Source organism: Pseudomonadota bacterium, from assembly GCA_018817425.1.
GTDB lineage: Bacteria > Desulfobacterota > Desulfobacteria > Desulfobacterales > RPRI01 > RPRI01.
Genome location: JAHITX010000034.1, coordinates 115,343 through 173,013 on the forward strand (window position 1 = coordinate 115,343; position 57,671 = coordinate 173,013).

Genomic DNA, 57,671 nt, shown 5'->3' on the forward strand with positions numbered 1-57,671 from the left:
AAACCTTATTGATTCTACAAGGTCACCGGCAAGCTCAATTCTTAAGGGATCGGAATAAAGAGGTGTGAAAATATCAATAATGCCACCTCTGATACAATAATCTCCGGGTTCTTCAACAATTACGGTTTTACAATAGCCACCCTCAACCAGTTTTTCGATCAGGTTTTCCCTTTCTAATTCTTCATTTTCTGCAATGAGCTCAGAAAAACTTAACAATTCATTTTTTGGAATAAGCTTTCCGGCCAGGGCAGCAGGTGTTGTGACAATAATTGGAGGGGTTTGGCTTTCAATAGCTTGATATAGAGTTCTGATGCGATCCGATGCTATTTCATTATGGTAAGAGAAGGATTTAGACGAAGACCCATCATATTGAGGAAAAATCATTACTGGGACTTTTGGGCTGCTTAGAAAAAAAATAAGATCATTAACAAAATTGGCTCCTTCTTTTACTGAAGGCACTATAACAAGCATTGGTAACCTGTGGCTTATATATAATTTGTATGCAATATAAGCTTTTTTCGAGCCGGACAATCCTTCGAAATCAACACCCTGTTCTTTTTGTAAAAAGGGTTTAAAAAGATAATCGATAGAATTATTTTTCTCTTGATTTTGACACATAAACAAAGTACCTACTTTCATTGAAAATATAAGCCGACGTAGCTCACACGGTAGAGCAGCTGATTCGTAATCAGCAGGTAGGCGGTTCGATTCCGCCCGTCGGCTCCAAATAAAATTAGATGGTTACACAGTTTAAATTTTATTTATTTCTTTTTTCTTTGCATTTCATTCCGTTTTTGTCCCGCTTTTTCAAAATGAATATCTTATAAATCTTATACACACATATTTTGTCACAAAAAAGATTTTTCTATGATGTTTTTAGATTATCCTGAAAACATCCGGAACAAGAGAATATAATGGCTAAGTTATTAATTAATTTTTTTTAAATAGTTGTTGTTATTTACATCATATTTTGATATAAAATATTTACATCATTAATATACAAAAAAGAGGTGTATAAATGTTATCTACTACGCAACAAGAAAAAGTACGGATAAATATCCAACTACCGGTCGAGACCAAGGAGAAGCTTTTTAAGGCATCTTCCCGGCAGGGGAAAAAGGTTTCTGCTTTCGTACGGGAGTCTATTGAGGAAAAATTAATTCAACTCGAAAGGCAGGATTTTGAGAAGCATATGAAGGCTGCTTATCAGGACTTAGCTGAAGAAAACAATAATATTTGTGATGACTTTAAATATTCTGATGCCGAGAATCTTCCAGAGGCCACACCTTGACAACTTCCAACATTAAAAGGGGGGAAATCTATTATGCAGCCCTTGATCCTGTGGTAGGGAGTGAAACAGGAAAAACCCGACCAGTGGTGATCATTCAAAACGATATCGGCAATCAGTACTCCCCTACGACTATTATTGCTGTTATAACTGAATATTCCGAGAAAAAAGCAAATTACCCGATATGTGTTTCTATTGGCACGGATGTCGGCATGAAAAAGCCGTCCATTGTCAATCTATCGCAGATCCGCACCATTGACAATAGACGGCTGTTATTGCCAAAAATCGCTGTTCTTTCCCAAGAGATTATGGCAAATGTGGATATGGCATTGAAGAATAGCCTGGCTTTAAAATAGATAGTCAGCAAAACCGGTCTTGTTATATTGGCCATAAATTTGTGATAATTGCTTCAAAAATACAATTTATAAAAAAATACCATCAGGATATAAAACAGGACAAATATAACATATCTTATTGTAACTATTTGTTATTTTGTTCTTATATCGTATTGTGATGATGAATGTTTCTGTATTATTAATCTTTTTTTCTTTTTTTAATCTCTTGACATACTATCAATGTCCGTATATTTTAAACACTTACATAGACTTATGATCTATTGTAATTATATAAGTTCTGTTATATTGAAAACACGTATGAAAGCATAAAGCATAATAGCTATTAAAAGGCCGTCGACTTGATTTTTGCCGGTTGACCTGATTATTAATTGTTGCGCATGGCATGAAAATTTTTAGTGGTTTGGAACATAAATGAATTGCATTGATGCTGTTGAAGGTACCGTAAAATCCATAATTAACGGCCTCTTTCAACTTTTTATTGAATCCGGCTTTGATGATACCGAATACATTAGAAGTATAAAAAAAGTTTTGGATTCAACCGATACTTTTCTCCGAAACAATAAAGAAATTGCAGGCAATCCTAATACATTTAAAGATGTTCTTTATAGATATGCCAAGGATTTATGGCTGAAACAGCTTGTTAATAAAACAAAAAGCAGTGATGATGTTAAAGAACAAATCGTTGAAAAAATGGAATATTATGAGTATTATTTTGACTATATATATGGCCATGGAACATATCCGCGCTGATTATTAATAAAGTTGAGTGTGTTTTTGTTAAATAGTATGAAAGAAGATGCAGGATTAATAACTTATATTGATAAAATATTAAAAAAACAGATAATGTGATTGGAAAACAAAAATTCTCTTTCCGGCAAAATATTGAAAACAAATGATTTGATAAAGAGTTAATAAGCAAAATGCCTTACGGGCGTTTATTTATAACAGTATATTTATTCTAAATTTATATCTTAATCTGTAAGTGAAAAAAGATTATTAGGAGGTGCCATGGCTTTAACTAAAAATGACATTGTTGCCAGAGTACATGAACTCGGCTTTACCAAGAAAAAATCGGTCGATATCATAGAATCTCTTCTTATGATAATTAAGGATACTCTTGAAAACGGTGATGATGTATTAATATCCGGATTCGGTAAATTTTGTGTAAAGAAAAAGAGCCAGAGAAGAGGCAGAAATCCGGCTACAGGTTCCGATTTGATCCTGAGAGGAAGAAGGGTAGTTACTTTCAAATGCTCCGGGAAATTAAGGGATAAAATTAATAAAGACGAATAGAGTTTTTAGAGCCTTAAAAACTGCAATCGTGAATTTTGCCCAACACGTTTTCAAATATGCCCAAGGTGGGTGCATAAGACAGGTGTCCACTTTGGGCAGTATATTTAGTTACATTAAAAGCAGTCCTGCGATTTATAATTTGATGTCATAGGTTTTCATTTTACTTAAAAGCGAAGGGTGGCTTATTTCAAGAAGTTGAGCTGCTTTTGTTCTGTTACCGTTTGTTGCCCCAAGAGCTTTTTCAATCAGCTTTTTTTCAATAGTTGAGTGAGCCACTTTTATTGAATACCCGTCTATATTATCATCTGCTTTGCCTGCTTTTTTAATTGCCAGTTCCGGGGGAAAGTTATCAGGTATAAGAACGGGTTGCTCAGCAAGTACGACCGCCCTTTCAATAATATTCTCAAGTTCTCTTACATTTCCGGGCCAGTCATGCGAAAGCAGCAAGGACATTGCAGCTGGTGAAATGCTTTTAATATCTTTACCTATTTTTATATTTAAAGCATTTATGAAATGCTCACATAACAGTGGGATATCTTCAGCCCTTTCTTTAAGAGGCGGAATTTTGATCGTAAGAACATTAAGCCTGTAGTAAAGGTCCTGCCTGAAGGCGGATGTTTTGATCTCTTCTTCAAGATTTTTTGAAGTAGCAGCTATAACCCTCACGTCAATTGTTTTTGTTTTGGAATCGCCTACCGGTCTTATTTCGCTTTCCTGTAAAACCCTAAGTAATTTCACCTGCAAAGAAAGAGGCAGTTCTCCTATCTCATCTAACAAAATTGTCCCGCTGTCAGCCTCTTCGAAAAGACCTTTTTTATCCCGATCAGCACCTGTAAATGACCCTTTCTTATGTCCGAAAAGCTCGCTTTCAAGAAGGTTTTCCGGTATGCCGCCGCAATTAACAGGGACAAGAGGTTTTTTAGATCTGCTTCCTCCGAAATGAATCCCTCTGGCTATAAGCTCTTTGCCTGTTCCGCTGTCACCTATAATTAAAATCGTTGTATTATACTGGGCGGCTTTGGCAGAAAGTGTAAAAACCGATTTCATGCTTTTGCTTTTTGCTATCATATTTCCGAAAGAATATCTTCCTTCAATTTTTTCAATTTCCTGACGCAATAAACGGTTTTCGTTTTTTAGCAGCTCTCTTTCCTCCGCTTTTTTCAAGGCAAGAAATACTTCATCTGCTTTAAACGGTTTTGAAATATAATCATATGCGCCCTCCTTCATGGCTTCGATTGCCGTATCCATAGAGCCGTATGCAGACATCATTATGATGGTGGCGTTTATCTTGTTTCTGACCTTTTTTAAAAAATCGATTCCATTCATTTTAGGCATTTTAATGTCACAAAGAATAAAATCATATTGTGTGCTTTCAAGCATTATAAGGCCTTCATATCCGTCAGCGGCTGTATCAACTGTATAACCGAATTTCTTCAGCATAGCATTTAACATATGACGCATATTATCTTCGTCATCAATTACAAGAAGCCGTTTTTGTGGTTTTTTATTTTCCATAATTTTTTATGCAGTTATTTCTTCACAAAGAGGAAGATATATGGATATTGCGGTTCCTTCTTCTTTATTGCTTATAGCCTCAATCTTTCCTCCCATGCTTTCAATAAGAGAAAAGCAAACAAACAATCCAAGCCCGGTACCCTTGCCCGATTCTTTTGTAGTATAGAAAGGATCGAAAATATTGCCTATGGCATCCTTGTCAATTCCTGAGCCATTATCAATTACAGAAATTTTCAATGTCTGCATGTTATTAATTGCTTTAGCATCAGCTCTGCTGATAACTTCACTCTTTATCCGGCATTGTCCTTTCGGTTTATCCTTTGATGAAGAAATCGCATCCGCAGCATTTATAACAAGATTTAAAAAAATCTGTTTTAACTGGTTTGGATCAGATAATATAATATCATTTTTTGCTTCAAGCAAAAGCTTTAATTCGATACCGGACATAAAAGGCTGATATTTTACAATCTCCGCAATATCCTGTATTGTTTCATGAGCCCCGGTTTTTGTTTGGTTTATCTCCGAAGGCCGGGAAAAATCAAGAAGCTGGCGGATTATAACGTTTATTCTGTTAATTTCGCTTTCAGATCTTTGTATATATTCATATTTTTCATGGTCGGGGATATTCTCCTGCTTTAGCAGATCCAGATAACCTAGTACTATTCCAATCGGATTTCCTATTTCATGTGCTATCCCGGATGATAATCTGCCCACGGAAGCAAGCTTTTCCGCCCGGATAACGTCTCTTTCAGCTTTTTGTAAATCAGCATTCATCTTCTCAAGAGATTGCACATTAGCCAGAAGTTTTTCCTTATCTCCCGAAATTCTATTCAAAAGCCGGTTTAAAGCTTTTGATAGTTTGTTGAACTCATTTTCTTTGTTGCCATGCATGAAAAAGAATTCATCTTCTTCCCGGAATTCATCAGCTCTTTTAAGCATTAGCTGAACAGGTTTTACAGCAATTTTTGAAACAAAATAAAGCCCAACAATAGTCAATACAAAAGCATTTACCATTAAATAAGCAATAAGTACTTTCTGGGAGTTTCTTATAGAACTGTAGATGTTTTCAAGCTCCATAACAATGCCTGCCCCTGCCAGGATTTTCCCATCCACGGTCAGAGGGGAAGATATCATAAGATAACGATCCTGCATCCACAAAACACCCCAGGTTGTTCCTGCATAACTTAATGTTTTATCCAGAGAATTAACAGCTCTTTCTGTTACAATTATTATATCATCGGAAAGCTTGCAATTTGTACCACCGGAATAAAGGAGGTTTAAATTTTTATCCTGTACCAGGATGCAGGAAAAGTCCGCTGTTTTTAAATTTTTTTCCAATCTTTTGATATATTCCGGCTCAATAAATATGTTTTTATTGTCATCAGCTATTAAAATATGATTTTCCAAATCGGATAAAATAAGATGCGCTTTAGATATTTCTGATTTAACGAGGCTTTTTTGGGCTGTTATAATCATAACAAAATCTACAAGAAACATTGCAACAATTAATAGTATTGCAATACAAAGCGCGATATTCGTTTTTATTCCCTGAAGAGTCACTATAAGCTCTGCTGATTATAACTGTTTGAAGAATCGGTTCTTCTCCCAATTAGTTGGGAGAAAGGTGGTATTCAAGGGTTCAGGCGTTTATATATTCTAATGATTTTATCATCCTTTTTACACTTGATTCCTGGAACCCTTGCCCCCTTGAACCCTGATATGAGCAACCTCTCTTTTGAAGATGATGCAATTATCTTAAATCATTATTACAATATAATCATGTGTTTTTGCAATAACTAAACGTGAGACTTTCAAAGAATATCAAATCGATATCATATTTACTAAAGATGAAAGCCCGTTATTGCAAAAAGCCTCTTGATGGATTATAGATAATTTCAAAGCAATTGAGATGATTGCTGATTGTTTAAAAGAATTAAAATATTTTTTACCATTTTGGATAACATTACATTTGTAAGGTTATCCAAATCTGGTGAGCAACTTAGGTTTCAAAAATATAAAACGAAATTAAATCATATGTGAATTATTTATAATTCATTATTGACACAAATTTAATTCAATGATACGTTGTCTCTAAATTCAACTTTAAAACAAGGAGACATTATTATGACAGATTTAAAAAGTTTGATAAAAAATTCCCAAATAACAAAAAAAGAGTTAGTTGCTTCAACTGTTCGAATTCCAAAAGAATTAAACTCTTTTATTGAAGAGCTGGCTGATTACTTATCACTTTCTAAACAAGAAGTTATGCTAAAACTCCTTGAAGAGGGAATTAAAATTGCAGAAACTGAGCTTAAGCTAAATCAATCTGATGAGTATGAAAATAGCAACTTTCATATTCTTAATACAAATAGAGGAAACGATATAAATGATCATGATGACATGATAAATAATGGAATTGCAGCTGCATTCTATGATCCATGGAAATACAACATAGATCGAATAAAAAAAGGTGACATTGTCTTTCTTTATGAAAATGGGGTTGGTATCGTTGCTTACGGTAAAGGCACAGGCGACACTCTAAAAAAAGATAGATATAATGATAAAGACGAATGTCACTATCAAAAATTGATAGATTTTCAAGTTTTAAAGAGCTCAATTTCAGCGGCAGAAATAAAAAAAATACTGGGAAGAAATGTGGTTTTTTTGAGAACTATGTCTGGTATGCCAGATGGCCAAAAAATTCTTGATAATTTATCGAAAAACAAATCACCTAACAAGGCAAATTACTCAGACAATTAAAGGCACGCCGCTATCGCGGGGCGCCTTTAATTGCTGGTTATTTGCAACGAACCCAAAATTTGTATGAATGACATGATATTTAAACTACCTCAATTCATAGATTTTAAAGAATCGTTTGTTGCATTCATAGATATACTTGGTTTTAAAAAAAAGGTTGAAAGTATTAAGACCCAAGATGATTTTGACAAAATAGCTACGTTAATGCTGGCAATAAAAGAATCATCAATTAGATTTAACCAAGAAAATGATCTTTTTAGTGGAACTGAAATTATTGCTGTTTCTGACTCACTGATAATTACTATTCCATATACAGATATTGCAGCTTGCTTCAAAACTATCGAATTGATGAGGTATTTCCAATACCATTTACTGGTCAAAAACTTTAAAACTATACTTAGAGGTTATCTACACAAGGGGCTTGTATACAACAAAGATGGAATGATTTTCGGTCCTGGATATATTACTGCATATGAACAAGAGCGTAAAATAGGTGGTGCTCCAAGAATAGTAGTCTCTCCTGAAATCATAAAATTAGCTGATAATGCTGTAAAAAGGGATAAATCAAATAAAATTTCAATATTTGACCGCCTTAGGAAAGATACTGACGAACAATATTACGTTGATTATTTATTACCTTATGGGGATGCCGTGGAATCTGGATACCCAAAATCTGATCAATTTAAAGATCTCTCTTCTGTACCTAGTTATATTGACTATAATATAAAGAAATTTCAAGAAGAGCCGAATATTCAGAAAAAATATATTTGGCTAAAAGAATATTTCGAATGTACAAAAAACAGACTTGAACAATTGGTATAACCTGTCGCTGCACAAGACCCCGGAGGGTCCCTTGCTTGATGCGAAAATCACGACGGGGCTTGTGAGCTGGAACTTATAGAATGACTTTACCTATTCATCATGAATCGCAAGTTGCTTACTGTGGCCTTTATTGTGGGGATTGCATCATTCGTAATGGTAAATTATCAACTTTAGCCAATGAGCTACTCAGTCAAATGCGTAAGCCTGAATTCGAGAAACTTTCAGAAGGCTTGCCGAAGATCATGCCAGATTTATTTGATGCGTTGAATGCTACCGAAAGATGTATTCGAGTTCTTGAAAGCATGACTCATCTTGACTGTATTAAAATCTGTAAGGATGGTGGTGGAGGCAGTAATTGCTCAATTCGTTTATGTTGCCAAGGCAAGCATATTGAAGGGTGCTGGAGCTGTGATGAATTCGAAACCTGCGTGACCCTTTCATGGATAAATCCAGTACACAAGGATGCTCATCGACAAAACATCAGGATTATCCGGGAAAATAGTATTGAAGGTTTTCTGAAAGGCATTAAACATTGGTAAAAAACATTATGTATTCAATAATTGGTCAAATATAGACCCAACTTTTTGGGACGCGCAAAGACCGCGTGCCCCAAAGCAGCGCGTTCGGTTTTTGAAATGGAAATAATAATATACCGTCATGCCAAGCCGAAGGTTTCTGATAAAGAAATAATTTCTGGTCACGATTTTCCACAGTGGGTTCAAAGGTATGATGAATCAGGGATTTGTAATAACAAGATTGTCTGTACAAACGAAGATATTGTTTATACGAGTAATCTTTTAAGAAGTATAGAAACAGGACATTTAATTGGAAAGAGGATTATTGAAAACCCGCTGATAAGGGAAGCAGGAATACCATTAATTCGCTTCCCAGCAGTTCGCCTCAAGGCAAAGAAATGGTTGTTTGTTTCGAGATTGTTGTGGATACTGGGGTTCAAAACTGAGTGCGAATCATTGGCGGATGTAAAAATACGAGTAATAAAAGCAGTTGATAGCTTCGAGTCCCAGCTTTCCGGAAATGAACGAGTTGTAATTGTTGGGCATGGTTTCACCAATTGGTTGATAAAAAGGGAACTATTGTATCGTGGCTGGTTTTTAAAGCAAAAAACTTCGAACAACAGTTTCTTAAGCAAAATGACATTTGAAACCAAACCTGTTGCTTAACTCAGACGGCTGTTTCCGGTGTGTTTTGAAAAACTGTGCTGTTAGGATATTTCGTACTTACCAGCAGGCCATTGCTGCTTAACTCACTGTTGTATCGACTCAAAATAGGATAAATTAAATATGATTAAAATAGAGAAACCAACAATCATTAAGGCTACAGGAAATAAACCAAAAATTATTGAAGAATTTATCGGACGTGTTAATTCCGGGACGAACGATCTAAGCATTGCAAAAATGAAGAGCCCTTCAGGTTGGATAGAACCGGGCCAGAAACCAGAGTTCGATGAATATACAATTGTTCTTAAAGGAATGTTACGGGTGACGAGCAAAGAAAGTACTGCTGACATAAATGCAGGAGAAGCCATTATTGTACCTTCTGGAAAATGGGTTCAATACAGCACACCGGGTTCTGAAGGCGCTGAATATATAGCAGTATGTTTACCAGCGTTTTCTCCTGAAACTGTTCATCGTGACGAATAAATTTTAAATTGAAATAGTGATAGGGCCACGAAACAAACCGTGCGCCCGCAGTAATTTATTATTATTGAAAAAGAAAAGGAGAAAATCGTGAAAAACTGTATTACCTATCTTGTTCTTGTTGCTATACTTGCCTTTGCGATACCTTTGTGCGTATCGGCCGAACCCTTAAAACTTTACGCTGCAGGAAGTTTAAAGGCAGCTCTTGGCGATGTGGTGGCTTCTTATGTAAAAACCTATAACACAGAAGTAACCACAAAATTTGGTCCCAGCGGCCTTTTGAGAAAAGCCATTGAAGAAGGTGAAAATCCTGATGTTTTCGCTTCTGCGAATATGAAGCATCCTGAAAAACTTGCTTCTGCGGGATGGGGAAGTCCGGTAGTGCTGTTTGCCCGTAATACGCTTTGTGCAATGGCACAGCCTGATGTAGCGATATCAACAGATAATCTGTATGATACCCTGATGGACAAGAACGTTCGGGTGGGTACCTCCACACCAAAGGCAGACCCAAGCGGAGACTATGCATGGGCACTTTTTCAAAAGGCGGATAAAATAAAGGAGGGGAGTTTCGCAGCTCTTTCCGGCAAAGCTCTCCAACTCACCGGAGGGCCGGACAGTGCCAAGGCTCCCGAAGGACGTAATAAATACGGATGGGTGATGAGCGAAAAGAAAGCCGATGTTTTCCTTACATACTGCACCAATGCGGTATTGGCTAAAAAAGAAGTGCCGGATCTTAAGATTATCACAATACCTAAAGAGCTTTCTGTAGGAGCCGATTACGGGCTTATTGTCAGAAATGGCGCATCTACTGAAGCATGGCGGCTTGCCATGTATATTTTGTCGCCTGAGGGTCAAAAGATATTAAAAGAATATGGATTTGAAGCTTCGGCGATTCAGAGCAAAAAGTAAAGGTGGTTCATATGAGCAAGGAATTTCAAATCGAACGTCACAAGAAATTGCTGGAGGAAAAGACCAGGCAGGCTAAACGAGTAGTTTTCGGAGGGCTTTTATTCGGCATCTTTATACTTGTTAATGTACTTGCGCCTTACATAAATGATTTGAAAGAGATAAATAAAGTCGAGCTGGAAATAAAAAAGTATAATTCAGAGATTTGGGAAATCGAAAAGACTCTACAGCCACTCAATGAACTATCAAAAATACTTGATAATATACAGAAGTTAGTTGCAAAAAGACCATGGGATGTTGAAACAAAAAAACTTATTAACAAGTTTCGGGAGATGAATGTCAGAGGGGGAGTAAATTGGAACGATTATCAGGCTGAAGCTGATGCTACAATCAATTCGGTTGCTGCTATAGTAAATTATGGTGCAATTGAGCCTCTGAATAAATTTCTTTTAAACTCTCCTTCTTCAAAAAATCTTATCCCTGAACTTGTTGCAGAATTAAAAACTCTTCCTGAGACTGTAGACACATGGGTAAGCGAAAATAAAGGGAAAAGATGGTATCTAACCATTGAAATGAAGACAGCTCAAATTGAGAGATTGTCAAATACTCTTGGCAATAAACTCAGATTGATCTCAAGGACGATAAATCGTGAAAAACCCAACCTGGCTAAACGTCAGAAAAACATAGAAGCAAGCATTGAAAAATTAAGAAACAATCCGGAGTATCGGAATAAGGAAGAAAGGTTGGAAAAACTTCGGTCTCAAATGGAAAAGATTCTGCCTGCCTGGCTTAAGGGTATGATATCTATTGAACAGATGGTGCAGATTTTTCCATTTATTATCGTTATTCTGACAGCATATGTTTTAATTATCGCTTCAGGGATTGCTTCGCATTATAGATTTCTTGCACGGGAACTTAATTTTGGTGAAGAAGGATATAGCGATCCAAGCTTTTCTTCTTTATGGACACTAATATACCGGGGAAGATTTGGCACACTTGTGACAGTAAGTGTTTATATCATTTTTATCCTGATTATGTGGTTTTTCTTTGAGTCCGGAAGAGAAATACTTGCAGGCTGGTTAGAGATCGAAAAAGCCTGGTTTATAAACACTGTTAATCTTTCGGTTATTGTCTGGCTTTCCAGAATGCTGCTGGCCTTATTTATTGCTTATACAGCTATATATCCTTATTACCAAAAAGGAAAAAGTGATGCGGTGCATACAGCATTGGAAAAGAAGTGACAGGGATTTTAAGAATCTGTGCAGAAGGAGCTATAAATATGAAAACATTATTTGCAGTTTCAACCGATGGAACACGCATTGCCTATGACATTAGCGGAGCCGGAGAGCCTATAGTACTGTTGCACGGAGGTTTGCATACAAGGCAGCACTGGCATAATGCGGGTTATGTTGAGCGACTCAAAAACGATTTTAAAGTTATTGCTATCGATATCAGAGGCAATGGAGAAAGCGACAAGCATCTTGACCCGGCTTATTATACAACTAAAAAGCATTGCGAAGATATTCTGGCAGTAGCTGCTGAATGCGGCCTTGAGCGCTTTACAGTCTGGGGTTATTCCTATGGCGCAAATATCGGGCGCTATCTGGCCGCCAAATCGGATTTGGTGGATAAGTTTGTTCTTCTTGGTTATAGTTTCGGACCTGGGGCTTCAGGGACTTTTCGTCAATTTATTCCTGATTTCTGTGACCGCTGGGTCCCTATTTTGAAGGCACAGGCAGACAAAACCTTAGATGTTCAAACATTATCAGGAAAAGATCAGGCATTTCTTAAAAGCGGGGAAGTGCCGGTTATATTGGCATGGCTTATCCCAATTCTTGACTGGGCACCGGTTGAACCTGCTGATTTACTTTGCCCAACGCTTTGGCTTGCAGGTTCAAAAAATGATGATGTGATGGCTAACATGAAAGAATATGAAGCAAATATTGAAGCAACGAACGTTAAGATGCAGATTATGGATGGATTGGATCACTGGCATGAATTCACAGAGATTGATCGGGTGTTGTCTTTTGTAGTTCCTTTTATTAAGTCGTAAGAGCCAGTTTCAAAACGCCCCATTTTGGCCGATCTTAAGTGTTGGGCTCAAATTTCGCACGCAGTGACACGTAGTGAAGCATAAGCGCTAACCTTTAGCGCTATCCTCGAAATACTTAATGTATTCCTGTGGTTGAAATTTTCTCCCGCCTTGAGCTTGACCAAACTGAAACATTTTGAAAGTGGCTCGTATTAACTTGGATATATAAAGGTATTGGGTGCAATATACCCAAATGTTTCCAACATTCTTTATACCTGCCTCTTGCATAATAAACCTTATATCGTGTATCTATTATAAAACTGATTTATTCAGTGTCGGCATAATATGCCGGTAACTAAATATTTGTTTTAATATCTGGGATAAATTGTGAAATCCATTGAGCTGATAAAGTCTTATTTTCTTGAAAACCGTCTTAGGATAGTAGTTGGCCTCTTATGCCTGATAGCTGTGGATTTTCTGCAGCTTATAATTCCACGCATAATGAAACTTGCTATCGATGATCTTGCTTTATTTAGGGCAGATACAAAAAAACTTGCCATATATGCTCTATATATTGTTGGTATTGCACTTTTGATGGCAGTATTCAGATACTTGTGGAGAAAATATCTTATAGGTACTTCAAGGGCTGTGGAAGAAGGTTTGAGAAACAAACTTTTCAGCCATATACAGTCTCTTTCTTCTCCTTATTTTGATAAAACAAAAACCGGCGATATTATGGCCCATGCCACAAACGATATTATGCATATCAGAATGGCAATCGGCATGGGAATGGTAGCCTTAACCGATGCCGTAGTCCTTGGCGCGGCTTCCATAGGTTTTATGCTTTATATCAATAAAACTCTTACCTTATTTGCTCTTATACCCATGCCTTTTATTGCTTTCGGAGCAAAGTTTTTCAGCAAAAAAATGCACAGGCTTTATGATTCTGTTCAGGCATCATTTTCCGAGCTGACCGAAACCGTTCGCGAACAGTTTGCAGGAATACAGGTGGTAAAAGCTTATACAATGGAAAAAGAAGAAAGCCGTCTTGTCGAAAAAAGATCAAAAGATTACGTAAAAGAAAATTTAAAGCTTGTTAAAATTACCGGTTTTTTCTTTCCAATGATGCTTCTTTTTTCAAACATCAGCATGGTTATTGTTTTGTTTCTTGGAGGCAGGCAAACAATATATTCCACGATAACACCTGGTGATTTTGTGGCATTTATTAACTATCTTGCTCTTATTACCTGGCCAATGATGGCAATGGGCTGGGTTACAAACCTTGTGCAGCGCGGAAAAGCATCTCTTGACAGGATAAACAGGATCATGGAAACAACTCCTGAAATTTTTGATAAAAGTGATGCAAAACCGATAAATATCAGTGCGGCTGAAATAGCATTTAAAGATGTGATGTTTTCTTACAAAGACGGTGCCAATCCTGTGTTATCGGGTATTAACATTAAAATCGGAAAAGGGCGGATTCTTGGAATTGCAGGGCCTCCCGGAAGCGGTAAGACAACTCTGGCAGGCCTTATCCCAAGGCTATACGATGTTTCAGGGGGGCAGATACTGATAAACGGTGACGATATACGTTTGATACGCCTTCATGATTTAAGAAAAAGTATTTCTTTTATGCCCCAGGAACCCTTCCTGTTTGACGGAACAATACGCGAAAATATAGCTCTTGGAACCGAAGATATAAAAGAATCGGATTTGGAAGAAGTGATGGAAAAAGCGTCGCTTTTTGAAACAGTGAAAAGTTTTCCCGCAGGGATTGATACAATAGTCGGAGAAAAAGGTATTGTTCTTTCGGGGGGGCAAAAGCAAAGGATTGCCCTTGCAAGAGCGCTTCTTGCCGATTCACCAATACTGATATTAGATGATCCGGTAAGCCAGGTTGATGTAGAGACAGGGTTAGCTATAATAAACAATATAAAATCCATGCAGGAGAAAAAGACTATTATCATAGTTTCACACAGACTTTCAGCACTATGTTTTGCCGATCAGATTATCGTAACCGATAAGGGAAAAATTGTAGAATCAGGAAATCATGAACAGCTAATGAAACTTGGGAAATACTATGCTGATACTTACAGAATGCAGGAAATCGAAGAGGAACTAAATGCGCTTTGATTATGGATATGAGGAAGAAAGGCTTGGTAAGCATTACGATTTAAATCTTTTAAAAAAGCTTTATTTGTTTGGCAAGCCTTACCGCAAGTTTTTTTTATGGGCGATATTACTTGTTGTATCAATTACCCTGCTTGATCTTTCACTTCCCTATGTGACAAAGGTTGCGATAGACAGATACATTGTTCCCCGGCCTGTTATGCTTAAAACAACCGGTAAGCCCGATGAGAAAAAAGCAGGATATTACAAAGCGGATTTAAACGATCCTGAAATTTGTGAAATTCTGGAAAAGTATAAAATAGAATTTAATAAAGAAGAAGCTTTTGCAGATATTAATTATGACAAGCTTCGTAACATGGACAAAAAAGATATTTTAATATTAAGAGTACAAGATATAAATGGAGTTGGTCTTGCCGCTGTGGTGCTTCTTGTTTTGGTAATTGCCAGCTTTTTACTGGGATTTCTTGAAATAATGCTGATGGAATATACAGGGCAGATGGTAATGCATGATTTAAGGATGCGGCTATTTAACCATATCCAGGGGCTTCCGGTTTCTTTTTTTACAAAAAATCCCACAGGAAGGCTTGTTACCAGAGTTACAAGCGATGTCCAGAATATGCATGAGCTTTTCACTTCAGTAATTTCGGTTGTTTTTAAAGATATCTTTCTTCTTTTCGGAATCATGATTGTTCTTATAAGTATAAACTGGAAATTTGCTCTTGTATCATTTACGGTCATACCTTTTGTTGCCTTTGCGTCTTTTAAATTTTCAAACCAGGCCAGAGACGCCTTCAGAACACTTAGGGTAAAAATAGCGGAAATTAATTCCAAAATATCCGAAACGATCGGAGGAATAAAAGTTATACAGCTTTTTTCAAAAGAGGTGGAAAACTATAAAAGTTTTAAAAAGCTTAACCATGAAAACTATATAGCAGGGATGAAGCAGATTCATGTCTTAGCTGTTTTCATGCCTGTAATAGAACTTCTTGGTTCCATCTCGGTTGCTCTGGTTATCTTTTATGGGGGAAGCAGCGTTATTTCCGATAAAGTGACTTTAGGGGCGCTTGTAGCTTTTATATCGTATATAAAGATGTTTTTCGGGCCAATAAGGGATATTGCCGATAAGTACAATATTCTTCAAAATGCCATGGCTTCAGCAGAAAGAATATTTCTTGTTCTTGACAATGAAAATACTACTGAAAAAAGTATTCATGACTATATCGGAAAAACACACGACAATACTATTGCCGGCAATAAGGATAATAAATTAGACGGCAGGATAAACTCTGTTGAATTCAGGGATGTTTCATTTGGCTATGTTTCCGGTGAACCTGTTTTAAAAAACATATCCCTGAATATCAGAGCAGGAGAAAAAATAGCGATTGTCGGACCCACAGGAACCGGGAAAACAACCCTTATTAATCTTCTGTCAAGGTTTTACGAGCCTGATTCGGGGCATATACTAGTAAATGAAACCGATATCAAAGAAATTTCTCCGGCTTCACTCAGATCAAAAATGGCCCTTGTGATGCAGGATTCTTTTTTATTTTCAGGTACTGTGCGTGAAAATATCGCAAGAGGCAAACGTGACATTACAGCAAAGGAAATAGAGGATATCATCGATGCTTCAAATTGCAGAGCTATAATAGACAGATTGCCTGAAGGGATTGATACCGTGCTTTCGGAAGGAGGAAAATCTATCTCAAGTGGAGAGCGGCAGCTTATATCAATAGCAAGAGCATTAGCCCGTGATCCTGAAATAATCATGCTTGATGAGGCCACCTCTTATGTTGACTCGGAAACGGAAAGCCTTATTGAAAAGGCGGTTGGAAATCTTATGGAAGGCAGAACCTCAATAGTAATTGCTCACAGACTTTCAACTGCCAGAAGAGCTGATCGCATAATGGTACTTAAAAAAGGAAGAATAGTCGAATCCGGCAGTCATGAAGAGTTGATGAAACTCAAAGGATTATATTTCAGATTATTCAGCTTATAGTAATTTATATGAGTTTTTGCTGATTCATTAATATCCGGTAAATTATGCAAATACTATCAAAGTTGATATATAATAAATTGACATAATAGAAGATGTTTGGTATGTATTTGTCAATGTTAATAAAACTTTACTTACCATACTTTAAACACAATGATATTGAGCATTTATAAAAAACAATAATATGATCATTTAAATTAGTCACTTAAGTTGTTTTTTGCAAATAAATATTGTTAAAGAGTGAAAATATTAAATGATTTTTGATATATCAAAAGCGGTTGATTGATTCAGCTTATTATGACCCGAAGCAATATATGAATAATTCAGGAGGAGGCATAATTTGTCCCTTTTAAAAGAAGCTACCTCAACCGAAAAACTGCTAAATACTATCCGCAATAAAAAAACCGATACCGATAATCAGGCTTCGCATATATCTGCTATTGAGTCACAGAATAATAAACCCAAAAGCTTCATGTCTAATAGTTTTGTATCAGAGAAAAAACCTGTAACCATAGGCGTTGATATCGGGCATGAATGCCTGAGATTGGTTAAGACTACAAAAGCCTCTGATAAAAACCGGATTTTTCTTGGGTATAAAATCATACCGTATGCAAACATAACTTCCAGGAAGTCTCCTGAATTCGCCGGTTTTATAAAAGCGGAACTTTTAAAATTTTTTGGGGCCGACCGTGAGGTCAATATATGGGCGAACATGTCTACGGCACGTGTTAATGTCCGTCATTTAAGGATTCCCAAAGTATCAAAAAAGCAAATTGAAAACGCCATCTCCTGGGCGATTAAAAGAGAAACCCCTTTTGATGATAATGATACAAGTCTGGATTTCGAGATACTGGGAGAGATTAAAGAAGACAATATCGCAAAATTATATGCTGTCGCCTATACGGCTCCTAAAGATGAAATTAAAGAGATCAAAAATCTGTTTTCAGAAATCGGCCTGCAATTAGATGGAATTTCCATTACTCCTTTTGCACTTCAGAACATATTAAAAACCGTTCAGATTCCTGATTTTGAAGGTACGGTTGCATGCTTGTTTATAGGCAATGACTTTTCACGCATAGATATTTATGCTCATGGCAAACTTGTTATGACAAGGGGTATCAGAGCCGGCATAAATAGTATGGTCGAAGCATTGATGGAAAGTATTTCAACAAAGGCATATGACGACAGCGAAGGATTTAATGAAAAAGAAGGGGGAAATGCTGCGGCTATAGCTAAAGAGATTAGAAAAGCGTTAATAAGCCTAAGCCCCGATTCTGAACCTCTTACAGAAAATGATATTGGTTTTGAACTTAAAGAAGAAGAAAAATTTAAGGTTATTGCACTTTCTTTAGAAAGAATTGTCAGACAGGTAGAAAGGACTTTTGAATATTATACTGCAAATCTTAAATATGACAGAATTGAAAGAATTTATATATCCACTGCAATGAATGTTTACATGCCCATAGTAAAATATATCGGCGATCAACTGGGTATGGAAAGTGATATACTTGATCCGGTGAAATTTAATCTGCCTAATTTTGAAAGCCTTGCAGGAAAAGCTACGGTTTCGGACAGAATTGCCCTTACACCGGTTTTGGGCCTTGCCCTTTCGGATAATGACTATACGCCAAATCTGTTGTTTAGATTTAAAGACAAAGAGAAGCTGGCCGCCACTTTACGTATTACAAATATAGTATTTGCTTTTTTAATATTTTTTGCAGTCTTTTGCGGGGGGCTTTTCATGTATCAGAAAGGTACTATCAAGCAAAGAAAAGCCGGTATTTCACATCTTGAAAAACAGATGTTCCAATATGAACCATCTGCCGATCAGGCGATGATATCACAAATGATCAGCAGTTCTGAAAAAAAGCAGCTTGCAGCAAAGGAATACAAAGAAAAATATTTCTCAATGGCGGTGATCAGCGAGTTAACATCTATAATTCCTGTAAATATACGTCTCATTGATTTTAAGGCTGAGCTGGGAAATGCAAAACCGGACAAAAAACTGCAAAAAATAAATCGGAATATAACCAAAGAAAATACAGAAAAGAAAATGCTGCTTGAAGGGTTGGTTTTTGGTGATGAAAATACTCTCGAATCATCACTGGCAGGCTTTATTGTGAAGTTAGATGATTCCCCGATATTCGGGGAGATAAGTATTAAGCAGAACAAGGTTAAACCCTTTAAAGAAAAGAAAGTTCTTCACTTCATAATTGAAACAAAAATGATAGACTAATAAAATTTTCACCCAACGCAGAGATCGGCCAAAATGGGATGTTTTGAAACTGGCTCTGTAATTAAAGAAGTGGAATTTTGAAATGTACCAAAAAATAAAAGATATTATAAAAGATATCATGATTCCAAAGCGTGCTCTTTTCTATATGGCGCTGTGTCTTTCGGGGATAATAATTATTATTTTAATAGGGATAATTCCTAATTGGATTTCTCTTATAAAGCTTGACCGCAAAGCCACCGATTTAAAAATACAGCTTGAGGAGCAAAAACAAATTTATCCCATATATAGTATGTTGAAAAATAACGATCATCAAAATTATCAAATGGCTCTGCCTTTTCCGGTAAAAAATAAGCTTTTGCGGGAATCAATTGGTTTGTTTCCTGTCACCCTGGAAAGTATTGCCAAAGAAGCGGGAATGGATACGATATCAATTTCCCCGGATATTAATCTGCTTTCGTCCGGCTCCAAATTCCTTTTTGTTAATGCAGTATTAAGGGGGGATTTTTTAAGTTTTCGCAGGTTATTAATAGGCCTTGGTAAAATACCTTATTCAGAGTCTGTGGAAGAGATACAAATTGAGCAAAAAAAAGATGCCATGGAATTTATACTAAAAATCCGGATAGCTCTTGCTTAAAAAAACCGTAGATTAGAGGATTTATGGGAAACCTGACAAAACAGCAAATCATAATACTTTCAATAACGGTTATTGTAGCATTATACGGCATTTATGACCGAATAATAGTTCCACGAACAAAATCCGTTTCTTTGGAAAAGGAAAAAAAATCTACGGAACTGGAAACATTTATATCTGATATTACGGCAAAAATAACAAAAGGACCTATTACGGCTGCCGATAACCGTGCTATAAATCTTGCAGAGACAAAATGGAAACAGGATCCGTTTTTAGATCGGAAGTCATTGCATGCTTGGATTAAGTTTAACGAACCTGATGCCGGCAATATTTCAAAATCAGAACCGGTTTTCAGTTATTCCGGATATATTGGTATGGGCAGGAAAAAAATGGCCATTATTAATGGTATTGAGTACGAATCCGGAGAATCTTTGGATTCGGAAGGATATATTCTGGAAAAAATATATCCGGAAAAGGTAGTAATTGTAAACAAAAATAACCTGTCAAGAATTGAAGTTTCTTTACAGGAATAGCCTCATCAGCCTCATAATGCAAAGATTGGGGGGGAACTTTGACTGACAAAAATGATTATAAAATTAAGTGGGCTCTGGGAGCCGTCATTATTCTTCTGGTTATAATAACAGGTTGTGCCGAAGATGTGGCATTAAAAAAAGACTCCTTTTTCGAAAAATGGGAAACTATGGCCCAGACATCCAAAGGCCATTCCCCGGCTCCTGAACTTAAAAACTTCGAAGTTTTGGAAACAGAACAGAAAAAGAAAATGAATATGGCTGATGTGGAAAATGCGCCTTTAAAAAAACGTCTTCCTGCTAATAAAATAAGTCTTAAGATGCGTCAGGCGGATGTGAATGCGATTCTTCGGGCTATGGCCAAGACTGAGGCTATGAATATATTAATTAATAACAAAGTAAAAGGTGAGGTTACCATTGATTTTGCTGAAGTTCCATGGGATCAGGCTTTTTTGAGCATCCTGCGAAATCAGGGTTTGGATTATGTTTGGGAAGGCGATATTATAAGAGTCATGACAACAGAGGATCTACAGGAGGATTTAAAGAAAAAAACTCAGCAGATGGGCATCAATCAGGTTGCGCCTCTTGTATCCAGGATAGTAAATATAAATTATGCCGATGCCAAGGGGCTTAAGGAGAATCTTTTAGGTTTTCTGACCAAAGACAAAGATGGCAAGCCCAGGGGTTCGATTCGGGTTGATGAGCATAATAATGCCTTAATTGTTCAGGCCATAAAAGAAGATATTAAAAAGATTATGCCGATAATTGAAAAAATTGACAGGCCTACTTCCCAAATTCTGATCAAGGCAAATATAGTAGAAACAACACAGGATACTGCCCGTGATCTCGGTATCCAGTGGGGTGGCAATTACAACGGGCGTTTTAATAAACGCGATCTTGTTATAACACCGGGGGGCTCAACGTCTGGCGGTATAAGCGGTGAGAATTTTGCCGTCAATTTTCCAGCGGAAAACATATCGGATGCAGCATCAGGTACTCTTGGCCTTATATTCGGCACAATCGGAGGAAACGTACTCGATGTCCAGTTAAGTGCTCTTCAGGATGATGGAAAATTAAATATCTTATCCAGCCCGTCTATAACCACTCTTGATAACCAGACGGCCTATACTGAAAACGGAGAACGAGTTCCATATGTTACTGAAGAAACAAGTTCAACGGGCGCGCTTACAAGATCGGTAAAATTCGAGGATGTTGTGCTGCGTCTTGAGATTAAGCCCCACGTCATTGACAGCAGAAATCTTAAAATGGAAGTTCTTGTAAAAAAGAATGAAGTTGACAACACAAGAAATGTACAGGGAAATCCATATATAATTAAAAAGGAAACAAAGACTACTCTTATAGTAAAAGACGGGGAAACCATAGTAATTTCAGGCCTGACAAAACAGAAAAAACAGGATTCGGGAAACAGTGTGCCCGTATTAAGCGATATGCCATTGATAGGCCGGCTGTTTAAGGGAACAAGCAAAAGCGAATCAATGGAAGAAGTTCTCATATTCATAACTCCTACGGTATTGCCAGTGCAAGCAACTTATACAGTATTGGAGAATAAAAATAATTAACTCTTTTACGCAAAAGTGATTATGGATTATTTCAGGATTTTAAATTTAAATCAGGAGCCTTTTTCAAACTCTCCTGAGCCGGAATTTTTCTTTCAATCCATGAAGCATTTAGGCTGTCTGCAAAAAATAGAACTTGCAGTACGCCTCCGCCGGGGTTTGAATGTAGTTCTTGGTGATGTGGGGACAGGAAAAACAACTCTTTGCAGGCAACTTATATTAAAATTTTCCGAATCCGAAGATGACAGCAATGATATCCAAACCCACCTTCTTATGGATCCTGGCTTTACAAGTCCTATCGAATTTTTGTCTGCAATAGCACAATCTTTCGGGATATCTTTGGCAAGCAATTTTGAAAGCGAATGGCAGTTTAAAGAAAATATAAAAAAATACCTTCTGCAAAAAGGAGTTGATGAGGCCAAAACAGTAGTTCTTATTATTGACGAAGGCCAAAAATTGCCGGATTTTTGTATCGAAATACTTCGGGAATTTCTCAATTATGAAACCAATGAACATAAACTGCTACAGATTATAATATTTGCGCAAAGAGAATTTGAGCAGACTTTAACAAAATATAAAAATTTTGCAGACAGGGTTAATCTTTATTATTATTTAAAGCCATTAAATTTAAGAGAAACTTTTGGCATGGTCAGATACCGAATCGCGAAAGCCGGCGATACGGTAAAGACGCCTTCCTTGTTTACCTATAGTGGTTTATTGGCGCTGTATTTTGCTACAAAAGGTTACCCGCGCAAAATAGTAACACTTTGCCATCAGGTTATGCTTGCATTAATTATTCAGAATCGTTCAAAAGCCGGTTGGTTTGAGGTTCGTTCCTGTGCAGGAAGGGTTACTACAATAAACAAAAAAGGTTTTGGTAGGTCTATAGCGGCAACTATTGTTTTGTTTGCAATTATTATCATATCTGCTTTATTTTTCATAGATACATCCGATATAAGGCCTGTGAAAAAGATGTTGGAAATAGCACAATATAACAAAATCATTCCGAACAAAGAAATATCAAGCAAATCAGAATATAAAAAAATCATTCCTGCCAAAGAAATATCAAGCAAATCAGAATATGATGAAATTATTCCTGTTGTTCAGGCAGAAGCTATTACAACGGATTTGATTGAGAATACACCTGCTAAGGAAATGACAGCGCCAATCCCACCGCAAATTCCGGTTCCTGAAAAAACTATGCCGGATCTTCTCGGAAAACTGACAATTAAAGACGGTGAAATAGTTTGGCGAATCATGAAAGATATTTACGGAGAATTTAGCAACGAAGTATTTCAGAAAGTTGTACTTGCGAATCCCCATATTAAAAATCTGGATAAAATTATGACCGGAGAGGTTTTGAACCTTCCGACTATTCCTGCCGAATCAAATCCCCTGCCATCGGGAAAATATCTTGTAAGAGTGGTAACTAATCAAGATATCCGGGCTATTTATGAGTTATACAATGGTTATAAAGAATTGTTGCCTTCTTTAGAGTTTCTTCCATACTGGAATAAAAGCGAAGGTATGGTTTTTGCTATTTTTTTGAAGAACGGCTATGAAAATATGGAATCAGCTAAAACCATAATAGACAAATTGCCTCATACTATTGCATCAAATGCAAAAATTTTTGAAAAACTGGATGACGGCACATTGTTTTTTTTGCAGAGGTATCAGGAAAGGGCTAATAAATAAAGTGACCATAATTTCTAAAAAGAAGCTGGGACAAATCCTTGTAGATGAAAAACTGATTACAGAAGAGCAGCTTAAAACCGCTCTTGATGAGCAGAAGAACAATAAACTGAAATTAGGGCAGTTTCTTATCAGGCGTGGAATAATTACCGAAGACCAGATGGTTGATCTTTTAGGCAGGCAGTTAAATATAAAAAAGTATCACCCTGATATTTATGCTATTGATCTTGAATTGTCGCAGCTTATATCCATAGAGCATTCCCAGAAATACCGGTTGGTTCCGTTAAATAAAAAGGGGCGTCTTTTAACTATCGCAATGCTTGATCCGCTTGATATCAATGCCATAGATTTTATTGAGTCAACGACTAATTGTGAAGTTGAAGTAGTAATTTGTACCGAGCGCGAATTTAATAATTTAATAAGCGGACTTTATGGCATACAGTCGGGTATCAGCGGCATAATGGAAAATATTAATGTTGAAACCAAACTGATTGCCGAAAAAGAGGAAGAGGAAGCTTCTCAGGATTTGCAACTGGCTTATCTTCAGGATATTGCCGGAGAGGCTCCGGTTATCAGAATAGTTAATTCCGTTTTTGTGCAGGCCATCCGCGAAGGTGCCAGTGACATCCATATAAGTCCGCAGCAGGATACTATTCAGGTACGTTTTCGCATAGACGGCAAACTGCATGAAGTGCCGTCTCCCGTGAAATCAATGTTTTTGCCCATTGCGGCCAGAATAAAGATACTTTCCAATGTGGATATAACCGTAACAAGAGTACCACAGGACGGACGATTTACTCTCAGGATGGAAAATAAAGAAATCAATGTACGCGCATCTTTTATACCTACAATTTATGGCGAAAATATAGTATTGCGCCTTTTAGATACCAGCGCAGGTATTTATTCTCTGGATCGCCTTGGTATGAACAAGGAGGATACCGAGAAAATAAGGTCTGCTATCAGCAAGCCTTATGGAATGATTTTAAGCACCGGTCCTACCGGAAGCGGCAAAAGTACAAGTGTTTATGCATTGCTTAGTGAACTCAACAGTCCGGACAGCAATCTCATGACACTTGAAGATCCTGTCGAGTATCGTATCCAAAATGTAAGACAGGTTCAGTTAAACACTAAAGCAGGAATGACATTTGCCAGTGGTCTTCGTTCGATCCTGCGTCAGGATCCTGATATAATTATGGTTGGAGAGATCAGGGATGCGGAAACAGCGGCAATTGCAGTCCAGGCCGCTCAGACCGGTCATCGGGTATTAAGCACGGTTCATACAAACAATTCCGTAGGAGCGATTACACGATTTATTGATATGGGTATAGAACCATTCCTTCTAGCTTCAACCCTTTTGTTGAGCATTGCCCAGCGGCTGGTCAGAACCGTTTGCCCTTATTGCAGAGAGCCATATAATCCGCCGGAAAAGGTACTTGCATCCTGGGGTGTTAAAAATTGGGATTCGGCTAATTTTCAGCGTGGTAAAGGATGCAACCAGTGCCTGAACACCGGATACAAGGGACGAACAGGCATATTTGAGGTTCTGGTTTGCGATGAACTTGTGCGTGATATGATTGTTAATAAAAAACCGGCGCACGAAATTACCCGTAAATGTATTGATGCAGGAAAATTAAGAACTTTGCAATATGATGCCGGAGAAAAGGCTCTTAAGGGGATAACAACTCTTGAAGAAGCCGGCTCGGCGGTAATTATGTAATGGTATAATTATGTCAAATTATTCATTCCAGGCTATAGACGCAAAAGGAGCTGTTGTTAAGGGTGATATAGAGGCTAACTCTTCCGATGAAGCGGCAAATATCATAGCTGATAAGGGCTATATACCCTATGAGCTGAAAGAAAAGAAACTAAAAGCTGCCAAATCAGGCCTTATGCTAAGAATCAATCGCAAGGTTAAAATAGCTGATTTGATAATATTTACCAAGCAGTTTCGGTCTTTGTTCAAGGCTGGGGTTCCTCTTGTTAGAGCTTTTCAGGTTCTGGAAGCTCAAACACAAAGCGATGCTTTAAAATATGCAATAGCTTCGATTTTAAAAAATATCAGGGAAGGAGTTACTTTATCCGTTGCCATGGGCAACCAGGAAAAAATATTTTCACCTTTATATTGCAGTATGATAAGAGCAGGAGAGATGAGTGGAACTCTTCCGGAAGCTCTTGAACGTCTTATTTACATGATTGAACATGAAGGAAAAATCAAGTCGGATATTAAATCGGCCCTTCAGTATCCTATTATGGTTACCGTAGCGTTGACCGGTGCTTTTTTCTTTCTTTTAAACTTTGTTGTTCCAAGTTTTGCAAATAATTTTTCTAAGGCAGGAATTGATCTCCCACTGCCGACCCAGATAGCAATTACGCTTCATCATTTTGTATCAGACTACTGGTTTTTAATATTAGCTTGCATTATTGTGGTAATTTTTGCACTCCGGCTCTGGCTTAAAACAGAAAACGGAAAGTATATGAAAGATTCTCTTATCTTAAGAATACCGGTAATCGGTCCGCTGTTTATAAAAGCCGCTATGTCACGTTTTGCAAGTATCTTTGGGATGTTACAATCAAGCGGCGTACCTGTAATGAGTACTATGAAGATTTTATCCGGAGTAATCGGCAATGCAGCTATTTCGCGGGAATTTGATCGGGTGCGCGATTATATGGGCGAAGGGCAGGGAATAGCCGTTACTTTGCAATCCGCAAAATATTTCACGCCAATGGTTATTGATATGGTTGCTATTGGGGAGGAAACAGGAAATCTGGAAGAAATGCTTCATGAGGTATCACTGCATTATGATGATGAAGTTTCTTATGCAGTCAAGGGGCTCTCGGAATTTATTGGACCTATTCTAATTGTAGGTCTTGCGGCAGTTGTAGGTTTTTTTGCATTAGCCATATTCATGCCTATGTGGGATATGACCAAGATGACAAAGTTCTGATATGAAAAAGAAAAATTTTCAAGTAAGTCTATATCTATTAGTACCGTTTACACTTAGTGGGCTTTCGCTTCTGTGTGTAATTATCACAGGGCGTATTGCTTATGATTTAGGTCCCAAAGCTTCGGATACTCCTTTGTTTATTTTATGGGGGTTTATTGTTGTTGTTATCACTTTTTCGGTAAGTATGTTGATTACCTGGCTTTTGTTAAGACCTGTAGCCAATTTTATTAAAAAGGCGGAAAAACTTCCTGTTTTCCCCAAGTCATCAATAAAAAGTGACTCCGGAACAAAAGATGTTTTGGAACATTACACTCAGGTATTTGATCAGATTACAAATATTTTGGGTAAAGTTGAAGCAAAAGAACTGTTTCCCAAAATTATTGGCCAGAGTAAAGTTATGAGAGGGATTTTTACTCAGCTTTTAAAAGTTGCGCCAACTGATTCCACAGTTCTTATTTTAGGTGAAAGTGGTACCGGCAAAGAACTTTTAGCTGAAAGCATCTATGATCACAGCCTTAGAAATAAAGGTCCGTTTATTAAAATTAATTGTGTTGCAATACCGGACAATTTACTTGAAAGCGAACTTTTTGGTCATGAAAAAGGTGCATTTACCGGTGCAATATCCCAGAAAATTGGTAAATTTGAAATTGCAAACGGCGGTACAGTGTTTCTTGATGAAATCGGTGATATGCCGCTTTCTGCTCAGGCTAAGATATTGCGCATTTTGCAGGAAAAAGAATTGCAGAGGGTTGGAAGCACCAAAACAATCAATGTTGATATCCGGTTTGTTGTGGCAACAAATAAGGATCTTCCTGAAATGGTAAAGAAAGGGCTGTTTAGAGAAGACCTGTATTACCGGATTAATGTTTTTTTGATACGATTGCCTTCGTTAAGAGAAAGAAAAGAGGATATACCTTATCTATCGGAGACATTTCTTGAAAATAATGCAAAATCGGTAACTCTTTCCAGCAAGACACTTCAGTTGATCACTGCATACAATTGGCCGGGAAATATAAGAGAGTTGAAAAATACAATAGAAAGAGCAGCCGTACTAACGGAAACCGACTTGATTGAACCGATGCACCTTCCTTCAAACATTACAAAAGATATTTCAGCAACCAATATTATAAATGAATTGTCTTCGGAAAATATGTCTATAGATGACCGTCTCCATGAAATTGAAAAGGGATTAATTATTGAAGCCATAAACCGGACAGGGGGTGTTCAAATAAGAGCTGCTGAACTTCTTGGGATTAACCAGAGAAGTTTATGGCATCGTATAAAAAAGTATGGAATTGATGTTACCGCATTAAAACAATCTACAAAAAATGTAGATTAAGCACAAAATAATGTATATTTCTCCATCTTGGGGGTTGATTGTTAATAAGTTTATCCATATTATTGTTTGTTGAAAAAAATACTCTTTTTTAGTTATTATCAGTTAAACAAGATATATGAACTCTGGTTTTCTTGCCCTTTGGTAAATGATTGTTTTAATAATCAGCTTAATTGGCATAGGATGTGCTGTATAAGTTAGTCAGAGAATGAAATAAGTTATAGAATAAGTTTTAAAGGGAGTAATAAAATGTGTGAAGTTATTAAATGTGGGCAAAAAGCAGGAGGAGGTTTTAATATGAGAGTTCAAAATAAAATTATAAACACGATAAAAAACGAAGAAGGCTTTACATTAATTGAAATAATAGCCGTTCTTGTTATCCTGGGTATCCTGGCTGCAGTTGCGATTCCTAAATATCTGGATATGAGGGAAGATGCTGTTAGAAATGCCGCTCTGGGTGCTATTTCTGAATTAAACGCCCGTGAGCGTTTGGCACTTGCGAAAAGCAAACTAAACGATGCCACAGCAAATGTTTATTATGTCGTTGATAGTTATGACCTTGGTGGTGACTGGGGCGGGGCAACATCTGAAGTTGCAACGGCGGATAAAAATGCAGATGTATCAGCACTTGGTCTTGATGTTCCTTTTAAGGGGAAAACTGTAACATTTGATAAAACCGGCGCTACCGATATAAATACACCGGCGCAATGGTCTCTCAATTCAGTTAACTAGTTGTGCAGGATATATATTATACAAAAGATTTAATATTAAGATATAATTTGCTGATATTATAGCTTAAATCTTAACTTCTTTGTAAAAAAGGTCGAGCTTTAAACTTAAGGGGAAATATTATAATATTATCAGCTACCCTCCGTGATCTTAGTGGTTTTAAAAAAAAGACAGTAAAGTAAAATGACTCAACACCCATATAACCCTTTATTAAAAGCTGAGGCTTATATGGGTTTTGGATTTCTGATTATCATGGTTAAATTCAGATGGCGTGCAAAGGGTTCTAATGGCTTTATGATGATCGAATTGGTAATCGTATGAAGCCTTTCTTGCTATTTTATCTTCCGATCGTTTAAGCAGATTCAAGCAATAAAACAACTACCCTTCACAAAAATATCCATCCGTGACTATCGCAAACTTCTCCTATAATGATTCCTTGACAATGGCGCATAAAAGGCGTACTATCAGCGCATAAATCAGGAGGGATAATTATGCTAAAAGGCAAAATAAATATTACTATGGACAGGGATTTAATCGAATATGCGAAGACTTATGCAGAAGAACAGCGGACGACTGTTTCTGAAGTCTTCACGCAATTCATCCTCAATGTTAAAAGAGTAAGGGAAGGTGATAATACTGAAATAATCATGGCAGATTCGGACTTCAGGGACGGCCTTCTGGAAACGATATCAAGGGTTAGAACCGGGGATATTAAATGGCACCGTTATGAAGAGGTATTTTAGTGGACGTCCGATTCACCGATACTTTTTTAGATTCCTTGAAGAAACATGCTTCTCTAAAGAGTGCTGTTCAAAAAAAAGTAGATATGATTATGATGAATCCGGTTCAGACAGGAGAGCCGCTGAAGGGTAATTTCAGGGGTTATTACAGTTGTTCAGTAAAAAAGAATTTCATTATCATTTACCTGTACTGCATGATTTGCCGCAGGAAAAAAGATCAGGAAACAGTTCTTTGTCATGATTGTGTATCATGCGGGGACGAAACTATTAAATTTATTGCGCTTGGTCCTCATGACAAAACTTATTGTAAAAGTTAGAAATTATACTTGCAAACTAATGTGATTAGTTCCATTTTGCGAACCCATCAGGCAACGTAAAATGCCTCAAATCTAACATATAAATCATAATATACCAAATAGTTATATGTATTAATCAAAATTTATGGAATTGCAATCCAAATATTTTGACAAATTTATGGAATTGATGTAATGACTGAATATGATCAAACGAAAGTATGACATTGCCGAATTTATTAAACCCCAAAAGGTTCTGGTAATCTTTGGTCCAAGGCGGGTGGGTAAGACCACCTTGCTAAATGATTTCTTATCCCGCACCACCCTGAAATTCAAACTTGATTCCGGTGATAATATTCAAATCCAGCAGGTATTAAGCTCTCAGGATTTTAAACAGATACTTGACTATGCAGCAGGTTACGACCTCATTGCCATAGATGAAGCCCAACAGATCCCAAACATTGGCATGGGATTGAAGATTTTGGTGGATCAAATGCCGAATTTAATCGTTATTGCAACCGGATCTTCCGCTTTTGATCTGTCAGGGGCTATCGGTGAACCTTTGACCGGCAGAAAGACCACGCTTGTCCTGTATCCCTTAGCCCAACTGGAGTTGCTTAACCATTACAATGCATTTGAGCTGAAACTTATACTTGAGGATTTTCTGATTTATGGTTCTTATCCGGAGGTCGTTACCGCTCAGGCCAGCCGGGACAAAATCGCCCTTCTGGAAGAACTGGTAAATTCCTACCTATTAAAAGATATTCTTAAACTTGACAGGATCAAGGGGGCAAAGTTGCTTATGGATCTTTTGAAACTGCTTGCCTTTCAGATCGGCGCTCAGGTATCATTAAATGAGCTATCCACACAGCTTCGGATTGATGTGAAAACAGTAGGGCGTTATCTGGATATCTTTGAAAAGGCATTTGTTATCAAGAGGATCGGTGGATTCAGCCGGAATCTTCGCTCGGAGGTTGTCAGCAAGGCAAAATATTATTTTCTTGATAACGGGATTCGCAATGCCGTTATTTCCCAATTCAATTCCATTGATAACCGAAATGATATTGGCCAGTTATGGGAAAATTTTCTTGTAACGGAACGATTAAAAAAATGCGCATATCATGACCTGTACGGCTCCTTTTATTTCTGGAGAACTTACGCTGGCCAGGAATTGGACTGGGTGGAAGAGCGGGAAGGCCGCCTTTTGGGTTATGAGTTCAAATGGTCGGAAAACAAGAGAAGGAAGCAGCCCAAAGATTGGCTGAAGAACTACGGCAATGCTGAGTTCCAAACAATAAACCGGAAAAACTACGCTGAATTCATTTTATAAAAACCAAAGAAATTCGGAGTATGAAGAATGTCCCGGGCAACTGTGGGGTACATTTAGAAATAATAATTATTAAGAAAAATCCAAATGCGGTTACCATGGCAAAATCATTTGTAAAAATTGATTTAATTTTGAAAGTTTGATATCATTTGACCATGAAACGAGCTGGTAAAATATACATAAATCAACATGGCTTTACCATGTTCGAATTGGTAATCGTATTAATCCTTCTTTCCATTTTTGCAACCGTTGTTGCCAGCAGATTCGGATCAAATGGAGTGGAAATAATCACAAATACGGATATTTTAAAATCTCATCTTCGCTATGCCCAGATCAAGGCAATGGGTGACATATTACAACCAAACAGCAACAAGTCCCGCTGGGAAATATATATTCCTGATACAACATCTTATACTCTTTACAGGCGTAACGATTCAGATGTCAGAATAGGATTTAACCTGCCGGATGAAACTCCTTTGTCTCCCACACATACACTCTTGTCCGGTGTAACATTAGCTTCCTCCAGAGATACTATAGCTTTTAACGACTGGGGAATTCCTGTGGATGGTTCGGGTGACCCTTTATCCGCAGATGTCACAATTACATTGTCGGACGGCTCGCAAACCGCTAGTTTAACCATAACAAAGAACACGGGATATATTCCATGAGAATAAAAACTGAATATAGCGCCCGTGGTTTTACGTTGATTGAAATTATAGTTACGGTTGTTATGGTAGCGGTATTTAGTGCCATGATGATTACATTGTTTTCCGATTCATTGATTAAAAGCAGTGATCCGGTTAACCGATTGCGAAAATCATCGGATTTAAGCAGAATAATGGCCAATATCACAGCAGATTACATCCCGTATCCCAAAAGGAAACCTTCGACATATTATGCTGTCGACAATAAAGTATTGCCGGTGGAAATGAACGGAAGGTTTTATATTTGTACAGGCAGCGGTACAAGCGGTGTATCAGAACCCGTCTGGCACGATTATGGTGTTACATATGATGGCGGTGTAACATGGAAGGCCGGTGTCTGGACTTCTTCAAATGCTCCATATGAAGAAGATGATATTGTAATTCGTGCAAAACCAAATGGTCATTTTTATCGTTGTATAACAACTGGGGGGTGTTCAACAGAACCGGACTGGACTTCTACAGTTTACGATGGTTCAACAGAATGGATTCGTCTTCTTGGGTATTTAAATTTTCAGATTGGAACGGCAGATTCAACAGAAAAAAACAACAGCTACGGACGATATTATGTAGTATTAAACAGATTTGTTAAATTTGATTCAAGTAATATAATTCAGCCTATTACAAGTGGCGAAGCGGAAAATATACTCCAGGTAAAGATAAAAAATGATGAAGGCGAAACACTGTCTGCGCTTTTTACCGTCAGAGAGGAATAAGGTTTTTGATTAATAATACAGTAATTAATAATCGGGGTTTTACGCTGATTGAGATAATTACCTCCATAGTCGTGGTTTCAATCATTTCCGTTGTGGCGGGAATGGGAATTTCCGAATTGGCAAAAGCTTATGTTATGTCAAAAAAAAATGCACAAACAGCACAACAGGGTCAGATTTCCATTGCAAGGCTGAAAAAGGAATTTTCCTCTATCAGTTCTATTACATGCGGAAGCGATAAAAAAATTACCTACAAAATCGACAGAGACTCATCAGGAACGGAAGATACCACTACTATTTACTGGACGAGCGGAAACAGTACTTTATATCTTAAAACAAATTCGGATTGTACCGATTGTTCTGTTTCATGCACAGGCGGTGATATACTTGCAAACAATGTAAGTACGTTTAATTTGACTTATTGTACAGATGCTGATGACACCAATTGCTCACCCACTTTTCCAAATAGTCCGGATTACACATCCGCAACTGTGATGCTTATGAAGTTTACATTGGTATTAAAAGGTTTTGAAGATGCTGCCATACCCATAGCAAACCCTGATATCGTTATTCTGGGCAGGGAAACCGGACAATAATCATGATTAACTTTAATAAAAAAGGATCTGCTCTCTTATTTGTGATTGTGGGAATTACCATGGCCGCTGCGCTGGGAGTTGGCATGTTTTATATGACATCTACCTCAACAATAGGCCAGGTGTCCGGAAGCGGTATTGATCGTGCCTATGATCTTGCAATGGCGGGCAAGGATTACACTCTTGCAAACTGGGACATAAGATCGCAGTTAAACAACCAGGAATTTATCATATCCGGTACGGAGCGGTTTGAACTTAAAGTTACGGATTTTGAAATCACATCAACCGGCATTGTTCAAAAGGGCACACCTTTTGAGACAAGAAAAGAAATCAAATTTGCATCACCGAGTCCTGCTAAACGGCACTTTTTAGATACTTTTGAGAATCTTGATAATTTTGATACGGGTACTCAGATAGGCTCACAAGCGCCTGCTCCGACTGATGGTGATAATGCCTTGGATATGGGATCTTCTCTTAGTGGTTTTGGTGCCGGTTCCGGCACATGGGGCTTTCTGCAGTTAAAGAGCGGCAGTGGCGGCGGGATTAACTTTACTCCATCATGGAAGGATGCAGGCCGCTGCCTTAGTTATGATTTGCAGGTAAAGATTAGAAATGGTGAGCCGTATTATATGGCAGGATTGAATTTCAAGGTCGCAGGCAGCGGGGATGACAGGGAGTTTTATGGGGTTTCATACTTAAAGACAAAACAAAAAAAGCCTTTTTTAGGGGGGCCTTGGAGTCAAGCAGATAACATCCCTTTAGGATTAACGCCTTGCACGTCTGACACACCTAGCGGTGTTTTCCAAGACCCTATTGGATTGGAATTGGAATGGCCTATCTTCTATTGGGTTCGATATTCAAGCCCTGCTATTGTTTTGTGGAAGAGGCAGGGTGGTGCTTTTACATGGCTCGCATATAAAGTACTGTCAGATACTGATTTTGTTGTAGACTCATCTGATAATCTTGTGCCTTGGTCCAATCTTCAGGTGCGTCTTATAGAAGCATATCAACTATCCTTTACAAACGGAGGAACTGCTCTAATTAATAATGCTATTATTGAAGGCAAGAACAGTGGTGCTAAAGCGAGAATTAGCGGAACTCCTATTATAACTTCAGGAAGTTTGTCAGTTGGCAATGCTGCCGGTAACCTGACAATTTCTTACTGGAATGGCATTCAGTTTGAAAATGAACAATTAACAGTTCAAAATACCGAGGTTGGAGCAACAGCATTTACACTTAATGATAGAAAGAATTACATCAGGGTATATTATAGTGATGACAATGGTGATGATATTGATGAAGATGGTAATTATATTAATGAAAATAATCACGGGACACCAAATAACAGTCCTATAGACAATAACAGGCGGAGTAATCCCCGTCTTATTACCGGTACCAATAACATGATTCACTGGCCCGTAGATAATGTAAGCAACTGGAATGATGTGAATGATTATATGACAGTTGTAACATGGGATGGAATTAACACAGAAATTGTAAGCCCGCCTGAACAGTTAGCAGAACTACTAAAAAACAGTATGGGTATTGATACTCTATCCGATACAATTATTAAAGATGGCTCTTTTCTAACCCCGGATACCGGTGCCATAGACCATTCAGGCATCGCACTTCACGCAACCGGGGATTTCGCCCATTACACGTATTTCGATGATTTTGCTGTTCAGTACTAAATCATACAAGTAAATTGATAAAGATGTTGTTATTTGCTGCAACGGTCAAGCTCTATATCTTCTTCCGAAACCGGATCTTCTATTGGTTCAAGGTGGGTAAACACGGTAACGTACATAACTTCTTTGCGGATATCTTCTTCCAGTTCCTCAAGCAGTTCGTGCCCATGCTGCACCGTCCATGTTCCGGGAACAAGAACATGCACCGATACAAAGCAGCGTGATCCGGCCTGTCTTGTTCGAAGGGCGTGATAATCTATTCCTCTGCTCTTATATTTTTCCAGAACTTCTATCACACCATTACATTTTTCATCCGGCAATGCCGAATCCATAAGCCCTAAAACCGAACGCCTGATCAGCTTAAAGCCCATCCAGCCAATATAACAGGCTAAGCAAAGAGCTACTATCTGATCCAGGGGTTGCCATCCGGTTAATGCAACTGCGCTTATTCCGGCAAAGACACCTATGGAAGTCCAGACATCGGTCATGAGATGATGCGCATCTGCTTCTAAAGTAACAGAATTGTTTTTCTCTCCTGCGGAAAGCAATATACGGGCAACCACAAAATTTATCAAAGATGCGATAGCAATAATAATCAAGCCGATTCCTATTTCCTGAATAGGTACGGGATTGATAAAGCGATTAACGGCCATTACTGATATACTGATTGCTGCAAGAAGAATTAGCACGCCTTCTGCGCCGCATGCAAAATATTCAGCCTTGCCATGACCGAAAAGATGTTCCTCATCCGGAGGGCGGGCTGCGATAGTAAGCATGGCAAGCGCTATTCCAGCTCCGAGCAGGTTAACCAATGATTCTGCCGCATCGGATAACAAACCTACCGATCCGGTAATAAAGTATGCGCTGCTTTTCAATACGATGGTGGAAATAGCTGCTAAAATAGACAGCCATGCATATTTAGTAATTGATGAACGGGCCATAGATTGTTCGATCTTACCAGCTTAAGAGTTTATGAGCTTTTTGCCTTTATACCTTTTTATTTTTAAGCAGTGCATCAAGGTTAGCAAACGGATTGTGAGTTAGAGACGGGCCCTGATCACTTCCTGGGTCTTCCGGGCCATACCATTGGGCATCCGTATTCCGCGAATGCTCATTGTCATGACAGTAGATGCACAAAAGCTCCCAGTTGCTGCCGTCCGGAGGGTTATTATCATGATCATGGTCCCTGTGGTGTACGGTAAGCTCCCGAAGCTTTTTGCCCTCAAATTCCCTGCTGCACTTTGCGCAAACATGCGGGAATATTTTAAGCGCCCGTTCCCTGTAAGTCTTTTCACGAAGTTCTCTTTCACGTCGGACTTCGGCAAGTATTTTATCAGCACCATCAGTTTTTGTTTGATTGTTATTTGTTGTCATATAAAATATTCAGTTTTTGTGGTTACGGTTGTCTTGATTTCGTTAAGTGTATTTTGAAGCGTTGAAATAACATTTTCACGTATATCACCGGCAACAACAAGATACATTACATCATCTCCGATTTTAAGGTCTTTACCCTCAAAAATTTCTACCAGGACTTCTATAATTCCAGGGGTTTTTTTACTTTTGGTTATTATCTCTTTTAATTTAATATGATCTACCGCAACTTTAATTCCTGAAACCTTACGGCCATCACGTGAAGTTCCTCTTACTACACCATTATGGCATAATATCATTCCGGCTTTGCCATAATCAGGATGTTTTTTTATTGTATCTACAAGAGAGTCCAAGCTCATTTATCATCTCCTTATTATTCAGTATGTTGTTTAATTTCTATATTAATATCTTCATAAAGTCAAAATTAATGTACTTGCGAGGAATAAAACTATCAGTTACACAATTTGATGGCAAATAAGTTCGCATTCATAAGATTACAAAGTCTCGATACCTTAACACCAGTATTGCCAAATGCTCGCTTAGGCAATAAATTTCCGGATTGTTTTTTTGTATCATTTGAGGCTCCTTACATGTTGTATCAAATATCTATCAGTATAAACTGAAACGTTTTGAAACTGGCTCCTTTGTTAACACTATAATCCAATCGCATTAACTTGAGAAATTCCTTCATTTCCCTTTTCGTTGTAATATGAGTTTGCATTGCTGTCATGTCGCACAGCGCCTTCTCAGGGGAAGCAGCTAGAAATTTTTTTTGATCGCCGGCATCTTCAATCCGAACCCCAATATTGAATACTTTTTTTGGGCTTATTATACTCCTTGCCCAACACATAAAGTCCCTTACCCTGACGATATCCTTATTCTTGAGAAGACCCCTGATCTTATCTCTTGGCTTTTTGTAGTCCCTTAACGCATGCAACAGCAAATTGTAATCAAACTCTGCGGGAAATTGAATCAAATTCTTCATGATATATCAACCAATATGTCTAATAAATTGGACTTACAGGTCAATTTGTAATTTGTTAACTGGAAATTGTCAGGAAAACTTTAACGAATTATATAGTTCCGGATACCGGATCAAGCCCGGTATGACAATCTGTGGAGTAGTTGCTAATGTATTAATACGCGATGCTTACGGGGAATGTATTCCGCCTATCACGCCTCAAGTCCTGCCAGCCAGTCACCTGCACGTAAAATATCTATTCCGGCCAGATGTTCTTCCTGGTGAAGATGGTGAACAAGCTGGATGCTTTGGGTATTTTTAAACTGACCGGCAAAATAATGCATTGCCCTTGCAGGAGTTTTGTCGGAAAGTTTTACCTCGATTAATTTATGGGGAGCCCCTTCCATGACTATAACAAAATCAATCTCTTTGCCTTCTTTGGTTCTGATATAGTTCAATTCGGCATGTTTCCCGCGCACATCGTAAAGATAATGCACATGTTTGAGCAGACATAAAGCGCAAGTATTTTCTAGCCTAACACCTTCGTTTCCTCTTACGAAGCCACTGTCATAGAAATAAACCTTCGGTTCCCGCAGAATTGAACGTGCAATGTTTTTATGATATGGACGAATAAGGAATATAATATAAAGGCTTTCAAGAACTGAGATATATTTTTTGACTGTATTGGGTGAAATTTGGAGGTCTTCTGCAAGCGAGGTATAAGACATGGAGGACCCCACTCTATAGCGTAGTAACTCAACAAGTTCCTTCATTGCCTTTAGTTCCTGAATCCTGCTAAAGTCAAAAATATCTTCTCTGATCAGGTCGCTATAATACTGATTTCTCCATCGCGAAGCTTCTTCTTCGGAGTCGGATAAAAAAGGCTCAGGAAAACCGCCAAAACTATTAAGCTTTTCTAATGCATCAAAAGGAGCCAGGTCGTTGGATAATTCCTTTACAGAGAATGGCAGAAGTCGTAAGTGAAGATATCTTCCCGCAAGCGATTCTCCGGCCTGACGATAAGTCTCTAACCTGGCACTTCCTGTTACCAGAATTGTCTGTCCTTCAAGTCTGGAATCGAAGGTTCCTTTCAAGAAGACTTTCCAATTCTTCATTTTATGTATTTCATCAAAAACAAGAAGTCCTGTATTCAAACGCCATGATTGCTGAAGGATTATCCGCCGGTCATTTTCGTTGTCATGGTTTAGATACTGTGGAGATGGAAACTCCTTCATTATTTCCTTGGACAAATATGTCTTTCCTACCTGGCGAGGGCCGGTTATGATAACCATTTTTTTCTTGAGATCTTTTACGATCTGATCATATAAATACCTTTTCATGGTGACTTTTTAGTAGTATTTTGCGGAAAAGTCAAGGCTAATACGCAAAACCTTGCGGATTAGTCGCATATTTATAGGGGTCATAATTTATAAATATATTTATTTTATTTTGTTATAATAGGATGTTATCATTTATAGAAATTGTGATAATTCTATTCCGATTACATCAATCTGTAATTGGAACATTCCGACAATTAAAATACATACTTATATCCTTGACCGTACAGAGCTAAAATTATAAATTGATATGCAAAATGCAATATAGCTTAATATCTTTTAAAAAGGCCTATGGATAATAACAAACCTCAAATACTTGCTCCTGCGGGAAATAAAGCTTCTTTTCTTGCTGCAATTGCTGCCGGGGCCGATGCCGTTTACTGTGGGCTTAAAGACTTTTCCGCCCGTATGGAGGCGAAAAATTTTACGATTAGTGAACTTGCTCCTCTTACAAGACTTGCTCATGATAATGGAGTAAAAGTATATGTTGCCATAAATTCTCTTTTAAAACATGAAGATCTTTTACTTGCCGCAAATCTTATAGCGCAGCTATCGAAGCAGGTTAAGCCCGATGGCCTCATAATACAGGATCTTGCACTTATTGATCTTGCAAAACAAACGGGATTTAAAGGCGAGCTTCATCTTTCTACGCTTTCCAATGTAACTTTTCCTGCGGCATTAAAGCTTGTACGCGAAAAGCTTAATATAGACCGGGTTGTTATACCAAGAGAACTTTCTATTGATGAAATTAAATCTCTTGCCGCAGCTTGCCCTGAAAAGCTATCTCTTGAACTCTTTATACATGGAGCACTTTGCTACGGAATTTCAGGCAGATGTTACTGGAGCAGTTATTTCGGTGGTAAAAGCGGGCTTCGCGGAAGATGTGTGCAGCCATGCCGAAGAATTTACAATCAGAAAGGCAAATCAGGCAGGTTCTTTTCCTGTATTGATCTTAGCCTTGATGTTTTAGCAAAGGTTTTACTGCCGGTTTCCAAAATAAGCGTATGGAAAATCGAAGGAAGAAAAAAAGGCCCTCACTATGTTTATTATACTGTAAGCGCTTATAAAATATTAAGAGATGAGGGAAGTGACCCGGTACAGAAAAAAAATGCTCTTGAACTGCTTTCTCTTTCTCTTGGAAGATCCGGCAGCCACTACAATTTTCTCCCGCAGAGGCCGCATAATCCTGTAAGCGCAAACAATCAGACAGGCTCGGGGTTGCTTATAGGTAAAATTAGCGGGCCTGGTCAAAACCCATGGCTTTCGCCCAATGAAGAGCTTTTGCCCGGAGATCTTTTGCGCATTGGTTATGAAGATGAAGCTTCGCACAATATATTGCGCGTGGGCAAATTTGTCCCCAAAAGAGGGCGCTTATACATAAAACCGCCAGCAGGGAAAAAATCTGCAACGGGATCTTTTGTGTTTCTTACAGACAGACGTGAAAAAGCTCTTGAAGATATGATATCCGGGCTTGATAGTAAAATAAAAGAAGTATCTGTGACAAATGAGCCGGAATTATCATTTACCCCAAAATTGCCAAAAATGTTTAAAGAGAAAAAATCAAATTACGAAGTTAATATTTACAGGGATCATGCGAAATTTAATAAAGGTGTGAAAACCGGTTTATGGTTTAATCCTGAATATGTTAAAGAAAATAATATTGATTACTCCTGTTACTGGTGGCTTCCGCCAGTAGTATGGCCTGATGAAGAAAAACAAGTTAAGGAAAATATAGATTTTTTACTTTCAAAGGGCAGCAAGAATTTTGTTTTAAATGTTCCCTGGCAGATTGCTTTTTTTAGCGGCATGAAAAATCTAAATATCTGGGCCGGGCCATTTTGCAATATAGCAAATGTTCTTGCATTAAAAGTAATACACTCTCTTGGATTTTCAGGCGTAATTGCAAGTCCTGAGCTGGGGCGTGATGATTATCTTAATCTGATACAAAACAGTCCGCTTCCATTAGGGATGGTTATTTCAGGAAACTGGCCTTTATCTATATCAAGAACGCTTTCCGACCAGGTTCAAACCGATTTTTCATTTATCAGCCCGAAAGGCGAGCATGCCTGGGTAAAAAAATACGGCTCAAACTTCTGGGTATATCCAAACTGGAGTATAGATCTGAAGGATAAAAAAGAAGAACTTATTAAGGCCGGGTACAGTATGTTTGTTAACCTTGTAGAACCATTGCCTGCTGATATAAGAATGAAAAAAAGAGAAGGCAAATGGAACTGGAAAATCGGATTGACTTAGCGGGGTTTGAATTACTCTTTAGGTTCAAGGTTCACAGTTGAAGGGTTCAAGGTTCACAGTTGAAGGGTTCAAGGTTCACAGTTCAAGGTTCACGGTTCAAGGTTCACAGTTCAAGGTTCACAGTTCAAGGTTCAAGGTTCACGGTTCAAGGTTCACGGTTCAAGGTTCACAGTTCAAGGTTCACGGTTCAAAGTTCACGGTTCACGGTTCACGGTTTACGGTTCACAGTTCACGGTTGATTGTCTTGAGCCCTTCATATTTCCTGAGATAATTAATAAATCAAGATCTTTACAATGTTTAATTTTCATCACTCTCTAACCTTGAACCCCTGAACCCTTCAACTGTGAACCTGAATATTTACCCCATAATCTAAAAGTATTTGCAAACAGGGTTTAAATCTTTCCTACTTCTTCTCAAGATGCTTTTTAAGCTGATCTTCGAGTTTAGCGAAAAGATTTTTTTGCTTTTCGTCCTGCTCTGCCTTAATGGATGCAACCTTTTGGACCAACTCTTTCCGGGAGTCTTGAAATTTTTTCAACTCTTCATCTATACTGCTTGTTTTAATATTTTTAGGGATTTCTTCTAAAGCAAGATGGTCTCTTAAAAAAATTCTTGTACCGAATGCGCCTTCGACAATTTCTATTACTCCGGTCTCATCAAGTTTTCTGCAAATATAATTGCCCTGCTCAAGAGAAAATGAAAGAAACTCGCAGATATTGCCTATAGACGGCGAGGCAGAATTACGATGTTCAAGAATCCTGATCGCAGCAACAACAAGATGAGCATCCGAGTAAAGGTCAGTATTTTTCATAGATAGTAATCTTAAATGGTGTTAATAAAAACTATTGAGCCAGTTTCAAAACGCCCCATTTTGGCCGATCTCTGCGTTGGGCTCAAATTTCAATCCTCGAAATACTCAATGTATTCCTGCGGTTGAAATTTTCGCCCGCCTTGAGCTTAACCAAACTGAAACATTTTGAAATTGGCTCTATTATAAACAATTTATAACCTGTATCTTGACATATAAATGGCGTGAGAGTAACATTTTTAAATATTTTGTCAAGCACCCGCCTTTTTAAAAATATTTTTAAATAAATAATAATGAAATGGCGTTTGAATAAAAACTGTAATATATGTTATCAAAATTTAAATTGGAATTTATAATTTAGGAATTTATATATGAAAGATAAAAGAGGCTTGTATTATTATCCTTTTCCTGAAAATCATAAAGTTAGGATGTATGTTAAAAAGCCAAAGGATGAAATCTGTTTCAGACTCTGGAATAATGATGATGATAAACTATGGGAAGAACACGGCTGGATTCCTTACAGCGCTGTAAAACAGGCGGCTGCGATCTATGATGGTTCCAGGTTTAACCCCAACGCAGCCTATGATATTGAGATTGCCGGAGCACTTATTGCGGAAAATCAGACTGTCAGAAAGTAAATCATATGAAAATAGCCATAGCGCAAATTAACCCTGTAATAGGTGATTTTGAATATAATTGTAACATGATAAAAAGCTTTGCTGATAAAGCTATAAAACATAACTGTGATCTGGTGGTTTTCCCTGAGCTTGCAATTACAGGTTATCCTCCCCGCGATCTTCTTGAAAAAAAGGATTTTATTGACACAAATCTTTCATATCTTTCCCGGCTTGTAGATGAAATTAGGGGGATAGGCGTAATCTGCGGTTTTGTGGATAAAAATACCAGTAATGAAGGAAATCATCTGTATAATTGTGCGGTTCTTTTTGAAAACGGAAAAACACTTCATAAAGTTAATAAAAGACTGCTTCCTGCATATGACGTGTTTGATGAAAACAGATATTTTGAAGCCGGTTCAAAATTTACTCCTTATATCTATAAAAATAAAAAAATCGGTATCGCTATATGTGAAGATACATGGAACGATAATAGCAGCCTGGAAAACATACATTACCATTTGAATCCGGTTAGCCTGTTGATAAAAGAGGGCGCAGAACTGCTGATAAATATCTCAGCATCCCCGTTTCATATGGGAAAACAGCAATTCAGATTCAACATGTTCGGCTCTATTGCACGCAAATATAAAGTGCCGTTTATTTTTGTAAATCAGGTAGGAGGAAATGACAGCGTTCTTTTTGATGGAACAAGCGCTGTTTTTGATAAAAATGGTGAAATAATAGCTCTTGCCCGCGATTTCAATGAAGATATGATTTTTTATGATACAAAAGATCAATCCGGCATAAATTTGAAAGAAAACATACATACTGTATCCAAAAGTGATACGGAGTCAGTTTTAAAAGCACTTATAATGGGAACGTATGATTATGTTAATAAATGCGGTTTTTCCAAAGTAGTACTTGGTTTAAGCGGCGGGATTGATTCGGCACTTACTGCATTTGTTGCGGTGCGAGCCATGGGCCCTGAAAATGTGCTGACAGTGTTTATGCCCTCGGCATATACATCAAAAGATAATTATGAGGATACCGAAAAACTTGCGGCAAATATTGGAACAAAATATGATGTAATCCCTATCGACGATATTTTTGCTCAATTTTTAAAAGTTGTTTCTCCTTCATTTAAAGAAAATGAGCCTGAAGTAACGGAGCAAAATATACAGGCTAGAATTAGGGGAACCATATTGATGGCATTGTCAAACAGAGAAAACCGTATACTTCTTTCAACCGGAAATAAGTCAGAGCTTGCAGTCGGTTATTGTACTTTGTACGGAGATATGAACGGTGGGCTTGCCGTAATTTCAGATATCCCCAAAACTCTTGTATATGAAATAGCGCATTTTATAAACCGCGATAAAGAAATCATTCCTGCCAATATAATTAAAAAAGCTCCTTCCGCCGAACTAAAACCTGATCAAACAGACCAGGATGATCTTCCGCCCTATGATCTTCTTGATGCCATTTTAAAGGGATATATTGAAGAGCTTAAAGGTGCAAAAGAGCTTATCGCGCAAGGTTTTGATCCTGAAATAGTAGAAGATGTAATTTTACGGGTTGATAGAAATGAATATAAGCGGCACCAGGCAGCTCCCGGCCTGAAGGTTACATCAAAGGCTTTTGGTTATGGCAGAAGATATCCGCTTGCACAAAGATATACGCAAAGATACCTTTAAACAACTGTAAATATTATAGGTTCACGGTTCACGGTTCACGGTTCCAGGTTCACGGTTCACGGTTCCAGGTTCCAGGTTCACGGTTCCAGGTTCCAGGTTCCAGGTTCCAGGTTCAAGGTTAGAGAGTGATGAAGGGCTCAAGATAATCAACCGTGAACCTGACAACCTGAGTAGTTACAAAGAACTTAATTCTTTTTCCCTTCGATTCCTTTTTTATATGAATTTTTTCCATACCAGTTAATTTGTCTGCAAATACCTCTGATTATACTAACTTCTCCGGCACGAAGTTCAACCCTTGTAAAAAAATGCCGTATTTTATTCATCCAGTAATCGGGATTTTCATGATTAATATAATCGATTTTGACAAGTGTTTCCTTTACCTGCTCATACATTCCGTCAAGCTCATGCCTTGAGGCAAGCCTTGGAGAATATTTTGTTTTTTCTTCTATTCCTGCAAGAAAAAGCTCATAGCACACAAGCAAAACTGCCTGAGAAACATTAAGAGAGGAAAAATCCGAAGATGGAATATTGATTAGCTCATGGCAAAAGCGTATGTCTTCATTTATAAGCCCTCTGTCTTCGGAACCGAACAAAATTGCAATACGGTTGTTTTGAGAAAGATCTGCAAGCTTTTTTGCCATATTCGATGGAGTTGAAACCACAGCCCGCTCTCCGCCAAGACGTGCTGTTGTTCCGACTACATAATTATATGAAGAAAGAGCTTCTTTAAGATTTTCAAATATTTTTACACCATCAATGACATCGGAAGCAAAATGTGTTGCAAGCTTTCGGATTTTATTAAGGTCATAATTTTCAGGTGAAACAACTACAAGATTTGTTATTCCCATATTAAGCATGGCCCTTGCAGCTGATCCTATATTTTCAGGAAACCTGGGCCGGACCATGACAATTGTAATGTTATCTGGATTGACTTTTTGCGCCATCAGCCAGTTATTTCAAAGCTGTTAAAAAAATAACCTATTTCAAAAGCAGCTGTTTCGGGTGAGTCTGAACCATGCACAATATTTTTTTCTATATCAGTCGCAAAATCCGCACGAATTGTTCCAGGAGTTGCTTCCTTATAATTTGTTGCTCCCATTAATCCCCTGTATTTTGAAATTACATCTTCGCCTTCAAGCACCAACGCAACAATCGGGCCGGTTGACATAAAATCGGTTAAACTTGCAAAAAAAGGACGCTCTTTATGAACAGAATAAAAGCCTTCAGCAACTTTTTTTGTCAAATGAATCATTTTCATGGCTACAATTTTAATACCATTTTTCTCCAAACGGCTAATTACGTCTCCGATCAGAGAACGTGATACTCCATCCGGTTTTATGAGAGATAAAGTTCTTTCCATAATTTATATAATCCTTTCAAATATTAAGGTTTTTAAGCCAGTTATTTATTGTTTGCGCAGACTTACCAGAAGTGGGTAATCAAGTCAATAAAGGCTTATAGCGATTTTTAAAAGATTATTTTGATTCAAATTGGAATTGTTTGGTTATTAGTGCATATACGGTTTAACATGTTAAAAAATATTTATCGTAAAATTATTAGATACCTGATACATAATGTGCTATGCTAAAAAAATTCAAAAATTTTTTCTATATCGGCTTATGTCTAACTATCTTGATTATTAAGGAAATATAAATGATATCTCGTATGCGGTTGCCTTTAAATTTTTGCCATGCATGGTATTATTCGTTTATCTTGTTTTTGATAATAATTCTCTTTTCCCCAGGTGTTTCAGCTGATGGCGATGTCTCTTTAGGTGCTGAGGCTACCAAAAAAATCCATATTATTGCAGACAGCCTGATTTCTGACAGTAATGCAAAGTTTGCTGAATTTATTGGAAAAGTTGAGGCAACTCAGGGTGAATTTGTTATAAAGTCGGACAAATTGAAAATATTTTACAAAGGTAAAGCAAAAGATCAGGCAGCATCAGGAACTGATGAAGCGATTGAAAAAATTGTTGCTACCGGAAATGTGAATATAAAATCCAAGGACATGACTGCTGTTACAAAAGAGGCGGAATATATTTCCGATACTATGATCCTTACGTTAAGAGGTGAAGGCTCAAAGGTGGTTGAGCAGAAAAACTTTATAACCGGATCTAAAATAATCGTATATCGTAAGGAAGGTAAAACAAAGGTTGAAGGAGATAAAAACGAAAGGGTAACAGCTGTTTTTTATCCAAGAGAAAAAAATGAACTAGCAAATAAAGAAAAGAAGCCTAAGACCGAAATACCGGAAAGCACTGTTGTAGCAGCAAAAGAAATTGAACCCAAAAAGCAGGAATTGCTCCCGGAAAAAACAGCTGACATGGAAAAAGAAAAACCTTTGTTAAAGGAAGCCGTTATAGAGCCAGAGCCGATTGATCAGCAGAATACCGGTTTATCCATACCTGTTGGGCCTGTTGCTGTAAATATTCCAGTGGTGGAAGATAATGCAAAACCGGAAGAAGCCGCTGAAAAAATTATTCCCGGAAGCCTTAAAAAGAGTGTAGGTATAACAATTTTTGAAGACAAAACCATTTATGGTGCAATGGGTTTTAAAGAAACTCTTTCCAGAGAGTTTACCCAAAATATTAAAAAGAATTATCCTGATTTACTTTTTTTAAAAACCGGCAATAAAAATTATCCTTCGGCTTTTGTAGAACTTCCAAGACTGGCATCAGGAAACATTGATTCATATGAGCTTTGTGAGGCAGGCAGGCAATTAGGCCTGACTTCAATCCTGGCAGGATCGGTAATAGACATAATAGCCAGTGATGAATCCCGCGGTATATGGTTCTGGAAGAAAACAGTTCCTGAAATAAGCATGACTGTTCGTATTGAACTTTTTGAAACCGAAACAGGAACAAAACTTTTCGATGAAAATTATACTTATAAAGCAGATTCCGACAAAGCCGGGGTTGAACTTGTAAAATCCGGTAAACTCGATGCAGTTTTTCTGAAAATGGCTTTGAAACACTATATGTCATCGTCTGTAAGCTCTATTTGCAACATCATGAAGGAACAAAAGTGGAAGGGATTTATTTCATCGGTTTCTGACAACAAAGTAACCATATCATCCGGAAAAAATCTGGGGCTTGTTTCAGGCCAGATATTTAAAGTTTTTGGAAACAGCGTAATGAGTGGAGTGGACAACCGGAAATTTGTAGTGCCTGGGCTAAAAATTGGAGAAGTCAAAATAACCAAAGTCTTTGATAACAGCTCCGAGGCTGTTATAACATCGGGAAGTGCTTTAAAGGAAGGTTATTCTATAAGGCCGAAATAAGACTGATAAGTTTGTAAGTTCACGAGCTGATAAACCGTTAATTAGCCAGGTTCCACAATACTTTTGTCAGTTTATTCTTCCGTCTAAACCAAGCGCCTTTAAGCAAGCATGGGTAGCTCCTATTTATGACCAAGTTTATCCATAGCTGTGGCAAAAAGCATGGCAATATCGGGATTCGATTGCCCTAATCCTCCGGATGCTGTCCAACCTCCATCTACAGGCAGGTTAATTCCCGTAATATAAGACGCCTCATCGGAGGCAAGATAGACTGCGGCTTTGGCAACGTCCTCCGGAGTTCCTATTCGTCTGATCAGCAGACAGTCGGTAAAAGGTTTTTCACCTCCGGCAACCAACAAGCCATGTGTAGCCGGAGTATCGATCATTCCTGGTGATATGGAATTGACTCGAATGTTGTAAGGGGCCAACTCCACAGAGAGATGGACGGTCATGCGGATAACTGCACCTTTGGCAACGTTGTGGACAAGATTTCCGGGGCAGTTGCCCGGCATTCCGGCACCTATCATTCCAGCAATTGAACCGGTGTTTATGATTACCCCACCGGATTTTCGCTTGAAAACAGGCAAGGCATGTTTGACTGCAAGAAAAATAATCGTTACTTCATTGGCAAGGTCGTAGTCCCAATCCTTTCTGGTAAGAGTTTCGATAGTACCTCCTCTCCCACCGGATGCGTTATTATAGAGGATGTCGAAATCGCCGAATTGCGCCACAGCAAAGTCCAGCCAGCTTTTGACTTGTTTCTCATCGCTAAGATCTACCGGCTGTATAGAAACCATGTTTCCTCCTTCAGCACGAACCATCTCAACGGTTTCCTGTGCAGGCCCTTTTTGTAGATCACACCCTACAACCTTGGCTCCCTCCCGGGCGAAGGCCAGTGCCGCCGCTCTTCCTTGTCCACTGGCAGTACCTGTTATAAGTGCTACCTTGCCGGCTAACCTATTAGCCATAACTACCTCCTCCATGTCTTATTGCAAAAATTATTGATACAGATATTTATGGCATAGTGCCAAACACCATCGTAGGCAACAATATCTTGCCTTTATTATAAATAACACAGCCTATGTGTTCAAACCTTTCTTTTGGGCTTCTTTTCGCAATTCGGAATATACTTCCAGATGATCGATTTCAGCGGCGGGGCAAACATTATTGCAGTTTCCACACATGATGCAGGCATAGAGACCGTTTTGAACAGCTTCTAAAACCCTGTCAGCTTCGTCAAATGGGTCGTAGTAACGTAATCCTAAAGCTATAATACCTGCGGGTCCTATAAATTTTTCAGGGTCCTTATCTTCATTGATGACCGGGCAGGCGGCAACGCAACTTAAACACCTGCAGCACCATTCCAGGTTACCAATTTTTTTGGCCAGGGCCGGGTCCATAACTGCTGTGATGTCGCTTTGTACAAGGGGTTTTGATCTTACCCTTGCTTCTATTTTGGCTATTCTTTCCAGGATTTTGCTCTTATCTATGATAAAATCCCGAATTACAGGAAAACCTTTTAAGGGTTCAATAACGATATCACGGTCATTCTTTATGGGAGTATAACATGCCATCATCGGTTCACCGTCAAGCATCATTGCACACCGCCCGCATACTCTTCCCCTGCATGAATAATCAAATGCTATTGCTTCATGGTTTTCATGGACATATACGAGTATTTCAAGAACCGTTATATTTTTCTTCCAGGGAACATTATAAGTCGTGTAGTAGGGCATTGCATCTATTGCCGGGTCGAATTTATATATCTTTACATTCATCCCTTCTTTCCTTTATATATCCTTTCAGATAAGGTTTTTGGACTGCGTTATCAGTCGCCCCCCTCCGACAACGTACCAACTGTACGCTTTACTCAGGGGGGCTCCTTCTGGCCTTGCCAAAAACATTATATGAAAGTCTACAGGGTAAATTTATTGTCTATGAATTTTTTTATCTGTTCCGGAGAATAGTCCAGACATACGATCGGTTTTTTCTCAAGATACATTTTCCCGTTAACCAGTTTAACGGTAATATTACACAGCCAGTTATCGTTATCCCTTTTGCTATAGTCCGATCTGTAATGCTGACCCCTGGTTTCCGTTCTCATTAATGCCGCCCGGCACATGGCTTCGACCATATCAATCATGTTATAATTTTCTAAGGCTTTATACCAACAATATGCCACGTAATACTTTATATCTTGTGTGGCTTTTCTTAAATTTCAATGCGGATTCCCACCGCATATTTATTATTTCTTCACTACCTTATCGAAATCAATCCCAAGATCCTCCATTACAACCTGAACCGCTGCACGGCCGCCACCTACTATTCCTGTGCCCGGATGGGAACTCGAACTACTCAAGTATAACTTCTTCAACGGCATCCTGTAATTCCATCCGGGAAGAGGACGGTTGCCGGAAAGCTGCCAGTTAAAGCATCCTATATGGCCGATATCAGCATGAACAAATGCTGGATTGTGCTGCTCAAAATCCAGCGGCGTCATAAACGACCTTCCCAGAATATTATTATCACCCATGTTAGTCGTTCTTTCACGCAGATGACTAAGAATACCGTCTGCTACCTCCTGACCCTTCTCTTTCCACATCTGTGCTCCTCCGTCAGCCAGATCGTAAGGAGCAAAACCATAAAGATAAAGAGTATGTTTGCCAGCAGGAGCTCTCGTCTTGTCCCATTTGCTATATGAAATGCTAAGATAAAGATCGTCCCTCGGATATCCGAGATCAAGTGCATGAAACGCATTCCAGTATTCTTCCTTGCTACATGATGAAAATTCAATCCAAAAAGCATCGTTTACATCTTTGTCGCTACTTTTAAATTTTGGGACCTCATTTAATGCAAGATGCTGATGTATAGGCGCAAAATTTGAGGGAGACAGATTCTTTACACTTTGTGCAAAACCCTCAGGAAGCGGATGTCCGCCGGTCATGCCCGGAAACATCTGCTTAATGCTCATACCCGATACTACCGCCTTGCCGGCCAGTATCTCTTCTCCTGTTGTTAATATAACACCTGTTACCTCATCATCTGATATCTTGAATTCCTTTACCGTGCTCGATAGTTTGATAGTCCCGCCGTTGGCTTCTATCAGCCTGCCCATAGCCTCGCTTAACTCGCCTGAACCGCCTTCAGGGATACCTCCACCATATTTGTGAATCATCGGAATGAATATAAACAATGTAAAACCGGTGCCTTTTACAAATGGGTTAATCATAGCTTCCGATGCATATCTCGAAAGAGCTATTTTGATCTTGTCGTTCTCAAATATCTCATCAACCACATCCCAGGCGCTTATCATCTGTGCTCTTATCAACTCACGACCCTCGGGGCTCTGATCCATCATCGCCATTTGAGCTCCAAAAGGCGGTGGAGGGTTGAACATACCCATTGTCAGCATGTCGAGCATCCTTATCGACCAGTCGTGAAATTTTCTGTAAGCCACTGCATCATGCTCGGAAATCTTTGCTATGGATTGACAGGTCTTGTCCAGGTTCTGATGAAGTACAAAAACTGAATCATCATCAAAAATTACCCCGGTCATAACCTCAGGTTTTAAGTACTTCAGTCCGTATTTTGCTTGCAGCTCAAGTTCATCATCCTTTATTACAGGGTTGGGCGCAATAAAGCCATGCCAGGTGGAACACACATCGTGTTTGAACCCGGGCAGCGTTAACTCTCTGGTCTGAGCTCCACCTCCGATCTTATCCTGATGTTCCACAACACACACGTTAAGTCCCGCTTTTGCAAGATAAGCACCAGCCATTAATCCATTATGACCTGCACCAGCTATGATTACATCATACTTTGACATATTATTTCCTTTCCGATTATTTTTTTTAAATAAACTTAATGAAATTACTTTTTACGAATCCGGATTACTTAGACAGCAGTAAGAAATTATTGACAGTAAAAAAGCCGGGGTCCAGTTTTGAAGCAGGTATAAACAGGAAATCTTCTTCCGGGTCCGTTGATCGTGATACGCATGTAGCATGGCGGGCTTTTTCATCAATAAAAAGCATAGCATCATGATCCCCTGTATTATTTTTACCGGTCGGCACCTCACTGTAGTGCACTATAAAAGAGAGCCATGTACGGAAATCGCCGGATTTTTCATATACCTCTTTGTACCATATGGTATAAGTTTTCTGATCGATATAGTTTACATGCAACCCCCAGTTATAATACGGATCTTTAGGCATCTGTTCCACAATCCATACTTTTCTTGGAACATAGGTAATATTAAGAGGAGTCCATGATGCGCCCTCCCATTTTGGATCATCGAAACCTAATTTGGGGTGAGTGCCGGTATAGGGAAAGGCCCTTTTCATCCTTCCATCCGGAAATTCCTGTGCCGGAAGTATATTTGGACTGGTAAATGAAACAAGAATTGTCTTTTCGCCGATATATTTCCAATTCATTGTGCGGGTTTTACCACTCCACAGATAATTTGTATCCCTCCATGAATCAGAGCCCATATAGGGGTCAGACTTCATCCCTGAACCGGTTTGACGAATTCTTCGAATGGCAGGAACATAGACATAACTGCTATCTTCCCTTTTGTCCATATAGATGTATGTCAATATATTAGTTCCTTTGGCACTCATCGGATCCAAAGTATTTGAAAATTCGTACTGCAGAGCCTTATCAGGATTACTTATCTCCTGACCAGGCGGCCGGCCATTCATATACAGGCGCTGATCCAAGCCTTGAACATAACGCTCTTCCCTTGTTTTATCTATCCACATAATACGGGTTTTATCTCTTGAACCCATAAAACGATTTCTTTGGAATTCGAAGTTATATATGATTTTTACCCCGGCCTTTGGATCTTTAAGATCAATGTTGGGAAAAGGATAACCGTAAATATTTTCCGGGTATTTTCCAGTGCGTTTATCGATCAAATCGCCATCAGGAGTTACGTCAAATTTTCCCTCATTCTTTGGGCCTGCCGCAAGAAAACCGTTAGTATGTTTGTATTTAAAGTTTATTTTTCCCGGTGTAATAAAATAGTCACCTTGTTCAATTGCACGGTACATAGCAGGAATGAGCAGATCTTTGTATTGACTGCAGTTGGTCTTGTCTATCAACTTGGGTAAATCCATAGCCCAAAGGAGATTACCACCACACAAAAGCAGAACAAATAACGAACACAGTGACAACCCAAAATACTTCAAAATTCTCGTTCGTTTCATTTTCTTCTTTTCCCCCTTCAATTTTCATAATTGTTATATTTTTATCTTCATCTTCGCTATTGAACAGCCCTTTTGAGGAGGCTCTTATCAAATAACAAGCGCTGTCAGGCAAGACATACAACAACAAAAGGGCTGTTTAATGACGAAGATAACCTCATCTTGTAAAGGTTCACCCGACATCTTCGATCTGTTTTGGTATTAATAATTATCTTCCCATCAAGGCATACTCGCTCCACCATCAACAGATATGGTCTGACCGGTAATAAAGGAACCTTCATCTGAAGCCAAAAGTATGGCCATACCGATATAATCCTTTACCGAAGCGGTCCGTCGCATGGGGGTTGTGTTCACTATCATTTGAATGATTTCTTTCGGATATTTGGATTCCGAGATCAGTTTGGTGTCAGTTGTCAAACCACAGGCAATGGCATTCACATTAATCCCCATCGGACTTAGTTCAGCTGCCATAACCCGGGTCATGGCAAGCATCGCCCCCTTTGTTCCGGAATAATCTGAATTCAGTGGTATACCCACTCTTGCCTGGGCAGAACATATTCCAATAATCTTTCCGTATTTCTTCTTAACCATTTCTCTTGCCACAAGCTGAGTGCAGAAAAAAAACCCTTTCTGGTTTATAGCTACAACACTATCAAATGTTTCTTCGTCCTTTTCAAGAAATGGAACTGATGAACCGCTGATAGCGGCATTATTGACAAGTATATCTATCTTTCCGAACTTTTTTATGGTTTTATCTATCATGCCTTTGATATCTGAGATCACTGATACATCAGATTTCAGAGCAAGGACTTCAACACCAACAGCCTTTATGTCTTGTTCAGCAGTTTTGAGCCTTTCTTCATTCCGGGCAGTAATTACGATATTAGCCCCTTCATTTGCCATACCAAGGGCGATAGCCTTGCCGATTCCGGCACTGCCACCCGTTATAATTGCAACCTTATCTTTTAGTTTCATGGTTTAGTCCTTTGTTATAGCTGTTACCACCGGGCAAATTACCTCATCACACTCAATTTGTATTCTGATTGCCATATTAAATATTAGATGATTGCTTAAATCGTGCCAAAGTATAATATATAATAATATCGTATTGTTAAAAATTATATATAAATTAATATCTTTCATATGAAATAATATCATTTTTATAAGAATAAATAATGTGCTATAAAATTGTATCGGTATCCCCGTTTACTTATAATTGTATAGAGCAGAGCCACTTTCAAAACGTTTCAGTTTGGTTAAGCTCAAGGCGGACGAAAATTTTAACCGCAGGAATACATTGAGTATTTCGAGGATTAAAATTTGAGCCCAACGCAGAGATCGGCCAAAATGGGGCGTTTTGAAACTGGCTCAGCAGGATAATTTTATGGATATAGAAGATACAAACGAATTTTACCGTCAGGCGACTATGCGGATCTGTGGGAGCCTGGATATAAAAACTGCCATGTGGAATACTCTGGAATATCTTGAAAAATTTATGCCAATAACAGGAATGAATCTTGTGCTGGGTGAGCCGGGTGTTCCTGCTATAGAAGCATTGGCTCAGGTCAGCCGTTATAAGATAGAAAAGAGTGATCAGATTATTCCTCTGCCCCCGGAAATCCGGTACGAGGTTGAAAGCTATTGGGCAAGTTTAGATGATGTTATAATCGTCAATAACCCTGAGCTATTTCCGACTATGCTGAAAGTAGCTTTATTGTTTGATAAATCCAGGTTTGGCTTGTCAAATATGACCATGCGCTTGAAAATACAAGACAAAAGGCTGTTTGCCCTGGTAGTTTATTTAAGCGGGCCAGGACAATATAAAAGTGAACATGCAAATCTTTTGTCGATGTTGCATGATCCCTTTGCCATCGCTACGTCAAATGCTCTTCGACATCAGGAGGTGCTGAAACTAAAAGAAATGCTGGCAGATGATAACCGGTATCTTTATCAGGAAATGCTTCATATTTCCGGTGATGAAATCATAGGTAAAGATGCTGGGCTAAAGCAGATTTTCGGTATGGTCTGTCAGGTAGCTCCTGTAAATATTCCGGTTCTTCTGCTTGGTGAAACCGGAGTGGGCAAAGAAGTAATTGCCAATGCCATCCATTATTCTTCTCCTCGAAAAAATCAGCCGTTTATAAAGGTTAATTGCGGGGCAATACCTGATACATTGATTGACAGCGAACTTTTCGGACATGAAAAAGGGGCTTTTACCGGAGCGTTATTTCAAAAACGCGGCAGATTTGAGCGGGCACATAAGGGAACCATACTGCTGGATGAAATCGGGGAGCTTCCGCAGGAAGCACAGGTAAGACTTTTGCGAGTATTGCAGGAAAAAGAAATTGAACGAGTTGGCGGTGTCATGCCTATACCTATAGATGTAAGGATTATTGCCGCCACAAACAGGGATCTGAAAAGTATGGTAAATTCGAATCGTTTTAGAGAAGATCTCTGGTTCAGGTTGAATGTGTTTCCACTCAAAATACCCCCATTACGGGAAAGAAGGGGTGATATCCCGGAACTGGTTCATTACTTTATAAATCGAAAATCAAGAGAAAGAAATATATCTCCTCCTCCAACAATTGAATCCAAAACTATTGAACAGTTAAAAGCATATAACTGGCCGGGTAATGTACGAGAACTTGAAAACTATGTAGAACGCATATTAATTCAATATCAGGGTCAAGATATTTCCGCTCCACTCATATTTGAAGATATTATTTCGCAAAAAATAGAAACGGAAAATTATAGCCAACCGATTAATATCAAAGAAAATGATGTAGAATGCAAAGCTATATCGCATTTAACGGAGTTAGCCAAGATCATATTTTCCCAATTTGATACAGAAAAGCTTAAATTTTTGGCAGATAAAAACGAACCTTTGGAATTGGAAGAAAATCTTTCATTACACATTCAGAAAGTATTGAAACTGACTGGCGGCAAAATAAACGGGCCTGGAGGAGCAGCTGAACTTCTTAATATAAATCCAAATACACTAAGAACAAAAATGCGAAAGCTGGGGTTATTAAAAAAAAGAGATAGAAAAAAAGCATAAATCTTACAATAGAGCCACTTTCAAAACGTTTCAGTTTGGTCAAGGTCAAGGCGGGTAAAAATTTTAACCGCAGGAATACATGTAGTATTTCGAGGATTAAAATTTTTACCCAACGCAGAGATCGGCCAAAATGGGACGTTTTGAAACTGGCTCAATAGAAATAGTTTAAATCTTCCAGGAATCATAAACTTTTTCTCTTGATTTGGCAGCTGTTTTAAGTATTCCTACATTTACATCAACATAATCATAAACAACAGCTTTACTTTTGCCTGGCGCGGGTCTTAGCACCCTGCCAAGATATTGAAATACTCTTCCTGCAAACCTTATAGGAGTGACTATAAACAGAGTTGACAGGTATTTGCAATCAAAGCCTTCTCCAACAAGCTGCCCCGTTGCTACAAGTACTTTTATTTCACCGTTGTTAAGGCGATCAAGGATATCTTTCCTTTGAATAGCTGGTACATCGCCGGTGAGCAAATCGGATGATATTTTATATCTGTATTTTAATATTGCCTGTAAGGTTTCACAGTGTTTTTTTCTGTCTGAAAGTACAAGACAGCATCCATTCCCATTTTTTGATTCTTTTGCAATATCCGAAGCTATAAGATGGTTTCTTGTATCGTTTGTGGTTAATTCGGAGAGCATCTTGCTGTATTCATTAACAGGATCAAAAAACGGATTAAAATCCGTTTCTCTTACAATAACCTCAGCAGGCAGAATGTCACCTTTTTCAACAAGCATTGTTTTATCAACTTCATGCCGAACATCTCCGAGATACCAGAATATAAGTTTTGAAAGATTATCTCTGCGCCAGGGGGTTGCAGATAATCCAAGCATATATTTTGAATCAAAACCGGAGACCGCCTCGGTAAATGTTCTGCTGGGAGTCCTGTGGCATTCATCAACTACAAGATATCCTGTTTTTAAAGAGACTTCTTCAATGCATTTATAAACGGACTGAACAAGTGCGACTGTTATCTTATCTCCTATTATCTTTTTCCCTGATCCGATTATTCCAATTTCTTCTTTGGCAATACCAAGAAAAGTTTCAATACGTTCGATCCATTGATTTGCAAGCTCTTTTGAGTGTACTATTATCAATGCAGGTTGCATGCGTTGTTTTATCATATAAAGCGCCATTACGGTTTTACCGCTTCCCGTAGGAGCATTCAATGTTCCAAAATCCTTGGAAAGCATTATATTTACTGCCTGTTCCTGGAAGGGCTTTAATGAGCCGTTAAATTTGAAATCAACCAAAGGAAGCAAACGCCTTTTATCCGTAATTTCATATTCAATTCCGTGGCGTTTGCAAAGGAGTATAAGCTGGCGCATAAAACCTCTTGGAACCCAGAGCCCCCCTCCTTTTACCCTGTCATAAAACTTTAAAACTCTTGGAGTTCCCCTGTTCCAGCGCCCCATTTTTTCATTATCCATCCACTTGGGATTAGACAATGTAAGCTTTTCCGTTACTAACTGATATATGTTGGGTGGAATATTGGAAAGTCTCAGATTGTTTGATATGACTATTTTCAAGTTATCACCTTATCATTGGTAATTGATATTAGTTGATCATTTTTATCAATTAAAGATTTAGCTTTTGATTCCGATTTTATTAAATTTGTTTTCGACAGGCTGTTACGGAACTACATTTTAGAAAATTGAGAATCAATGAAATCAAAAAGTTACAATCTCTAAAATGGGGAAAATCAGCATTCTGCAACAGCCTGTTGACATTCATTCCCCCTTAAAAAAGGGGGATTAAGGGGGTTGTTATAGATTAATTAATTTAGCGCTTACGCCGCCGCCCCTCTGAGTACTTCTTTAAAAGCTAAAGAAAGTTCTGCTTCAGGATCTTTTTCTATGTATCTCTCAAGATCTGTTATTTCATCAATATCGGTTTTTACTGAAAGCAGTTTATATTTAATGCCGAAAGATTCAGCAATTTTAAGCGTTGCAGAAAAAACACTTTCGGTGCTCCATGCAATATCTTCAAATAATAGCGGATAAAAACCGGACAATCCGATAAGATAATATCCTCCATCCTCGGTTGGGCCCAAAACAAGCTTGCATGTTTTAAGAAGTTCAAATGTTTTTTGTATATCAAAATGGGATATATCAGGGCAATCGGTTCCTATGATGCATATTTGTTCATAATTTTGTGCAAAACCAAGTTTGAAAACACCTTGCATCTTATGCCCCAGGTTTCCTTCAGGCTGATCTTTTATAATCATACCTTTGGCTGTTTCATCAAAATATGCTTTACTACATTCAGAAGTTTTATAGATTATTGTGTCATAATCTTTATCGGAAACAACATTATTAATTATATGGCGAAGCATAAGATCGTAAAGGGTTGAAGCAGTTTTCATGCCTGTATCTCTTCCCAGTCTGGTCTTAACCTGCCCGCAAACAGGCTCTTTTGCAAACAAAACCAGAAGCTCTTTTTTCATCTTATATCCTTGTAGAACTTTGCAAGCCTGTGAGGTGATACTCCAATCCTGTATAACAATGGAATAAAATGCATCAGTAAGGCAGCAGTAAAAACGCCATGTTTAAAACGCCTGTAGGATACATCAACGCAAAGCCTGGAATAAAATATTTTACCTGCTTTAAA

The 57,671-nt window shown here is 38.2% G+C and carries 54 protein-coding genes, 1 tRNA gene and 1 pseudogene (2 of these 56 running past the window's edge); 36 read left to right on the forward strand and 20 right to left on the reverse strand.

The genetic code is table 11. The features are described 5' to 3' along the window. Positions 1–639, reverse strand: the 5' end (the start) of a protein-coding gene (gene mfd / locus KKC46_07385) for a transcription-repair coupling factor (protein MBU1053637.1). The gene continues 2,901 nt to the left of window position 1, outside the view; the window shows 639 of its 3,540 coding nt (coding positions 1–639); it begins with the start codon at positions 637–639; its stop codon lies beyond the left edge, outside the window. A gap of 11 nt (positions 640–650) precedes the next feature. On the opposite strand from mfd, the gene KKC46_07390 reads away from it, so the two are divergent. The 5 genes from KKC46_07390 to KKC46_07410 all read left to right on the forward strand — a co-directional run bounded on the left by KKC46_07390 (position 651) and on the right by KKC46_07410 (position 2,937). Then, positions 651–726: transfer RNA gene (locus KKC46_07390), tRNA-Thr, on the forward strand. A 292-nt stretch (positions 727–1,018) separates the two neighbouring features. Further along, a complete protein-coding gene (locus KKC46_07395; GenBank protein ID MBU1053638.1) occupies positions 1,019–1,291 on the forward strand; it encodes a hypothetical protein in 273 nt (90 codons plus the stop codon). 11 nt (positions 1,292–1,302) lie between these two features. Next, the gene (locus tag KKC46_07400; protein ID MBU1053639.1) at positions 1,303–1,644 is read left to right on the forward strand and encodes a type II toxin-antitoxin system PemK/MazF family toxin; all 342 of its coding nucleotides are present in this window, start codon (positions 1,303–1,305) and stop codon (positions 1,642–1,644) included. A gap of 411 nt (positions 1,645–2,055) precedes the next feature. Continuing rightward, the gene (locus tag KKC46_07405) at positions 2,056–2,394 is read left to right on the forward strand and encodes a hypothetical protein (GenBank protein ID MBU1053640.1); all 339 of its coding nucleotides are present in this window, start codon (positions 2,056–2,058) and stop codon (positions 2,392–2,394) included. Between the two features lie 258 nt (positions 2,395–2,652). Continuing rightward, a complete protein-coding gene (locus KKC46_07410; protein MBU1053641.1) occupies positions 2,653–2,937 on the forward strand; it encodes an integration host factor subunit alpha in 285 nt (94 codons plus the stop codon). 132 nt (positions 2,938–3,069) lie between these two features. On the opposite strand, the gene KKC46_07415 is transcribed toward KKC46_07410, so the two are convergent. Together KKC46_07415 and KKC46_07420 are read right to left on the reverse strand one after the other, a co-directional pair. Next, positions 3,070–4,452: a sigma-54 dependent transcriptional regulator gene (locus KKC46_07415; GenBank protein ID MBU1053642.1), complete on the reverse strand. Its 1,383-nt coding sequence runs from the start codon at positions 4,450–4,452 to the stop codon at positions 3,070–3,072. Positions 4,453–4,458: 6 nt separating this feature from the next. Further along, positions 4,459–6,012 carry a hypothetical protein gene (locus KKC46_07420; GenBank protein MBU1053643.1) on the reverse strand — a complete coding sequence of 518 codons (1,554 nt, stop codon included), beginning with the start codon at positions 6,010–6,012 and terminating at the stop codon, positions 4,459–4,461. A 564-nt stretch (positions 6,013–6,576) separates the two neighbouring features. Between KKC46_07420 and KKC46_07425 the strand changes: the two genes are divergently transcribed. From KKC46_07425 to KKC46_07550, 26 genes are all read left to right on the forward strand, one after another. Continuing rightward, complete coding sequence (locus KKC46_07425) at positions 6,577–7,212, forward strand: hypothetical protein (protein ID MBU1053644.1); 636 nt, start codon at positions 6,577–6,579, stop codon at positions 7,210–7,212. A gap of 63 nt (positions 7,213–7,275) precedes the next feature. Further along, entirely contained in the window at positions 7,276–8,031 is a 756-nt protein-coding gene (locus KKC46_07430) for a hypothetical protein (protein ID MBU1053645.1), read from the forward strand. A gap of 80 nt (positions 8,032–8,111) precedes the next feature. Continuing rightward, the gene (locus KKC46_07435) at positions 8,112–8,570 is read left to right on the forward strand and encodes a DUF3795 domain-containing protein (GenBank protein ID MBU1053646.1); all 459 of its coding nucleotides are present in this window, start codon (positions 8,112–8,114) and stop codon (positions 8,568–8,570) included. 96 nt (positions 8,571–8,666) lie between these two features. Continuing rightward, positions 8,667–9,212 carry a histidine phosphatase family protein gene (locus KKC46_07440; protein ID MBU1053647.1) on the forward strand — a complete coding sequence of 182 codons (546 nt, stop codon included), beginning with the start codon at positions 8,667–8,669 and terminating at the stop codon, positions 9,210–9,212. Between the two features lie 120 nt (positions 9,213–9,332). Then, positions 9,333–9,692 carry a cupin domain-containing protein gene (locus KKC46_07445; protein ID MBU1053648.1) on the forward strand — a complete coding sequence of 120 codons (360 nt, stop codon included), beginning with the start codon at positions 9,333–9,335 and terminating at the stop codon, positions 9,690–9,692. A gap of 63 nt (positions 9,693–9,755) precedes the next feature. Beyond that, positions 9,756–10,598 carry a molybdate ABC transporter substrate-binding protein gene (locus KKC46_07450; protein ID MBU1053649.1) on the forward strand — a complete coding sequence of 281 codons (843 nt, stop codon included), beginning with the start codon at positions 9,756–9,758 and terminating at the stop codon, positions 10,596–10,598. A gap of 11 nt (positions 10,599–10,609) precedes the next feature. Beyond that, positions 10,610–11,836 (forward strand): hypothetical protein, encoded by a 1,227-nt coding sequence (locus tag KKC46_07455; GenBank protein MBU1053650.1) that lies wholly within the window; start codon positions 10,610–10,612, stop codon positions 11,834–11,836. 38 nt (positions 11,837–11,874) lie between these two features. Continuing rightward, entirely contained in the window at positions 11,875–12,648 is a 774-nt protein-coding gene (locus KKC46_07460; protein MBU1053651.1) for an alpha/beta hydrolase, read from the forward strand. A 366-nt stretch (positions 12,649–13,014) separates the two neighbouring features. Then, positions 13,015–14,760, forward strand: coding sequence for an ABC transporter ATP-binding protein/permease (locus KKC46_07465; GenBank protein MBU1053652.1), 1,746 nt, complete (start codon positions 13,015–13,017; stop codon positions 14,758–14,760). Beyond that, complete coding sequence (locus KKC46_07470; GenBank protein MBU1053653.1) at positions 14,750–16,753, forward strand: ABC transporter ATP-binding protein/permease; 2,004 nt, start codon at positions 14,750–14,752, stop codon at positions 16,751–16,753. Before KKC46_07465 ends, KKC46_07470 begins: the two co-directional genes overlap by 11 nt. A 337-nt stretch (positions 16,754–17,090) precedes the next feature. Beyond that, positions 17,091–18,986: a pilus assembly protein PilM gene (pilM, locus tag KKC46_07475; GenBank protein MBU1053654.1), complete on the forward strand. Its 1,896-nt coding sequence runs from the start codon at positions 17,091–17,093 to the stop codon at positions 18,984–18,986. Between the two features lie 82 nt (positions 18,987–19,068). Continuing rightward, on the forward strand, positions 19,069–19,620 hold the full coding sequence (locus KKC46_07480; protein ID MBU1053655.1) for a hypothetical protein: 552 nt from the start codon (positions 19,069–19,071) through the stop codon (positions 19,618–19,620). 23 nt (positions 19,621–19,643) lie between these two features. Next, positions 19,644–20,150, forward strand: a complete 507-nt coding sequence (locus tag KKC46_07485; GenBank protein ID MBU1053656.1) for a hypothetical protein — start codon at positions 19,644–19,646, stop codon at positions 20,148–20,150. Between the two features lie 38 nt (positions 20,151–20,188). Further along, on the forward strand, positions 20,189–21,727 hold the full coding sequence (gene pilQ, locus KKC46_07490; protein ID MBU1053657.1) for a type IV pilus secretin PilQ: 1,539 nt from the start codon (positions 20,189–20,191) through the stop codon (positions 21,725–21,727). A 21-nt stretch (positions 21,728–21,748) separates the two neighbouring features. Continuing rightward, on the forward strand, positions 21,749–23,419 hold the full coding sequence (locus tag KKC46_07495) for an AAA family ATPase (GenBank protein MBU1053658.1): 1,671 nt from the start codon (positions 21,749–21,751) through the stop codon (positions 23,417–23,419). Positions 23,420–23,426: 7 nt separating this feature from the next. After that, on the forward strand, positions 23,427–25,133 hold the full coding sequence (locus KKC46_07500) for a GspE/PulE family protein (GenBank protein ID MBU1053659.1): 1,707 nt from the start codon (positions 23,427–23,429) through the stop codon (positions 25,131–25,133). Positions 25,134–25,143: 10 nt separating this feature from the next. Then, positions 25,144–26,361: a type II secretion system F family protein gene (locus KKC46_07505; protein MBU1053660.1), complete on the forward strand. Its 1,218-nt coding sequence runs from the start codon at positions 25,144–25,146 to the stop codon at positions 26,359–26,361. Between the two features lies 1 nt (position 26,362). Next, positions 26,363–27,700 carry a sigma-54 dependent transcriptional regulator gene (locus KKC46_07510; GenBank protein MBU1053661.1) on the forward strand — a complete coding sequence of 446 codons (1,338 nt, stop codon included), beginning with the start codon at positions 26,363–26,365 and terminating at the stop codon, positions 27,698–27,700. A 294-nt stretch (positions 27,701–27,994) separates the two neighbouring features. After that, the gene (locus KKC46_07515; protein ID MBU1053662.1) at positions 27,995–28,429 is read left to right on the forward strand and encodes a prepilin-type N-terminal cleavage/methylation domain-containing protein; all 435 of its coding nucleotides are present in this window, start codon (positions 27,995–27,997) and stop codon (positions 28,427–28,429) included. Positions 28,430–28,917: 488 nt separating this feature from the next. Beyond that, positions 28,918–29,169: a hypothetical protein gene (locus tag KKC46_07520; protein MBU1053663.1), complete on the forward strand. Its 252-nt coding sequence runs from the start codon at positions 28,918–28,920 to the stop codon at positions 29,167–29,169. Next, positions 29,169–29,483, forward strand: a complete 315-nt coding sequence (locus tag KKC46_07525; protein MBU1053664.1) for a hypothetical protein — start codon at positions 29,169–29,171, stop codon at positions 29,481–29,483. Before KKC46_07520 ends, KKC46_07525 begins: the two co-directional genes overlap by 1 nt. Positions 29,484–29,664: 181 nt before the next feature. Continuing rightward, positions 29,665–30,789 (forward strand): ATP-binding protein, encoded by a 1,125-nt coding sequence (locus KKC46_07530; protein MBU1053665.1) that lies wholly within the window; start codon positions 29,665–29,667, stop codon positions 30,787–30,789. 197 nt (positions 30,790–30,986) lie between these two features. Beyond that, positions 30,987–31,454 carry a hypothetical protein gene (locus KKC46_07535; GenBank protein MBU1053666.1) on the forward strand — a complete coding sequence of 156 codons (468 nt, stop codon included), beginning with the start codon at positions 30,987–30,989 and terminating at the stop codon, positions 31,452–31,454. Next, positions 31,451–32,203: a prepilin-type N-terminal cleavage/methylation domain-containing protein gene (locus tag KKC46_07540; GenBank protein ID MBU1053667.1), complete on the forward strand. Its 753-nt coding sequence runs from the start codon at positions 31,451–31,453 to the stop codon at positions 32,201–32,203. The genes KKC46_07535 and KKC46_07540 overlap by 4 nt, the downstream gene beginning before the upstream one ends. A gap of 5 nt (positions 32,204–32,208) precedes the next feature. Beyond that, a complete protein-coding gene (locus KKC46_07545; GenBank protein ID MBU1053668.1) occupies positions 32,209–32,796 on the forward strand; it encodes a prepilin-type N-terminal cleavage/methylation domain-containing protein in 588 nt (195 codons plus the stop codon). 2 nt (positions 32,797–32,798) lie between these two features. After that, complete coding sequence (locus KKC46_07550) at positions 32,799–34,484, forward strand: hypothetical protein (protein ID MBU1053669.1); 1,686 nt, start codon at positions 32,799–32,801, stop codon at positions 34,482–34,484. A gap of 29 nt (positions 34,485–34,513) precedes the next feature. Here KKC46_07550 and KKC46_07555 read toward each other — a convergent pair whose 3' ends face one another. The 5 genes and pseudogenes from KKC46_07555 to KKC46_07575 all read right to left on the reverse strand — a co-directional run bounded on the left by KKC46_07555 (position 34,514) and on the right by KKC46_07575 (position 38,129). After that, positions 34,514–35,422, reverse strand: a complete 909-nt coding sequence (locus KKC46_07555) for a cation diffusion facilitator family transporter (protein ID MBU1053670.1) — start codon at positions 35,420–35,422, stop codon at positions 34,514–34,516. A 46-nt stretch (positions 35,423–35,468) separates the two neighbouring features. Next, positions 35,469–35,855: a YajD family HNH nuclease gene (locus KKC46_07560; protein ID MBU1053671.1), complete on the reverse strand. Its 387-nt coding sequence runs from the start codon at positions 35,853–35,855 to the stop codon at positions 35,469–35,471. Beyond that, complete coding sequence (locus KKC46_07565; protein MBU1053672.1) at positions 35,852–36,211, reverse strand: molybdenum cofactor biosynthesis protein MoaE; 360 nt, start codon at positions 36,209–36,211, stop codon at positions 35,852–35,854. The genes KKC46_07560 and KKC46_07565 overlap by 4 nt, the downstream gene beginning before the upstream one ends. 239 nt (positions 36,212–36,450) lie before the next feature. Next, positions 36,451–36,837: pseudogene (locus tag KKC46_07570) on the reverse strand (hypothetical protein). A 188-nt stretch (positions 36,838–37,025) separates the two neighbouring features. Further along, on the reverse strand, positions 37,026–38,129 hold the full coding sequence (locus tag KKC46_07575) for an ATP-binding protein (GenBank protein ID MBU1053673.1): 1,104 nt from the start codon (positions 38,127–38,129) through the stop codon (positions 37,026–37,028). 312 nt (positions 38,130–38,441) lie between these two features. On the opposite strand from KKC46_07575, the gene KKC46_07580 reads away from it, so the two are divergent. Beyond that, positions 38,442–40,403 (forward strand): U32 family peptidase, encoded by a 1,962-nt coding sequence (locus KKC46_07580; protein MBU1053674.1) that lies wholly within the window; start codon positions 38,442–38,444, stop codon positions 40,401–40,403. Positions 40,404–40,806: 403 nt separating this feature from the next. Here KKC46_07580 and KKC46_07585 read toward each other — a convergent pair whose 3' ends face one another. Continuing rightward, a complete protein-coding gene (locus KKC46_07585; protein MBU1053675.1) occupies positions 40,807–41,214 on the reverse strand; it encodes a hypothetical protein in 408 nt (135 codons plus the stop codon). A 368-nt stretch (positions 41,215–41,582) separates the two neighbouring features. Between KKC46_07585 and KKC46_07590 the strand changes: the two genes are divergently transcribed. After that, positions 41,583–41,849, forward strand: a complete 267-nt coding sequence (locus tag KKC46_07590) for a hypothetical protein (protein MBU1053676.1) — start codon at positions 41,583–41,585, stop codon at positions 41,847–41,849. A gap of 5 nt (positions 41,850–41,854) precedes the next feature. Then, on the forward strand, positions 41,855–43,516 hold the full coding sequence (locus KKC46_07595; GenBank protein ID MBU1053677.1) for an NAD+ synthase: 1,662 nt from the start codon (positions 41,855–41,857) through the stop codon (positions 43,514–43,516). A gap of 185 nt (positions 43,517–43,701) precedes the next feature. Here KKC46_07595 and KKC46_07600 read toward each other — a convergent pair whose 3' ends face one another. Further along, positions 43,702–44,460 carry an RNA methyltransferase gene (locus KKC46_07600; protein ID MBU1053678.1) on the reverse strand — a complete coding sequence of 253 codons (759 nt, stop codon included), beginning with the start codon at positions 44,458–44,460 and terminating at the stop codon, positions 43,702–43,704. Then, the gene (ndk, locus tag KKC46_07605; protein MBU1053679.1) at positions 44,460–44,876 is read right to left on the reverse strand and encodes a nucleoside-diphosphate kinase; all 417 of its coding nucleotides are present in this window, start codon (positions 44,874–44,876) and stop codon (positions 44,460–44,462) included. The genes KKC46_07600 and ndk overlap by 1 nt, the downstream gene beginning before the upstream one ends. A 293-nt stretch (positions 44,877–45,169) precedes the next feature. Here ndk and KKC46_07610 point away from each other — a divergent pair, with 293 nt between their 5' ends. Then, positions 45,170–46,798, forward strand: coding sequence for a hypothetical protein (locus KKC46_07610; GenBank protein ID MBU1053680.1), 1,629 nt, complete (start codon positions 45,170–45,172; stop codon positions 46,796–46,798). Between the two features lie 119 nt (positions 46,799–46,917). Here KKC46_07610 and KKC46_07615 read toward each other — a convergent pair whose 3' ends face one another. From KKC46_07615 to KKC46_07640, 6 genes are all read right to left on the reverse strand, one after another. After that, complete coding sequence (locus tag KKC46_07615) at positions 46,918–47,763, reverse strand: SDR family oxidoreductase (GenBank protein ID MBU1053681.1); 846 nt, start codon at positions 47,761–47,763, stop codon at positions 46,918–46,920. A gap of 111 nt (positions 47,764–47,874) precedes the next feature. Continuing rightward, positions 47,875–48,573 carry a 4Fe-4S dicluster domain-containing protein gene (locus KKC46_07620; protein MBU1053682.1) on the reverse strand — a complete coding sequence of 233 codons (699 nt, stop codon included), beginning with the start codon at positions 48,571–48,573 and terminating at the stop codon, positions 47,875–47,877. A 137-nt stretch (positions 48,574–48,710) separates the two neighbouring features. Next, positions 48,711–48,938, reverse strand: coding sequence for a hypothetical protein (locus KKC46_07625; GenBank protein MBU1053683.1), 228 nt, complete (start codon positions 48,936–48,938; stop codon positions 48,711–48,713). A gap of 102 nt (positions 48,939–49,040) precedes the next feature. Then, entirely contained in the window at positions 49,041–50,621 is a 1,581-nt protein-coding gene (locus KKC46_07630; protein MBU1053684.1) for an NAD(P)/FAD-dependent oxidoreductase, read from the reverse strand. Between the two features lie 64 nt (positions 50,622–50,685). Further along, a complete protein-coding gene (locus KKC46_07635; GenBank protein ID MBU1053685.1) occupies positions 50,686–52,002 on the reverse strand; it encodes a DUF1329 domain-containing protein in 1,317 nt (438 codons plus the stop codon). A gap of 216 nt (positions 52,003–52,218) precedes the next feature. Next, on the reverse strand, positions 52,219–52,974 hold the full coding sequence (locus KKC46_07640; GenBank protein ID MBU1053686.1) for an SDR family oxidoreductase: 756 nt from the start codon (positions 52,972–52,974) through the stop codon (positions 52,219–52,221). A gap of 409 nt (positions 52,975–53,383) precedes the next feature. Between KKC46_07640 and KKC46_07645 the strand changes: the two genes are divergently transcribed. After that, positions 53,384–55,057 carry a sigma-54 dependent transcriptional regulator gene (locus tag KKC46_07645; protein MBU1053687.1) on the forward strand — a complete coding sequence of 558 codons (1,674 nt, stop codon included), beginning with the start codon at positions 53,384–53,386 and terminating at the stop codon, positions 55,055–55,057. 165 nt (positions 55,058–55,222) lie between these two features. On the opposite strand, the gene KKC46_07650 is transcribed toward KKC46_07645, so the two are convergent. The 3 genes from KKC46_07650 to KKC46_07660 all read right to left on the reverse strand — a co-directional run. After that, positions 55,223–56,590, reverse strand: coding sequence for a DEAD/DEAH box helicase (locus KKC46_07650; protein MBU1053688.1), 1,368 nt, complete (start codon positions 56,588–56,590; stop codon positions 55,223–55,225). 260 nt (positions 56,591–56,850) lie between these two features. Next, entirely contained in the window at positions 56,851–57,507 is a 657-nt protein-coding gene (locus KKC46_07655) for a TIGR04282 family arsenosugar biosynthesis glycosyltransferase (protein MBU1053689.1), read from the reverse strand. After that, a protein-coding gene (locus KKC46_07660; protein ID MBU1053690.1) for a TIGR04283 family arsenosugar biosynthesis glycosyltransferase crosses the window boundary here: on the reverse strand, positions 57,504–57,671 show its 3' end. It continues 522 nt past the right edge of the window; the window shows 168 of its 690 coding nt (coding positions 523–690); the start codon falls outside the window, past its right edge; its stop codon occupies positions 57,504–57,506. The genes KKC46_07655 and KKC46_07660 overlap by 4 nt, the downstream gene beginning before the upstream one ends.

What these genes read in the sequence shown, in the direction of transcription:
- KKC46_07415 (MBU1053642.1), bottom strand. Translation starts at nt 4,452, where the DNA reads ATGGAAAATAAAAAACCACAAAAACGGCTTCTTGTAATTGATGACGAA.
- KKC46_07565 (MBU1053672.1), bottom strand. Translation starts at nt 36,211, where the DNA reads ATGAGCTTGGACTCTCTTGTAGATACAATAAAAAAACATCCTGATTAT.
- KKC46_07630 (MBU1053684.1), bottom strand. Translation starts at nt 50,621, where the DNA reads ATGTCAAAGTATGATGTAATCATAGCTGGTGCAGGTCATAATGGATTA.
- KKC46_07510 (MBU1053661.1), top strand. Translation starts at nt 26,363, where the DNA reads ATGAAAAAGAAAAATTTTCAAGTAAGTCTATATCTATTAGTACCGTTT.
- KKC46_07595 (MBU1053677.1), top strand. Translation starts at nt 41,855, where the DNA reads ATGAAAATAGCCATAGCGCAAATTAACCCTGTAATAGGTGATTTTGAA.
- KKC46_07485 (MBU1053656.1), top strand. Translation starts at nt 19,644, where the DNA reads ATGGGAAACCTGACAAAACAGCAAATCATAATACTTTCAATAACGGTT.
- KKC46_07495 (MBU1053658.1), top strand. Translation starts at nt 21,749, where the DNA reads ATGGATTATTTCAGGATTTTAAATTTAAATCAGGAGCCTTTTTCAAAC.
- KKC46_07635 (MBU1053685.1), bottom strand. Translation starts at nt 52,002, where the DNA reads ATGAAACGAACGAGAATTTTGAAGTATTTTGGGTTGTCACTGTGTTCG.
- KKC46_07610 (MBU1053680.1), top strand. Translation starts at nt 45,170, where the DNA reads ATGATATCTCGTATGCGGTTGCCTTTAAATTTTTGCCATGCATGGTAT.
- KKC46_07555 (MBU1053670.1), bottom strand. Translation starts at nt 35,422, where the DNA reads ATGGCCCGTTCATCAATTACTAAATATGCATGGCTGTCTATTTTAGCA.
- KKC46_07515 (MBU1053662.1), top strand. Translation starts at nt 27,995, where the DNA reads ATGAGAGTTCAAAATAAAATTATAAACACGATAAAAAACGAAGAAGGC.
- KKC46_07600 (MBU1053678.1), bottom strand. Translation starts at nt 44,460, where the DNA reads ATGGCGCAAAAAGTCAATCCAGATAACATTACAATTGTCATGGTCCGG.
- KKC46_07640 (MBU1053686.1), bottom strand. Translation starts at nt 52,974, where the DNA reads ATGAAACTAAAAGATAAGGTTGCAATTATAACGGGTGGCAGTGCCGGA.
- KKC46_07585 (MBU1053675.1), bottom strand. Translation starts at nt 41,214, where the DNA reads ATGAAAAATACTGACCTTTACTCGGATGCTCATCTTGTTGTTGCTGCG.
- KKC46_07425 (MBU1053644.1), top strand. Translation starts at nt 6,577, where the DNA reads ATGACAGATTTAAAAAGTTTGATAAAAAATTCCCAAATAACAAAAAAA.
- KKC46_07480 (MBU1053655.1), top strand. Translation starts at nt 19,069, where the DNA reads ATGTACCAAAAAATAAAAGATATTATAAAAGATATCATGATTCCAAAG.
- KKC46_07440 (MBU1053647.1), top strand. Translation starts at nt 8,667, where the DNA reads ATGGAAATAATAATATACCGTCATGCCAAGCCGAAGGTTTCTGATAAA.
- KKC46_07410 (MBU1053641.1), top strand. Translation starts at nt 2,653, where the DNA reads ATGGCTTTAACTAAAAATGACATTGTTGCCAGAGTACATGAACTCGGC.
- KKC46_07540 (MBU1053667.1), top strand. Translation starts at nt 31,451, where the DNA reads ATGAGAATAAAAACTGAATATAGCGCCCGTGGTTTTACGTTGATTGAA.
- KKC46_07530 (MBU1053665.1), top strand. Translation starts at nt 29,665, where the DNA reads ATGATCAAACGAAAGTATGACATTGCCGAATTTATTAAACCCCAAAAG.
- KKC46_07625 (MBU1053683.1), bottom strand. Translation starts at nt 48,938, where the DNA reads ATGATTGATATGGTCGAAGCCATGTGCCGGGCGGCATTAATGAGAACG.
- KKC46_07470 (MBU1053653.1), top strand. Translation starts at nt 14,750, where the DNA reads ATGCGCTTTGATTATGGATATGAGGAAGAAAGGCTTGGTAAGCATTAC.
- KKC46_07460 (MBU1053651.1), top strand. Translation starts at nt 11,875, where the DNA reads ATGAAAACATTATTTGCAGTTTCAACCGATGGAACACGCATTGCCTAT.
- KKC46_07560 (MBU1053671.1), bottom strand. Translation starts at nt 35,855, where the DNA reads ATGACAACAAATAACAATCAAACAAAAACTGATGGTGCTGATAAAATA.
- KKC46_07645 (MBU1053687.1), top strand. Translation starts at nt 53,384, where the DNA reads ATGGATATAGAAGATACAAACGAATTTTACCGTCAGGCGACTATGCGG.
- KKC46_07520 (MBU1053663.1), top strand. Translation starts at nt 28,918, where the DNA reads ATGCTAAAAGGCAAAATAAATATTACTATGGACAGGGATTTAATCGAA.
- KKC46_07405 (MBU1053640.1), top strand. Translation starts at nt 2,056, where the DNA reads ATGAATTGCATTGATGCTGTTGAAGGTACCGTAAAATCCATAATTAAC.
- ndk (MBU1053679.1), bottom strand. Translation starts at nt 44,876, where the DNA reads ATGGAAAGAACTTTATCTCTCATAAAACCGGATGGAGTATCACGTTCT.
- KKC46_07550 (MBU1053669.1), top strand. Translation starts at nt 32,799, where the DNA reads ATGATTAACTTTAATAAAAAAGGATCTGCTCTCTTATTTGTGATTGTG.
- KKC46_07505 (MBU1053660.1), top strand. Translation starts at nt 25,144, where the DNA reads ATGTCAAATTATTCATTCCAGGCTATAGACGCAAAAGGAGCTGTTGTT.
- KKC46_07615 (MBU1053681.1), bottom strand. Translation starts at nt 47,763, where the DNA reads ATGGCTAATAGGTTAGCCGGCAAGGTAGCACTTATAACAGGTACTGCC.
- KKC46_07590 (MBU1053676.1), top strand. Translation starts at nt 41,583, where the DNA reads ATGAAAGATAAAAGAGGCTTGTATTATTATCCTTTTCCTGAAAATCAT.
- KKC46_07445 (MBU1053648.1), top strand. Translation starts at nt 9,333, where the DNA reads ATGATTAAAATAGAGAAACCAACAATCATTAAGGCTACAGGAAATAAA.
- KKC46_07430 (MBU1053645.1), top strand. Translation starts at nt 7,276, where the DNA reads ATGAATGACATGATATTTAAACTACCTCAATTCATAGATTTTAAAGAA.
- KKC46_07580 (MBU1053674.1), top strand. Translation starts at nt 38,442, where the DNA reads ATGGATAATAACAAACCTCAAATACTTGCTCCTGCGGGAAATAAAGCT.
- KKC46_07620 (MBU1053682.1), bottom strand. Translation starts at nt 48,573, where the DNA reads ATGAATGTAAAGATATATAAATTCGACCCGGCAATAGATGCAATGCCC.
- KKC46_07655 (MBU1053689.1), bottom strand. Translation starts at nt 57,507, where the DNA reads ATGAAAAAAGAGCTTCTGGTTTTGTTTGCAAAAGAGCCTGTTTGCGGG.
- KKC46_07455 (MBU1053650.1), top strand. Translation starts at nt 10,610, where the DNA reads ATGAGCAAGGAATTTCAAATCGAACGTCACAAGAAATTGCTGGAGGAA.
- KKC46_07395 (MBU1053638.1), top strand. Translation starts at nt 1,019, where the DNA reads ATGTTATCTACTACGCAACAAGAAAAAGTACGGATAAATATCCAACTA.
- KKC46_07435 (MBU1053646.1), top strand. Translation starts at nt 8,112, where the DNA reads ATGACTTTACCTATTCATCATGAATCGCAAGTTGCTTACTGTGGCCTT.
- KKC46_07535 (MBU1053666.1), top strand. Translation starts at nt 30,987, where the DNA reads ATGTTCGAATTGGTAATCGTATTAATCCTTCTTTCCATTTTTGCAACC.